60 protein-coding genes, 3 pseudogenes and 2 other annotated features (2 of these 65 cut by a window edge) are annotated in these 57,671 nt (G+C 36.7%); of the genes and pseudogenes, 27 read left to right on the top strand and 36 right to left on the bottom strand.

Annotation, left to right across the window (positions count from 1 at the left end; all coding sequences use genetic code 11):
- Window positions 1-193, bottom strand: a pseudogene (locus I6L50_RS12625) (RNA-guided endonuclease InsQ/TnpB family protein) (it extends 1,277 nt beyond the left edge of the window).
- Between the two features lie 266 nt (window positions 194-459).
- Between I6L50_RS12625 and I6L50_RS12620 the strand changes: the two are divergent.
- The 4 genes from I6L50_RS12620 to I6L50_RS12605 all read left to right on the top strand — a co-directional run bounded on the left by I6L50_RS12620 (window position 460) and on the right by I6L50_RS12605 (window position 6,593).
- A complete protein-coding gene (locus I6L50_RS12620; RefSeq protein WP_219301746.1) occupies window positions 460-2,379 on the top strand; it encodes a putative thiazole-containing bacteriocin maturation protein in 1,920 nt (639 codons plus the stop codon).
- Window positions 2,376-4,325: a TOMM precursor leader peptide-binding protein gene (locus tag I6L50_RS12615; RefSeq protein ID WP_219301745.1), complete on the top strand. Its 1,950-nt coding sequence runs from the start codon at window positions 2,376-2,378 to the stop codon at window positions 4,323-4,325. The genes I6L50_RS12620 and I6L50_RS12615 overlap by 4 nt, the downstream gene beginning before the upstream one ends.
- Window positions 4,326-4,347: 22 nt before the next feature.
- Window positions 4,348-5,910, top strand: coding sequence for a SagB family peptide dehydrogenase (locus I6L50_RS12610; RefSeq protein WP_219301744.1), 1,563 nt, complete (start codon window positions 4,348-4,350; stop codon window positions 5,908-5,910).
- Window positions 5,911-6,002: 92 nt separating this feature from the next.
- A complete protein-coding gene (locus I6L50_RS12605) occupies window positions 6,003-6,593 on the top strand; it encodes a class I SAM-dependent methyltransferase (protein WP_219301743.1) in 591 nt (196 codons plus the stop codon).
- Between the two features lie 32 nt (window positions 6,594-6,625).
- Here the strand turns inward: I6L50_RS12605 and I6L50_RS12600 are convergent, their stop codons facing one another.
- Window positions 6,626-7,036: a DUF3908 family protein gene (locus I6L50_RS12600; RefSeq protein ID WP_002030461.1), complete on the bottom strand. Its 411-nt coding sequence runs from the start codon at window positions 7,034-7,036 to the stop codon at window positions 6,626-6,628.
- 159 nt (window positions 7,037-7,195) lie between these two features.
- Window positions 7,196-8,530 carry an FAD-dependent oxidoreductase gene (locus I6L50_RS12595; protein WP_219301742.1) on the bottom strand — a complete coding sequence of 445 codons (1,335 nt, stop codon included), beginning with the start codon at window positions 8,528-8,530 and terminating at the stop codon, window positions 7,196-7,198.
- Window positions 8,531-8,729: 199 nt separating this feature from the next.
- Here I6L50_RS12595 and I6L50_RS12590 point away from each other — a divergent pair, with 199 nt between their 5' ends.
- On the top strand, window positions 8,730-9,158 hold the full coding sequence (locus tag I6L50_RS12590; protein WP_215587471.1) for a hypothetical protein: 429 nt from the start codon (window positions 8,730-8,732) through the stop codon (window positions 9,156-9,158).
- A gap of 40 nt (window positions 9,159-9,198) precedes the next feature.
- Here the strand turns inward: I6L50_RS12590 and I6L50_RS12585 are convergent, their stop codons facing one another.
- Together I6L50_RS12585 and I6L50_RS12580 are read right to left on the bottom strand one after the other, a co-directional pair.
- Window positions 9,199-10,434 (bottom strand): TcaA 3rd/4th domain-containing protein, encoded by a 1,236-nt coding sequence (locus I6L50_RS12585; RefSeq protein WP_219301741.1) that lies wholly within the window; start codon window positions 10,432-10,434, stop codon window positions 9,199-9,201.
- Between the two features lie 19 nt (window positions 10,435-10,453).
- A complete protein-coding gene (locus I6L50_RS12580; protein WP_219301740.1) occupies window positions 10,454-11,236 on the bottom strand; it encodes a zinc ribbon domain-containing protein in 783 nt (260 codons plus the stop codon).
- A gap of 200 nt (window positions 11,237-11,436) precedes the next feature.
- Here I6L50_RS12580 and I6L50_RS12575 point away from each other — a divergent pair, with 200 nt between their 5' ends.
- Window positions 11,437-12,270 carry a hypothetical protein gene (locus I6L50_RS12575; RefSeq protein WP_219301739.1) on the top strand — a complete coding sequence of 278 codons (834 nt, stop codon included), beginning with the start codon at window positions 11,437-11,439 and terminating at the stop codon, window positions 12,268-12,270.
- Between the two features lie 14 nt (window positions 12,271-12,284).
- Here I6L50_RS12575 and I6L50_RS12570 read toward each other — a convergent pair whose 3' ends face one another.
- From I6L50_RS12570 to trpE, 10 genes are all read right to left on the bottom strand, one after another.
- A complete protein-coding gene (locus I6L50_RS12570) occupies window positions 12,285-12,968 on the bottom strand; it encodes a DUF2278 family protein (RefSeq protein ID WP_219301738.1) in 684 nt (227 codons plus the stop codon).
- 90 nt (window positions 12,969-13,058) lie between these two features.
- On the bottom strand, window positions 13,059-14,558 hold the full coding sequence (locus tag I6L50_RS12565; RefSeq protein WP_219301737.1) for an L-lactate permease: 1,500 nt from the start codon (window positions 14,556-14,558) through the stop codon (window positions 13,059-13,061).
- Window positions 14,559-14,686: 128 nt separating this feature from the next.
- Complete coding sequence (locus I6L50_RS12560) at window positions 14,687-15,037, bottom strand: DUF4029 domain-containing protein (RefSeq protein WP_219301736.1); 351 nt, start codon at window positions 15,035-15,037, stop codon at window positions 14,687-14,689.
- A 74-nt stretch (window positions 15,038-15,111) separates the two neighbouring features.
- Window positions 15,112-15,888, bottom strand: a complete 777-nt coding sequence (trpA, locus tag I6L50_RS12555) for a tryptophan synthase subunit alpha (RefSeq protein ID WP_219301735.1) — start codon at window positions 15,886-15,888, stop codon at window positions 15,112-15,114.
- A gap of 3 nt (window positions 15,889-15,891) precedes the next feature.
- The gene (gene trpB / locus I6L50_RS12550; RefSeq protein ID WP_002086917.1) at window positions 15,892-17,085 is read right to left on the bottom strand and encodes a tryptophan synthase subunit beta; all 1,194 of its coding nucleotides are present in this window, start codon (window positions 17,083-17,085) and stop codon (window positions 15,892-15,894) included.
- The gene (locus I6L50_RS12545) at window positions 17,082-17,696 is read right to left on the bottom strand and encodes a phosphoribosylanthranilate isomerase (RefSeq protein ID WP_219301734.1); all 615 of its coding nucleotides are present in this window, start codon (window positions 17,694-17,696) and stop codon (window positions 17,082-17,084) included. The genes trpB and I6L50_RS12545 overlap by 4 nt, the downstream gene beginning before the upstream one ends.
- On the bottom strand, window positions 17,693-18,454 hold the full coding sequence (gene trpC / locus I6L50_RS12540) for an indole-3-glycerol phosphate synthase TrpC (protein ID WP_219301733.1): 762 nt from the start codon (window positions 18,452-18,454) through the stop codon (window positions 17,693-17,695). Before trpC ends, I6L50_RS12545 begins: the two co-directional genes overlap by 4 nt.
- A gap of 1 nt (window position 18,455) precedes the next feature.
- Window positions 18,456-19,481: an anthranilate phosphoribosyltransferase gene (trpD, locus tag I6L50_RS12535; RefSeq protein ID WP_219301732.1), complete on the bottom strand. Its 1,026-nt coding sequence runs from the start codon at window positions 19,479-19,481 to the stop codon at window positions 18,456-18,458.
- Entirely contained in the window at window positions 19,478-20,065 is a 588-nt protein-coding gene (locus I6L50_RS12530; protein ID WP_219301731.1) for an aminodeoxychorismate/anthranilate synthase component II, read from the bottom strand. The genes trpD and I6L50_RS12530 overlap by 4 nt, the downstream gene beginning before the upstream one ends.
- Window positions 20,062-21,480, bottom strand: coding sequence for an anthranilate synthase component I (trpE, locus tag I6L50_RS12525; RefSeq protein WP_219301730.1), 1,419 nt, complete (start codon window positions 21,478-21,480; stop codon window positions 20,062-20,064). The genes I6L50_RS12530 and trpE overlap by 4 nt, the downstream gene beginning before the upstream one ends.
- Before the next feature lie 51 nt (window positions 21,481-21,531).
- Window positions 21,532-21,776 (bottom strand) — a binding site (T-box leader).
- Window positions 21,777-21,818: 42 nt separating this feature from the next.
- Window positions 21,819-22,056 (bottom strand) — a binding site (T-box leader).
- A gap of 306 nt (window positions 22,057-22,362) precedes the next feature.
- Between trpE and putP the strand changes: the two genes are divergently transcribed.
- Together putP and I6L50_RS12515 are read left to right on the top strand one after the other, a co-directional pair.
- Window positions 22,363-23,841: a sodium/proline symporter PutP gene (putP, locus tag I6L50_RS12520; protein WP_201038541.1), complete on the top strand. Its 1,479-nt coding sequence runs from the start codon at window positions 22,363-22,365 to the stop codon at window positions 23,839-23,841.
- Window positions 23,842-24,001: 160 nt separating this feature from the next.
- Window positions 24,002-24,400 carry an Ig-like domain-containing protein gene (locus tag I6L50_RS12515; protein ID WP_002125992.1) on the top strand — a complete coding sequence of 133 codons (399 nt, stop codon included), beginning with the start codon at window positions 24,002-24,004 and terminating at the stop codon, window positions 24,398-24,400.
- 24 nt (window positions 24,401-24,424) lie between these two features.
- Here the strand turns inward: I6L50_RS12515 and I6L50_RS12510 are convergent, their stop codons facing one another.
- Window positions 24,425-24,820, bottom strand: coding sequence for a PH domain-containing protein (locus I6L50_RS12510; RefSeq protein WP_088038902.1), 396 nt, complete (start codon window positions 24,818-24,820; stop codon window positions 24,425-24,427).
- Window positions 24,821-24,908: 88 nt separating this feature from the next.
- Between I6L50_RS12510 and I6L50_RS12505 the strand changes: the two genes are divergently transcribed.
- Window positions 24,909-25,580 (top strand): DUF4386 domain-containing protein, encoded by a 672-nt coding sequence (locus I6L50_RS12505; RefSeq protein WP_113937698.1) that lies wholly within the window; start codon window positions 24,909-24,911, stop codon window positions 25,578-25,580.
- On the opposite strand, the gene I6L50_RS12500 is transcribed toward I6L50_RS12505, so the two are convergent.
- Both I6L50_RS12500 and I6L50_RS12495 read right to left on the bottom strand, forming a co-directional pair.
- Window positions 25,570-26,145: a Crp/Fnr family transcriptional regulator gene (locus tag I6L50_RS12500; protein ID WP_219301729.1), complete on the bottom strand. Its 576-nt coding sequence runs from the start codon at window positions 26,143-26,145 to the stop codon at window positions 25,570-25,572. The two genes, I6L50_RS12505 and I6L50_RS12500, sit on opposite strands and share 11 nt — an antisense overlap.
- 181 nt (window positions 26,146-26,326) lie before the next feature.
- Window positions 26,327-27,234 (bottom strand): annotated as a pseudogene (locus I6L50_RS12495) (DMT family transporter).
- A gap of 203 nt (window positions 27,235-27,437) precedes the next feature.
- On the opposite strand from I6L50_RS12495, the gene I6L50_RS12490 reads away from it, so the two are divergent.
- From I6L50_RS12490 to exsF, 6 genes are all read left to right on the top strand, one after another.
- Window positions 27,438-28,169, top strand: coding sequence for an alpha/beta hydrolase (locus I6L50_RS12490; RefSeq protein ID WP_219301728.1), 732 nt, complete (start codon window positions 27,438-27,440; stop codon window positions 28,167-28,169).
- Between the two features lie 90 nt (window positions 28,170-28,259).
- Window positions 28,260-28,778: a YjcG family protein gene (locus tag I6L50_RS12485; RefSeq protein ID WP_002011397.1), complete on the top strand. Its 519-nt coding sequence runs from the start codon at window positions 28,260-28,262 to the stop codon at window positions 28,776-28,778.
- A 1-nt stretch (window position 28,779) separates the two neighbouring features.
- Entirely contained in the window at window positions 28,780-29,202 is a 423-nt protein-coding gene (locus tag I6L50_RS12480) for a GNAT family N-acetyltransferase (RefSeq protein WP_002064289.1), read from the top strand.
- A 223-nt stretch (window positions 29,203-29,425) separates the two neighbouring features.
- Window positions 29,426-31,492, top strand: a complete 2,067-nt coding sequence (locus tag I6L50_RS12475) for an ATP-dependent helicase (protein ID WP_219301727.1) — start codon at window positions 29,426-29,428, stop codon at window positions 31,490-31,492.
- 142 nt (window positions 31,493-31,634) lie between these two features.
- Window positions 31,635-32,105, top strand: coding sequence for a spore coat protein CotY (gene cotY / locus I6L50_RS12470; protein WP_113769138.1), 471 nt, complete (start codon window positions 31,635-31,637; stop codon window positions 32,103-32,105).
- Window positions 32,106-32,272: 167 nt separating this feature from the next.
- Window positions 32,273-32,776: an exosporium protein ExsF gene (exsF, locus tag I6L50_RS12465; RefSeq protein WP_113937694.1), complete on the top strand. Its 504-nt coding sequence runs from the start codon at window positions 32,273-32,275 to the stop codon at window positions 32,774-32,776.
- Window positions 32,777-32,852: 76 nt separating this feature from the next.
- Here exsF and I6L50_RS12460 read toward each other — a convergent pair whose 3' ends face one another.
- Window positions 32,853-33,038 (bottom strand): hypothetical protein, encoded by a 186-nt coding sequence (locus tag I6L50_RS12460; RefSeq protein ID WP_002064286.1) that lies wholly within the window; start codon window positions 33,036-33,038, stop codon window positions 32,853-32,855.
- 162 nt (window positions 33,039-33,200) lie between these two features.
- Window positions 33,201-33,560, bottom strand: coding sequence for a DUF1360 domain-containing protein (locus I6L50_RS12455; RefSeq protein ID WP_000899658.1), 360 nt, complete (start codon window positions 33,558-33,560; stop codon window positions 33,201-33,203).
- 124 nt (window positions 33,561-33,684) lie between these two features.
- Here I6L50_RS12455 and exsY point away from each other — a divergent pair, with 124 nt between their 5' ends.
- Entirely contained in the window at window positions 33,685-34,149 is a 465-nt protein-coding gene (gene exsY / locus I6L50_RS12450) for an exosporium assembly protein ExsY (protein WP_002135000.1), read from the top strand.
- A 48-nt stretch (window positions 34,150-34,197) separates the two neighbouring features.
- On the opposite strand, the gene I6L50_RS12445 is transcribed toward exsY, so the two are convergent.
- The 10 genes from I6L50_RS12445 to I6L50_RS12400 all read right to left on the bottom strand — a co-directional run bounded on the left by I6L50_RS12445 (window position 34,198) and on the right by I6L50_RS12400 (window position 42,221).
- Window positions 34,198-34,716 (bottom strand): CotO family spore coat protein, encoded by a 519-nt coding sequence (locus tag I6L50_RS12445; protein ID WP_195743474.1) that lies wholly within the window; start codon window positions 34,714-34,716, stop codon window positions 34,198-34,200.
- Window positions 34,717-34,863: 147 nt separating this feature from the next.
- Window positions 34,864-35,634 (bottom strand): enoyl-ACP reductase FabI, encoded by a 771-nt coding sequence (fabI, locus tag I6L50_RS12440; protein ID WP_002011384.1) that lies wholly within the window; start codon window positions 35,632-35,634, stop codon window positions 34,864-34,866.
- 110 nt (window positions 35,635-35,744) lie between these two features.
- Entirely contained in the window at window positions 35,745-36,599 is an 855-nt protein-coding gene (rfbD, locus tag I6L50_RS12435; RefSeq protein ID WP_002134996.1) for a dTDP-4-dehydrorhamnose reductase, read from the bottom strand.
- A gap of 11 nt (window positions 36,600-36,610) precedes the next feature.
- Window positions 36,611-37,582, bottom strand: coding sequence for a dTDP-glucose 4,6-dehydratase (gene rfbB, locus I6L50_RS12430; RefSeq protein ID WP_219301726.1), 972 nt, complete (start codon window positions 37,580-37,582; stop codon window positions 36,611-36,613).
- A 15-nt stretch (window positions 37,583-37,597) separates the two neighbouring features.
- Window positions 37,598-38,143 (bottom strand): dTDP-4-dehydrorhamnose 3,5-epimerase, encoded by a 546-nt coding sequence (rfbC, locus tag I6L50_RS12425; protein ID WP_002134993.1) that lies wholly within the window; start codon window positions 38,141-38,143, stop codon window positions 37,598-37,600.
- Between the two features lie 8 nt (window positions 38,144-38,151).
- The gene (locus I6L50_RS12420) at window positions 38,152-38,889 is read right to left on the bottom strand and encodes a sugar phosphate nucleotidyltransferase (RefSeq protein ID WP_002030415.1); all 738 of its coding nucleotides are present in this window, start codon (window positions 38,887-38,889) and stop codon (window positions 38,152-38,154) included.
- Between the two features lie 14 nt (window positions 38,890-38,903).
- A complete protein-coding gene (locus I6L50_RS12415; protein WP_219301725.1) occupies window positions 38,904-39,584 on the bottom strand; it encodes a glycosyltransferase family protein in 681 nt (226 codons plus the stop codon).
- 11 nt (window positions 39,585-39,595) lie between these two features.
- Window positions 39,596-40,282, bottom strand: coding sequence for a glycosyltransferase family protein (locus I6L50_RS12410; RefSeq protein WP_219301724.1), 687 nt, complete (start codon window positions 40,280-40,282; stop codon window positions 39,596-39,598).
- Complete coding sequence (locus I6L50_RS12405) at window positions 40,279-40,968, bottom strand: class I SAM-dependent methyltransferase (RefSeq protein WP_219301723.1); 690 nt, start codon at window positions 40,966-40,968, stop codon at window positions 40,279-40,281. The genes I6L50_RS12410 and I6L50_RS12405 overlap by 4 nt, the downstream gene beginning before the upstream one ends.
- 155 nt (window positions 40,969-41,123) lie before the next feature.
- On the bottom strand, window positions 41,124-42,221 hold the full coding sequence (locus I6L50_RS12400) for a glycosyltransferase (RefSeq protein ID WP_219301722.1): 1,098 nt from the start codon (window positions 42,219-42,221) through the stop codon (window positions 41,124-41,126).
- Window positions 42,222-42,386: 165 nt separating this feature from the next.
- On the opposite strand from I6L50_RS12400, the gene I6L50_RS12395 reads away from it, so the two are divergent.
- The 7 genes and pseudogenes from I6L50_RS12395 (at window position 42,387) to I6L50_RS12365 (ending at window position 49,288) form a co-directional block, all read left to right on the top strand.
- Window positions 42,387-43,082 (top strand): BclA C-terminal domain-containing protein, encoded by a 696-nt coding sequence (locus I6L50_RS12395; RefSeq protein ID WP_219301721.1) that lies wholly within the window; start codon window positions 42,387-42,389, stop codon window positions 43,080-43,082.
- A gap of 122 nt (window positions 43,083-43,204) precedes the next feature.
- Window positions 43,205-44,050 (top strand): TylF/MycF family methyltransferase, encoded by an 846-nt coding sequence (locus I6L50_RS12390; RefSeq protein WP_219301720.1) that lies wholly within the window; start codon window positions 43,205-43,207, stop codon window positions 44,048-44,050.
- A 224-nt stretch (window positions 44,051-44,274) separates the two neighbouring features.
- Complete coding sequence (locus tag I6L50_RS12385) at window positions 44,275-45,033, top strand: class I SAM-dependent methyltransferase (protein ID WP_002134979.1); 759 nt, start codon at window positions 44,275-44,277, stop codon at window positions 45,031-45,033.
- 6 nt (window positions 45,034-45,039) lie between these two features.
- The gene (locus I6L50_RS12380) at window positions 45,040-45,966 is read left to right on the top strand and encodes a glycosyltransferase family 2 protein (protein ID WP_002134977.1); all 927 of its coding nucleotides are present in this window, start codon (window positions 45,040-45,042) and stop codon (window positions 45,964-45,966) included.
- 130 nt (window positions 45,967-46,096) lie between these two features.
- A complete protein-coding gene (locus I6L50_RS12375; protein ID WP_002030401.1) occupies window positions 46,097-47,257 on the top strand; it encodes an FtsW/RodA/SpoVE family cell cycle protein in 1,161 nt (386 codons plus the stop codon).
- A 79-nt stretch (window positions 47,258-47,336) separates the two neighbouring features.
- Window positions 47,337-47,978, top strand: a pseudogene (gene prpE, locus I6L50_RS12370) (bis(5'-nucleosyl)-tetraphosphatase PrpE); the annotation flags it as partial.
- Window positions 47,975-49,288 (top strand): peptidase G2 autoproteolytic cleavage domain-containing protein, encoded by a 1,314-nt coding sequence (locus tag I6L50_RS12365; RefSeq protein ID WP_219303693.1) that lies wholly within the window; start codon window positions 47,975-47,977, stop codon window positions 49,286-49,288. The pseudogene prpE and the gene I6L50_RS12365, both read left to right, overlap by 4 nt.
- Window positions 49,289-49,333: 45 nt before the next feature.
- Here I6L50_RS12365 and I6L50_RS12360 read toward each other — a convergent pair whose 3' ends face one another.
- From I6L50_RS12360 to I6L50_RS12345, 4 genes are read right to left on the bottom strand one after another with little or no spacing between them, the layout of a single operon-like run.
- The gene (locus I6L50_RS12360) at window positions 49,334-50,227 is read right to left on the bottom strand and encodes an RluA family pseudouridine synthase (RefSeq protein WP_219301718.1); all 894 of its coding nucleotides are present in this window, start codon (window positions 50,225-50,227) and stop codon (window positions 49,334-49,336) included.
- Between the two features lie 15 nt (window positions 50,228-50,242).
- Window positions 50,243-51,040: an NAD kinase gene (locus I6L50_RS12355; protein WP_002011365.1), complete on the bottom strand. Its 798-nt coding sequence runs from the start codon at window positions 51,038-51,040 to the stop codon at window positions 50,243-50,245.
- An 18-nt stretch (window positions 51,041-51,058) separates the two neighbouring features.
- The gene (gene yjbM / locus I6L50_RS12350) at window positions 51,059-51,697 is read right to left on the bottom strand and encodes a GTP diphosphokinase (protein ID WP_002125951.1); all 639 of its coding nucleotides are present in this window, start codon (window positions 51,695-51,697) and stop codon (window positions 51,059-51,061) included.
- A gap of 30 nt (window positions 51,698-51,727) precedes the next feature.
- Window positions 51,728-52,099: a UPF0738 family protein gene (locus I6L50_RS12345; protein ID WP_002149812.1), complete on the bottom strand. Its 372-nt coding sequence runs from the start codon at window positions 52,097-52,099 to the stop codon at window positions 51,728-51,730.
- Between the two features lie 144 nt (window positions 52,100-52,243).
- On the opposite strand from I6L50_RS12345, the gene I6L50_RS12340 reads away from it, so the two are divergent.
- The 4 genes from I6L50_RS12340 (at window position 52,244) to I6L50_RS12325 (ending at window position 54,703) form a co-directional block, all read left to right on the top strand.
- Window positions 52,244-52,822 carry a CYTH domain-containing protein gene (locus I6L50_RS12340; RefSeq protein ID WP_219301717.1) on the top strand — a complete coding sequence of 193 codons (579 nt, stop codon included), beginning with the start codon at window positions 52,244-52,246 and terminating at the stop codon, window positions 52,820-52,822.
- A 185-nt stretch (window positions 52,823-53,007) separates the two neighbouring features.
- Window positions 53,008-53,406, top strand: a complete 399-nt coding sequence (locus I6L50_RS12335; RefSeq protein WP_000043388.1) for a globin domain-containing protein — start codon at window positions 53,008-53,010, stop codon at window positions 53,404-53,406.
- Complete coding sequence (locus I6L50_RS12330; protein ID WP_113937683.1) at window positions 53,406-54,299, top strand: ClpXP adapter SpxH family protein; 894 nt, start codon at window positions 53,406-53,408, stop codon at window positions 54,297-54,299. Before I6L50_RS12335 ends, I6L50_RS12330 begins: the two co-directional genes overlap by 1 nt.
- A gap of 230 nt (window positions 54,300-54,529) precedes the next feature.
- Window positions 54,530-54,703: a hypothetical protein gene (locus I6L50_RS12325; protein WP_002086970.1), complete on the top strand. Its 174-nt coding sequence runs from the start codon at window positions 54,530-54,532 to the stop codon at window positions 54,701-54,703.
- A 146-nt stretch (window positions 54,704-54,849) separates the two neighbouring features.
- Here I6L50_RS12325 and pepF read toward each other — a convergent pair whose 3' ends face one another.
- Both pepF and I6L50_RS12315 read right to left on the bottom strand, forming a co-directional pair.
- Window positions 54,850-56,676 carry an oligoendopeptidase F gene (pepF, locus tag I6L50_RS12320; RefSeq protein WP_219301716.1) on the bottom strand — a complete coding sequence of 609 codons (1,827 nt, stop codon included), beginning with the start codon at window positions 56,674-56,676 and terminating at the stop codon, window positions 54,850-54,852.
- Between the two features lie 50 nt (window positions 56,677-56,726).
- Window positions 56,727-57,671, bottom strand: the 3' portion of a protein-coding gene (locus I6L50_RS12315; protein ID WP_219301715.1) for a competence protein CoiA. 291 nt of this gene lie beyond the right edge of the window; the window shows 945 of its 1,236 coding nt (coding positions 292-1,236); its start codon lies beyond the right edge, outside the window — the gene reads right to left on this strand; it ends in the stop codon at window positions 56,727-56,729.

Genomic DNA, 57,671 nt, shown 5'->3' with positions numbered 1-57,671 from the left:
GAACTTCTTTTTGCAAAGGCTGCAACTCTTTTTCTTGTGTTAATCCAGTGTACACCTGGCGTATATAAAAGTTTGTGGTGTTGTACATGTTCTTAGCGTTATGACAACATTCTTGAAAATAAGAATACATACGATGCCCTTTTTTAATCCAAATTTGAAGAGTTTTATAGTTTGATGGATTTTCCTTTGTCATTTTATTCACCTCCTTGTTAAGGATATTATAGCAAAAGAGAACGTATGCTTCCTCTCTTTTCTTGAAAATAAAATATTTCTTTCGATTCACCTCACCACCTTCGCTTACGTTTAGAGGTGGGAGTCCTCTCGAAAGGCATGATAGATTAATAATCTAATATATAAAGGTTGTAGAATACATCATTCTACAGCTTTTTTTGCGTTCATACGGGACAAATCACACTACATAGACTAACAATGTATGCCTAAAACGTAAGGGGGATAAACATGAATAACCTTCCAGTTCATGCAAAACTTAAAGCAAATAAGGATACTTTCTTCCTCCCCGATTCAAACGGGGGTGTTTACTTTCGAAATAACTCCAGTTCATTCCGTATGGATGGTGATGGAATTTATGACTGGATTGAGAAATTAATGCCTATGTTTAACGGTAATCATTCTTTGACAGAAATAACCGATGGTCTCCCTCTCCCCTATCAAAATCGTGTATTTGAAATTGGAGAGATTTTATATGAAAATGGTTTCATTCGTGATGTAAGCCAAGATGCTCCCCACGAATTAACCAGTGCATTACTCGACAGATATGCTTCGCAAATTGAGTTTTTAGAAGCTGATTCCCATTCAGGCGCTTTAAAATTCGAAACGTACCGCGCAGCAAATGTGCTTATAATTGGTTCTGGCGATATGCTTACTTCCCTAGTTTCTTCTTTATTAGAATCTGGTTTACCTACATTCCATTATCTTGTTACAGATCGTGCTGAAACAAACTACGATCGAATTCACGAACTAAGCGAACGTGCATATGCAAATGATGACAATGTACTTATTCAAGAAATAGATATTACAATTGATCGCCCTTTACATGAAGTATTCGAGCCTTTCGACTGGATTTTATACGTTTCCCAAAATGGAGATATTGAAAGTTTAAGAGCAATCCATACTATTTGTAGAGAGTTTAAGAAAAATTTCATACCAGCTATTTGCTTATCAAGAATTGGTTTAGCTGGACCCGTCGTAACCGTAGACCGTGAAGAATGCTGGGAATCAGCTTGGCATCGTCTACACGAAACTACTTTACAAAGTGAAAATCCACCTGAACCTTTCTCACCAATTGCATCTGCAATGTTAGCAAATGTTATCGTTTTCGAGTTATTTAAACATGTCGCTGAAGATTCACATAGGCAGCATAATCCTCAATTCTTTTTATTAAACTTGGAAACACTTGAAGGAAAGTGGCACCCTTTCATAAAACATCTTCTCGCAACCGATGAAATCTTTACAATTGATACGGTGCAAAATCTTCAAGAAAACCTTGCCCAACGTTCCGGACAATATACTTCAACTGAACTTTTTCGTTTTTTTGATACGTTAACTTCTAAAGAAGCTGGCATATTCCACATGTGGGATGAACAAGATTTACACCAATTGCCTTTATCACAGTGCAATATTCAAGTTGCAAATCCATTATCAGACGGACCTACCTCTCCCCTTCCTACTATAACTTGCGGTGGATTAACTCATAATGAAGCACGCCGCGAAGCTGGTTTAACAGGAGTTGAAACATATGTAGCTGAAATGATTCATCGTCTTATCCCCGAACATACTGATATCGGTATTGGTGCTGGGGAAACGATGACAGAAGGTGTATACCGAGCACTCCAAAAACATTTAAATAATAAGCTATATGAACGCCAATCACATATGTTAGAAGAGATTACAGAGCTTTATTTAACCGAAATTCATGATAAACATTGTAGGTTTTACTACGATGCTCTCTCTACAATTCATGAAATACCTAAAGTAGGAATGAGTGAGGAGTTACTTGGTTTTCCTGTCGTTTGGATCGGTATTAATGATAGATGGTATGGTGCGGCAAATATTAATATAACACTCGCACTAAGAAATGCTCTGCAACAAGCACTCCTTCATATTCAAAATGAAGAGATTCCTTATAAAGCTAATATGTTACCGGAATCATCCATTGTTTTATATAGCACGGATTCTGTTAGAGTAGCAATACAAGAAGAGGAAGAAATTCCAGGCGTACAGTCTTTACAAGTTGCTTTGCAAAATTTAGCGGAAAACAACTTGTATCCATTCGTTTTTGATTTAGCTATTGAGTCATTTTTAAGAGACAGCTTAGACGGTGTATATGGAGTATTAATTGCAAAGGAGGATGACCAATGACTCAAAACATACTACTTATAGGAGATGGCCTACTCACAGACTATGTACATGAGCAATTGTGTAAGCAATATTCACTCATCCGCCAGCATACAATTACAGAAGCTCTTCCTGAAAACATTCATCTTGCTCTCGTTTTACATGACGGGTCTCCTTCTTCCGTACATCATGATGCTGAGCTTATCTTTCGCTCAAATAATATTCCGTGGCTTCGCGCGTTTACTTCGTTTGGTGAAGGTATTATCGGTCCTTACGTGAAGCCTCTTACAACTGGATGTTCCCACTGCGCTGATGGACGCCGGTTTATAGCTGGCTTTGATCAAAGAGAAATGTGGGAACTACAACGAAAATATGCATTAAAAGCAGAGAACGTGACGAGGCGTGATGTACGCGCCACCCAAAATGGAATGTTACAAATGTGCCAGCTCATTCATGCTGAAACAGAGAAAATATTAGCTCATGGATATTCTTCTTTAGAAAACGAACTCATTTTACTGGACTTACAAACGTTACAATGTACCCGGAATTCATTTCTTCCAGACCCTCTCTGTCCGGTATGCAGCAATTTGCCTGACGATACAGCAGATGCAGCGCAAATTTCTTTACAACCAAGTTTGAAAACGAGTACTGAAACGTATCGCTGTCGTTCCATTCATGAGCTAAACACATTTTTAACGAGAGACTATTTAGATTACCGGACTGGTATTTTAAACGGCCAAATGCAACATTCTTTATTACCGTTTGCTGATGTCATTATAAACATGCCGTTACTGTTTGGAAATGAAGGTGTCGCGGGCCGGACTCATTCATTTTCACTTAGTGAAGCAACCGCTATTTTAGAAGGATTAGAACGCTATTGCGGTATGTCGCCTCGTGGAAAAAAAACAAATGTACATGGCAGTTTTCGTGAGCTAGAAGATGTTGCACTGAATCCCCTCACACTTGGTGTACATACAAATGAACATTACAATCGTGATAGTTTTCCATTTAAGCCGTTTGATCCTGATTATGAGCAAAACTGGGTATGGGGATATTCTTTATTACAAAGCAGGCCCCTTCTAGTTCCAGAATCAATCGCTTATTATAGCCTTGGTCATAGAGATGCTTTCGTGTATGAAACATCAAATGGATGTGCCATTGGTGGTAGTTTAGAAGAAGCAATTTTTCACGGCATTTTAGAAATTGTAGAGCGTGACGCCTTTTTGCTCACTTGGTATGCCGAATTACCTCTTCCCCGTCTCGATCTTAGTTCAGCCAATGATACTGAATTGCAATTAATGATTGAACGCTTACGCACAATTACTGGATATGAATTATACGTTTTCAACGCGACGATGGAACATGGTATTCCGAGCATATGGGTCATTGCGAAAAATACAAGGCAAGATGGTATGAATCTCGTCTGTGCTGGCGGCGCACATATGGAACCAATTCGAGCTGTAAAAAATGCAATTCATGAAATAGCGGGCATGTTACTTATAACAGATGAAGAGCTTGAACAAAAAAGAGAGAAATATGAAAACTGTTTACAAGATCCATATCTTGTTTCGCAAATGGAAGACCATAGTATGCTGTATGGATTGAAAGAAGCGGAAGAACGTCTTCACTTCCTTTTACGTGAAGATGCTCCGGTGCAAACGTTCCAAGAAATGAATGCATTACAATCATTTGATATGGATTTAACATCTGATCTTCATCAACTTTTAAACAGGTTACATCAATCTGGACTTGAAGTAATTGTTGTAGATCAAACGGTCCCCCTTATAGAAAAGAACGGCTTACATTGTGTAAAAGTAATTATTCCAGGCATGTTACCGATGACGTTTGGTCACCATCTCACTCGGGTTACAGGACTGGATAGAGTGTATACCGTACCGATGACACTTGGATATTGGGCTGAGCCTTTAACGAATGAAAGTTTAAATCCACATCCGCATCCGTTTCCATAATTCATAGTGAGGGGGAAATTTGATGCAACCTGATACTTTTTTACATCATCTCCATTTTTCTATTAATGAAATTATGTCGTCCGATAAAGAGATTAACTGGGAAGACGCACCACTTCCTTATAAATTATATCGAAATTTACCAGTCATCCCTCTCTCTTTAAAAATCCCATTAACTTCGCGAAATTCTTCTACTAAACCTAACTTAGAGGAAATCGGTCATTATCTTTGGTACTCATTTGGTTTAACACAATTATGTCAGCCTACTACTAACCTAGAAAATAATAAAACAACGACTCTATTCCGAAGATTCATCCCTTCTGGGGGTGCTTTATATCCAAATGAATTATATATGTATTTAAAAATTGATCATTATCCAGACGGCATTTACCATTACGACGCCGCGCACCACCGTCTTATCTTACTTCGTGAAGGAAATTTCGATTCTTATCTTACAGAAGCACTCGGCAATCGTTGTAACATACATTCTTGTTTTGGTGCTGCATTTGTATCCACTATGTTTTGGAAAAACTTCTTTAAATACAATAACTTTTCGTATCGTCTGCAAGGATTAGATAGTGGTGTTCTCATCGGTCAATTACTTGAATGCGCAAAACAATTCGGTTATACAAATGGTGTATATTTTCAATTTCTAGACCGGGCAATGAATCATTTCCTTGGACTGTCAGAAGGTGAAGAAAGTGTGTATGCTGTTATTCCTTTAAGTACAGAACCGAATACAGATTGGTTTCATGATGATCATCGTAAAAATAAAACCATTACTTCTCATGACTTGTTGCAGCAAATCCCGCCGTTAACACATGAGCATTTCGTTCGTTCAAAACATGTAGATGACTATCCGATGATAAAAAAAATAAACGCGTCATCTATGATTGAATCAACAGAACACTTCCAAACATTTACCTGTGAAGAACGACAACAATATAGTGCACACGCTATGCAGCTACCTAAAGTGGAACGTTTATCATATGATTTTTTACAACTTTGTAAAAAACGATATTCACCTGATTCTGACTTCATTTTAACGAAATGGGATGCAGCCGAGCTCGCTACTTTACTACAAGAAGCGAGCCTCTCCTTCCCTTATTACAACGACCTTGATGGCAAATATTTAAATGAAAACGCACGAGTCTCACTATATGGATGTTTTTATAACGTAAAAGACATAGAAAACGGCGCTTACGCTTATAACAGTAGGACACATTCCATACAGCCACTTCGGTACGGAGACCTTCGTTATTCTCTGCAATCTAGTATGACGATGGATAACGTAAACCTTTTTCAAGTACCACTTTGTCTACATGTAATCGGAAATAAAGATTACTATAAAAATAAATTAGGTTATAGAGGATATCGCATTCATCAAATGGAAGCTGGCATGCTCGTTCATAAACTCGTTTTAGCTGCGACCGCTATGGGGATGGGCGGGCATCCGTTACTAAGTTTTGATACAAATTCATGCGATCAATTGTACGGGATTGATGCCGGAAATGAAACTTCACTCATTCAAATTCCTGTTGGGGCTTACAGGGCGCGAAATTGGCTAAAAGGGTCCTTGCATAATTAGAAGTACGCCGATTAATGGCGTGCTTTTTTTAAAGGAGTTAAATTATTAAAAGCGAAATAAATACATATTCTTATATAAAAGGAGAGTTTGAATTGAGTATTTTACAAAGATTAATCGAGCAAGCGAAAAATCCTCGCGGGACAATTGGTTCCTCTATGCTTTGCATTATGAATGCTGCGCATACGAGACTAACAAATTGGGCTTTACAAAAAATACATATACGTGAAAATGCAGTTATTTTAGATATTGGTTGTGGGGGTGGTAAAACCATACAGACTCTTTCAAAACGAACTCCGCTCGGGAAAATATACGGGATCGACTACTCCAATCAAGCTGTTGAAAACTCAAAGAAAGCAAATATGAAGGATGTCAAAGCAGCGAAAGTAATTATTCATCAAGCAAGCGTCTCCTCTATTCCATATCATCCGGACTTCTTTGATCTCATTACCGCTTTTCAAACCCACTACTTTTGGCCCGATTTTGAACACGATATGAAAGAAGTATTTCGCGTCTTAAAACCGAATGGATCCTTTTTACTAGTTGCTGAAACTTTCAAAATCCAATATCATATGGATAAATTTAAGACGACCGAAGAATTAGTAAACCTTTTTTATAAGACGGGATTTACAAACGTGAAATGTTACGAAGAAAGAGGATGCCTTTGTTTAATAGGAAATAAGTAAAAAAGCAGACCTTTCAAGGCCTGCCTTTTTTACTAGATTACTTTAAAAATACTCTTAATTTGTCTTGCAAATAACCAGTTTTTCGTACCGTAGTTATCATTTAGACTATCTAAATTAATAGCTTTCCCGTTAGAAAACTTAAGTTCTAACGTTGTATTTTTGTCATTTGTTTTTAAGTTGCTATTTGTAATGTCATCATACTTTAATTTTTCAATCTCAATATACTCTTCCTTCTCTTCTCCGATAACGACGTGATCTTGGAAGAAGAAGAATACTTCTACTTTCTTACCGAAACAAAATACGTTTTTCGTATAAATTAATGTCGCGTTATCAAGTCCGACACATACTTCTTTCATCTCTTCAACAACGTTTCCTAAGTCTTCTTCGTTTCTTGCATTTGATTCAGCAATCCATTCTTCGATTGTATTCATGTTAATTGCCATACTGTGCCCCCTGGTTCGTTCATTGCTTTATTAAAAAATAAATACTATATGACAATATAAGCGATACGCACTATGTTTTCAAGGGTGAACGGTATATTCACAATAAAGTGAAACTTTATTTATTCCCCTTTCACAAAAAAAATAGCACTTAAAAAAGTGCTATTCCGCTCTCCTTGCTGCTTGTTGAATTGGATCCCAAACGCTGTTATATGGTGGTGCGTAACTTAAGTCGACATCTTCTAAATCGTGAATACTCATTTTATTGAAAAGTGCCATTGCGATAACATCAATACGTTTATCTACACCTTCTTCTCCAATTACTTGTCCGCCTAATAATTGTTTCGTATCGGCGTGATATAGTAATTTCAAGTGAAGTGGCGAAGCACTCGGGTAATAGCCTGCCATATTTGTTGAATCTACTTTGACCGTCTTATACGGGATGTTTAGCCCTTTTGCTTCTTTTTCATTTAAGCCTGTTCTTGCGAGCGTCAAATCCATAAATTTAATAATGCCTGTACCTAACGTACCTTTAAATGCTCTTCGTTTATCAACCATATTGAGTCCGGCAAGTCGCCCTTGTTTATTCGCAGTCGTTCCAAGCGGGATATGATCATGCATTTCCTTTATAACATGGTAATGCGTTGCACAATCACCAGCAGCGTATACGTCTTTCACATTCGTTTGCATATAAGCATTTACTTCAATTGCACCTTTATGGTTTTTACGTATATTTGTCCCCTCAAGAAAATCAGTATTTGACTGTACACCGACAGATACTAAAACGAGATCTGTTTTATACGTACCTTTATCTGTTTCAATTTGTTCCACTCTCTCTTTTCCTTTAAACGCTTTTACATTTTCATTTGTTAAAATTTCAATATTATGTTTATCTGCTTCTTTATGTATATGTTCCGCCATATCGGCATCATAAATTGTGCCAATATGATCGTTTCGCTCAATCATTCTTACTTTCTTACCAAGTTCGACGAATGTTTCTGCCATCTCTAGTCCAATTGCACCGCCGCCAATAATAGTTACAGCCTCAACTTTATTCGTTTCTAGCGTTTTTAATATGCGCTCAGCATCCGGAATTGTTTTTAAAAGATGAACGCCTTGCAAATCTCGCCCTTCCCATTCTGGCATAACAGGACGCACTCCAGTCGCAATTAATAAACGGTCATACGGAAATTCAAAAACATCTTTCGTCTCCGTATGCTCTGCGTACACCATTTTCTTTTCCGTATCTATTTTCGTTACTTCATGACGTACTTTCGCATCAATTCCATATTTATCACGAAACGTCTTTACATCGCGTGCAATTAACTTTTCAGTAGAAGCAATAACACCACTAATCACATACGGTAATCCGCACTGAGCGTATGAATAGATTTCACCTTTTTCTAACGTTACAACATTTGCCGTTTCATCGTTTCTAACAATTTGCATTGCTGCACTCATACCTGCTGCATCTCCGCCAATAATGACATAGTTCACTTTACCACTCCTTCTTTTTTACATACTCTTTACGATTTCCATATTTTATAGAAATAACACCTACTTCCATTGTAAAGAAAGAGAATTCTATCTACAAATTTGGTGCACAAACCTATGCATGAATAGGTATCCGTCGTGTCTTATAAACAAGATGTTTAATATGCTATAACAGCAACTATTGAAAGTAGGTGAAATATACATGTGCGCCGGCCTTCTCGTCCAGCTTCCAGAGGAACCGATAGAACCGAGACCCGCCCTCCCGCTTGAACAAGAGTTTACCGTTAGTGTAACTTTATACAGTGCACGTGCTTGGTTATCTGATAATGACACTTTCTCACAAACTATTTGGAAATCGACTCGCTTTGCTTCTGCCTCACACGCTCGCAAATCCATCTTCCCAGTTGGTACTGTTAAAATTGTGAACTTTTCTGAGGATACAATAACGGTTACTATATCATCAGAATCAGATGATGCACTCAAAATAGTCGTTCCCCCTCGTTCTGAAGCTGCTTTAACGTCTAGTTCTTTATCTGATGTGCAAGCAAGTACATCAGGAGGAGCAAGTAAAGTCACATTCCTCTTTCACATCTTTTTCTCAAGGGATCCTGGTCCAGCTAAACAACCATAGAAAAGGTACAGTAATATACACTGTACCTTTTTCATGCACTCTATTCTCTTGATTTAATCAGTTCAACATTATAAGATTCCACACTCGTTAACGTTCCTGTAAAATACGGATTTTCTCTGTACCAGGACTGTTTTGAAAAATACGCTTGCATATCTTTCGTTTGAAAAACATGTCCATGCCTTGCGTATACTTCATTTCTCGCAATTTTCAACTGTTCTTTCGATAAATATGTTAAGTCCGCACTCGTTAATTTTCGAATATCACTATCAGGGAAGATGAAACCATTATATACATACCCAGTCGTAGGCGGAGTAACATTGTAAACAACTGTTTTTTCTACACTTTTCTTTTGAAATGGAAGATTATAAGCCGACAGTGCCGTTACCGTTTCTACCTTTGTCGTTTCCCTTCCGTTTTCTCCATTTCGTTCTAAATAAATCGCCGCACTTCCATCAGTCGCTATCGGTCCCCACGTAATTTCTTCTCCGGTCAATGCTGTAACTGGCTTTTGATTCACGTATAATGTTGCACCAGGCGCATTGGTTTGAACTGTAATATATTGCCCTTGTAACGTTAAATCTATCGTTACATTATTTTGAATTTGTTTCATAAGTACAACCTTTTCCTCACGTGATAGTTTTACATAGTCATTTTTATATTCAGATTGAAATACTTGAGTTCCAGGAAGAAACGGTCCATATTGTTTCTCAAGCTTTTTGTCATTTGTCTTATCAATTTCTTTTCCGTTCAATTTTAAAGATGTACCTTTTTCATTTGTAAGCAGAGTCGTATAATACGTCTTCGCTTTCAATTTATACCGATCAAATAAAAAGAAATGTTTCCCATCTTTCGTTAAAGAAAAATCTGCTCTTTCTATTCCATCCCCTTGTTTTTCACCTTGCCTCAAATATTCTTTCAATTCATTCACGTAAGATGGATTTTCTTTTATATATGAAAATAGAGGCGTTAAACTCTCTCTCGTTACAATAACGGCTGGATCATCTGTCGTGGTGATCTCAACTAATTTCTCCCCGTCCCTCTCTTGTAAAACAGTAATAATTCTCTCTACTTGCGATGATTGTGAGTAATATGAAGATCCATACGCATATAATCCGCCCAATACTATAATAAAAAATGTTAAAAGTGTAATTTCAATTATTGTCCCTTTGCTCATTTTCTGCTTCTTTACTACAGGATCCCGCCTCTTCGTCCCGCAGTTTTGACAAAATTGCACACTGTCTTCAAAATGAGTCCCGCACTTTGTGCATACATTCATCCATTCAACCACCTTTTCATTAGAAGCCTGTTAATCCCCCAGTAAAGGTTTGAATTATCGTGTTAATGTAAGACCAAAATACAAGAAACGTTGCAATTCCGATTAAAACACTTGCAATCATAAGTGTGTAAACAGGATCTAATCTGCCGTTGTCTAGTTTTAATATAGCTACAATTATACTAATTCCCATATACGTTGTAGCCAGCCCTAATAAGATTGGTAAGAAGAAGATTAATAAAAAACTAAAAAGAAAAGAAAGCACTAATATAGCAATAGCTGGCGTCGCTATCGTCCCCCATATACCGAATGCTTCAAGAAAAGAAAAAGATGATTTCATCATCTTACCACTTACAAAAATAATAAATCCGACAAATAAAGTTAAAATTAATAAAAAGAAAAAGACCATTACAGATTCTCCAAAGAAAGTAGGAGTAGCTATATCTGGCACTAATGTCCTCGTAACAGTCGCCGCTGCGCTCATCATTCTATAAAAAATACACGCTCCTAAAAAACAAATAAGCACAAGACTTACAATTCCATTTCGCACTTCAATATTTCCACTTTCCATAATGGCCGATGGTGATTTAAAAGCATTTTTAAAGAACTGAAAATAGCCACTTGCAAATTGTTTCGCTTGCTCTACCGTTTCATTCGGACGAGTTTCCTTTACTCGTGCCGGGCGCGATAGCTGCCCTTCTTCCTGCCCACCACTCGCTACCACTTCTTCCGTTAACGAATGTCCACAATTCCCGCAAAACCTTGCTTCCGCTGCATTTTCAGTATGACATGCCGGACATTTCATTCTCTCATCCCTCCTTAAGCATATACCTTATAGGATGTTACAAATTCAATATATGACTTTGTACATAAAACATGACTACAAGAAAAAGAATATGAAATCCTTCTTTTAAACGAAACTATGTGTGCTAGTATTATAGAAAAATAATGGTATTATGAAACAGAGCAAATAAAGTGAAACTTTAAACAGATTGGATGAAGACAGTGGAATTTGTAAACTCGATTTTTCAAACACTCCTTACAAGCGTGATCCAATTATTTTCTTTAATTGGTGTCATCATTGTAATTGGATTTATATTAGGTTATTTAGAATCTCTCACACGAACGTATTGGTCGAGAGCTTTTGGTAGGAAGGGATTTCTTTTAACTGCGTGGATTGGTGTTCCCGTTCATGAGCTTGGACATGCAATTATGTGTCTATTATTCCGCCATAAAATTGTAGCAACGCAGTTCTTCCCAACAGATACAAGTCAAGGAGCTTTAGGTTACGTACAACATCAATACAATCAAAAAAGCGTATATCAACGGATCGGTAATTTCTTTATCGGCATCGGTCCTATTATTTCTGGTATTACTGCCTTAATACTTTTAATGCGCTATTTCGTACCAGAGTCATATTATTTATTTAATACGAATCTGGAAAAAACTGTTGCATCGACTTCTATTAACTTAGACATGATCCAAAACATGCTACTATCGACGTTTGTATTATTGAAAAGCTTATTTACATTTAACAATTTATTGAATCCTTCATTTTGGTTATTTTTATTTATCGCCATTTGTATTTCTGCACATATCGCTTTAAGTAAACCCGACATTAAAGGATCAATAGACGGTGTTATCGTCATGTTTATCATGTTATTTTTATTCAATATAATTGCAGGACTTTTTCAGTACGATAGTAACCAACTCATCGGAAAAATGATGAAGTATAATATGTATCTCATTGCGTTTTCTAGTGTGGCGCTTCTTTTCTCTTGTATTTCTACACTTGTGAGTTTTGTGTTTTATAAAATAAGAGGAGGGCGTTCATTGTGAACGCCCTCTTCCCATCAATTATTTCTCTTATAATCACAATGCTCAACCGGAACACGAGCATGCCCTTCTTCATCCGTACACCATGACTGTGACTGAAAGGCAAGAAAAATACCAATCCACTCTTCCTTCTTCTCAAAGTGAATCAATATCCCACCGTCTTGCCATTTGCCATCATCACCTTGCCATTTCTCTACATTCCCTTGATTCATATGAATATCGTGTATACCGTTTCCAGGTGTAAAGTGGAAATACGAATCCGGAACCTTTTCTTCTGGTCCCCACCTTTCACCAAACGCATAAATAATCGCCTTTTCTTCTATTGCTCGCTTTATATAACGCTCTATCTTTTCATTTAAATCATTATCAACTCCTGCTTTTTCAGCAGGTAAAGGAATCATTTGCTTTGAATCAAATAAATTACCTCTTACATAATCTAAAGCTACTTTCGGTTCATTATTTTTTATTTCTGTAAAACCGAACGGTAATGTCGGTAAAATATGAATCGCCTCTGATCGAATATCGTCGCTCGCAAAATATAAAACTTCCGATGGATAACTTTGCGATTTCACGTTAATTGCAATGCGATAATCTACTCCTGCTTCACCTTGTAAATGAACTTGATAATGAGGTGTTTTGCCTTTTCCAATCTTAGATTGTATAACTGTACCTTTTAATACACCGTAGTTTTTTAAGGGCATACCTTTCATCTCCTATTCATTTAGTAGAAGCTTTTCATATTTAAAACATTATCCAGTCATAAAGAAAATCCTCCTATGTTAGGAGGATTTTTAATTTCTCAATATATACCAAAAGAAAACTTCCACTACTACAAGTAAAACCGCACCAAAAATCATTAACGTCGTCTTCTTTAATAGTTCATTTTCACGATACGGGATATTGCATAAATACGCGCCTAGTGTAATCCGTGATGGACAAGCGATCGTCGCTACTGATGATGCGGTGTTTTGGAGCGTCGTGACGTATTGCCACGGGAGTGCTACGTTTTGAGCTGTTTGCATTTGTAGCTTTATAAACATCGCATTTGATCCTGCGTTACTACCAGTTAAAAAACCGCCAATTCCGCCTATGAATGGAGCAACGAAAACGAAAAAGGTACCAAAGGTTTCACCAGCTGTTTTTGCGAGTAATGAATGCATACCAGATGCACCCATTAGTTCTGAAATTGCAATGAACATCGTCGTTGTAATAGCGAAAGGAATCCATTGTTTTGTCGTTTGCGAGAGTGATTGTTTAATAACATTAGATGGAATGCGGAAGAAAATAATTGTAAATAAACAAGTCATGGCGAGCCAAAATCCTGGCGAATATAGTAGCTCTAGTTTGTAAGAATATGATTTTAAATCGAGAACTGCATATGACCTAAGAAAATCATGTAATGCTGGAACGAGGCGAGAAAGTAAAATACAAACTGTTAAGAATATATAAGGGCTAATAATTTTTATAATCGATACTTCTCTCTCCGTAGCCGCCGCATGTTCTGTTAAAAGGTTTTGCTCATCTTTTCCTTTTAACTTAATGATTAAAAAACCAAATGAAATGGTAACGATAGAACTTAATATCCCTGCTAGTTCAACACTTACGTATGCGTTAGAAAGATAGATTCCGAGAGAAAATAATAGAAAGAATCCTATCCCTTCCTTCCACTTTTCTATAACTGCCTGCCAGCCACCGACAACGTATAAAGAAAGGAAGATAAAATATGCGAAAATCGGGATGCTTAATAATGCTGTATTTGTACCAAGAGTTGTGAGCGGCATGTTAATAAGCTGAGAACCGATAATCGTACCCGTTGCCATTGCGCCCCATGAACTTGCAAGTAAACCGATAAACGATAGTAGCACAGCTTGAAACGGTTTATAACCGAGCGAAAGAAAAATAGGTGCTGCGACCATAAAACCAATTCCGAATCCACTCACTGATTCAATAAGTGGACAAATACCAAAACACATAAGAAGCATTTGCAATAATCGATCGCGCGTGACTTGTTCTAGAAATCGTGCTACTTGATCGATGTATCCCATTTTGTTCATGAGGTGAAATAAAAAAATACCGAAAAATAAAACGTATCCGACAATAAAACAAATTAACCACCCTTTAATTGTTGCGTGTACAGTTTCACTTATCCCTAATTGAAACGTTGGCGAGAGTAAAACGATTCCGACAGAAACGGCATAAGAGATTAATGAGGCTCTTAATGACGTTTGTTTAAACAAAAACAAACAAATAAAAATCATCATAATCGGGATAAGTGCCAACAATATGGCCATGCTATCATCTCTTTTCGTAAAAAGTGCAATTTTTAACTATTATATAACAGATGTTATGATTTTCAATTATTTTTATAACAGATTTAAAAAAGGAGCCGCTTGGCTCCTTTTTTTGAATAACTAATATTTTATCTTTTATCCTGAAAAACCGTCTGCTGTCCAATCATTTTTTCTAGCACAACAAACACAATATAAGCACATATTACTTGCAATACAATATTCCCAAGTTTTATTAATTCAAATGAATGGATCCATTGGAATAATTCACTTAATAATACAATCGCAACGATACTAAATAGTTCTATACTAACCGAAAATATACATACTTCTAAAATAGATTGCTCTTGTATTCGATTTAATTGGGAAAAGATGAATACATATCCTAAAAACAGAGCCATCAACTCTATTTTCGTCATGCTAATGAGCCAAGCGTATAATGGTACAGTTAAAAGAAGATATAATAGTTTACGTCTTAGCATGCCTTCTCACCCTCTAAGTTATAAGTATTTTCTGTATATTTTAACATTTATTACACAAAAGAAACAGAAGAGACTTAAGCCTCTTCTGTTTCTTTTACTGCATGTATTAACTCACAAATTTCTTCTCGCTTTTCATTTTCTAACAGCTCAATGACTTTACTTCCAACGACAACGCCGTCACATATTGTAATCATTTCTTCAATTTGCTCTCGTGTTGAAATACCGAATCCTGCGACTACTGGTAAGTGGACGTGTGCTTTTACTTTTTCTAAGTAACTACGAATCTCATCTTTAAAGTTTTGACGTACTCCCGTTACACCCGCTACTGTAACGGCGTAGACGAATCCTTGTGATTCACCCGTAATTTTTTCGATTCGTTCAATAGGGCTCGTTACGGTAACGAGTGGAATTAAAGCGATATTCGCCACGCGAAGGAGCGGTGTAATAATGTCTTGTTCTTCATACGGTAAGTCTGGAACGATAATACCGTCCACCCCTGCTTCAAGACAGCTCTCAATGAAACGTTCCTTTCCGAATGCGAGTACTGGATTTAAATATGTCATAAGTACAAATGGAATTTGAACTTCTTGCCTCACCTCTATTAATGCTTGAAAAATACCTTTCAATGTTACACCGCTATCTAATGCTCTTTTTCCTGCCCTTTGAATAGTTGGACCGTCTGCGACTGGATCTGAAAATGGGATACCAATTTCAACGATGCTTGCTCCTGCTTCATCAAGAAAACGAATTCTTTCTTTTAACTTTTCAAGTCCACCATCTCCGCCCATTACATACGGAATAAATGCTTTCTTGCCATTTTCAAACGCTGCTATAATTTTTTCTACTCCCATTTTTTACACCTCTTCCATATAACGTTTTATACTCTCTACATCTTTATCACCGCGGCCGGATAAACAAATGACAAGTCCTTCGTCTTTCTTCATTTGCGGCGCTAGTTTTAAAGCGTATGCAACAGCATGTGAACTTTCTAATGCCGGGATAATCCCTTCTTTTTTCGTTAATAATTGAAATGCTTCTAACGCTTCTTCATCTGTAATGGAATGATAAGAAACGCGGCCAATATCTTTTAGCAAGCTATGTTCTGGCCCAACACCTGGGTAATCCAGCCCTGCCGAAATAGAGTGTGCTTCTTGAATTTGCCCTTCTTCATTTTGCAGAAGGTACATCATCGATCCGTGTAAAACACCGACACTTCCTTTCGTTAAAGTGGCTGCGTGCTTTTCTGTGTGAACACCTTTTCCAGCTGCTTCAACACCGTAAAGAGCAACTTCTTCATCGTGTACGAACGGATAAAACATTCCCATTGCATTACTACCACCGCCAATACAAGCAACGACTGCTTCTGGTAATTTTCCTTCTAACGCTTCGTATTGCTTTTTCGTTTCTTTCCCAATTACACTTTGGAAATCACGAACAATTTGCGGGAATGGATGTGGCCCGAGAACTGATCCCATAATGTAGTGCGTATCGTGTACATGTGAAACCCAGTAACGAAGCGCCTCGTTTACCGCATCTTTCAACGTGCCGCTACCTGCCGCAACGCTTTCTACTTTTGCTCCGAGTAATTCCATTCGAAATACGTTTAATTTTTGTCGTCTCACATCTTCTTCTCCCATGAAGATGACGCATTCTAAACCGAAAAGTGCACATACAGTAGCTGTTGCAACTCCGTGTTGTCCTGCTCCTGTTTCAGCGACAACTTTCTTCTTACCCATTCTTACCGCAAGAAGTGCTTGACCGATTGTATTGTTAATTTTATGAGCTCCCGTATGGTTCAAATCTTCACGTTTCAAATAAATCTTTGCTCCGCCGCAATACTTCGTCATATTTTCAGCGAAATAAAGCGGTGTTTCTCTTCCAACGTACGTTTGTAAATAATGATCTAATTCCTTTTGAAACGCTTCATCTTGCATCGCTTCTTTATATGCTTCTTCTAGTTCTAATACGGATTGCATTAACGTTTCTGGAACGTATCGTCCTCCGTATATACCGTAATGCCCTTTTTCATCTGGATATGCATAATTCATTTGGAACACTCCTTCGCTTTTTTAATAAATTGTTTTATTTTCTCCAAATCTTTCTTTCCTTCTGTCTCTACCCCACTACTCACATCGATCATATATGGCCGAACAGTTCGAATTGCTTCTTCTATATTAAGGATGTTTAATCCGCCAGCTAATATCGTTTTCTCTCGCAATGCTTTTGGCATATGTGCAAGTAACTCCCATGAGAATGTCTTTCCGTTTCCTCCGTGGAACTTTTCTTTCGGGCTATCAAATAACAGATAATCTGTATCGTATTTTTTCGCACATTCAATATCTTTCTCTAAAGCTACTCCTACCGCTTTTATAGACGGAATATTCAATCTTATTATTTGATCATTGTCTTCATCCCCATGTAGTTGCACATGCGTTAACCCGCACTCCTCTGCAATTTTCTGGATCACTTCTACTGATTCATTTACGAAAACACCGACCTTGAAAACGTGGGCTGGAATTTCCCCAATAATTTCTTTCGCTTGCTCTGGAGTGATTTGGCGTTTACTTTCTGCAAAAACAAATCCGATTGCATCTGCGCCATATTCACACGCACTTTGCGCTGTTTCCATATCAGTGATGCCGCAAATCTTCACTTTCATATGCTCACCTTACAGTCTTCGAAAAAGTTACTTATAGAAGATGATGTCATAAGCGCTTCTCCGACTAATACGCCTTTTGCACCAGCTCGTTTGACGCGAATGATATCTTCTTTTGAATGAATGCCGCTTTCACTAATCCAAAGTAGGTTTTCCTCATTCAGCCGTTTTCCGAGCTTTTCAGTTTGGCTTAAATCTACTTCAAATGTTTTTAAATTACGGTTGTTAATACCGATAACGTGCGGATTTAATCGGATTGCAATTTCTAATTCCTGTTCATCATGAACTTCAACAATCGCTTCTAATCCTTTTTCTAGCACGTAGTTATAAAGCTCGTTTAATTTCTCTTTTGACAATGCTGCAACAATTAATAAAATAAGATCTGCACCAGCTTCATACGCTCTATCAATTTGGATTTTATCGATTATAAAATCTTTACATAAAAGCGGAATGTTACTTTCTGCTCTTGCCGTTTGTAAGTCGTGAAACGACCCTTTAAAAAATTGACCGTCTGTTAAAACCGAAACTGCTCCAGCACCGCATTCTTCATATGTTTTCACTTGTTTTGGCACATCAACGTGTAAATTAATATCGCCTTTTGATGGAGACGCTCGCTTTACCTCTGCTATTACAGTAAACTGCTCTAAAGCTTTTACAAGTGAGTGTGTTTTCCTTTTTTCTTTCACTGGTGAATATGTTTCATATAACTCCGCAACTTCTACTTTCTTTTGCTCTACAATTTTGTCTAAAATCGTCCCCATTTTAATTCACCCTTTCTAATTTTTCATGGCTTGCTGCAATTAATAAGTTTAATTTTTCTAATGCTTTTCCAGAGTCAATGCTATGTGCCGCTAGTGTAATTCCTTCTTCAATCGTTTCTGCTCTTCCATTTGCGAAAAGGGCTAGACCTGCATTTAATAAAACAGTATCGCGATAGACACTCTTTTCTCCGCTTAATACTCCGAGCGTAATCTTTGCATTTTCTTTCGAATTCCCGCCTCTAATTTCTTCATTTTTCACTCTTGAGAAACCGTAGTTTTCTGGTGCAATACTCATTTCAACTATTTCGTTGTCTTTTAAAATAGCGACGCAGTTTTCTCCTTGTAATGATGCTTCATCTAAAAAGCCACTTCCGTTTACGACGAGCGCTTGTTTTCTGCCAAGTTTCTGCAACACTTCCGCTACTGGCAATAACATATCTCGTTTATAAATACCGACAAATTGTGTTTCTAAGTTAACAGGATTCGTTAAAGGGCCAATTAAGTTAAAGATCGTCGGAACGTTTAATTCTTTTCTTATTTTCATAATACGTCTTAATGCTGGATGCATCGCTGGTGCGAATAAGAAGGCAATACCTACATTCTCTAATAAATAGTCAATCTCACCCGGCGTACAGCTTATGTTTACACCAAGTTCTTCTAATAAATCAGCACTTCCTGTTTTACTAGAAACAGCGCGGTTTCCATGTTTCGCAACCTTTACACCAGCTCCGGCAAGTACAAATGCCGATGTTGTACTAATATTGAATGTTTGTGCACCGTCACCACCCGTTCCGCAATTGTCCATCGCGCCTTTTATATGATTTGAAAACGGTAATGCCTTTTCTCGAAGAGCACGCACAAGACCGTATATTTCTTCTGCTGTTTCGCCTTTCGCTTTCAGCAATACTAAGAAAGCTGCAACTTCACTTTCCAATATGTTGTCACTTAATAAAAGAAGTCCCGCTTCATACATTTCTTCTTCTGTTAAATGTTGTCCCTCTACTAATTTTCGAAGATAACTGTTCATACTCTCTCCTCCTCTTTCACTTCTGCTAAAAAGGCACGTATTAACTTTCCGCCTTCTTCTGTTGCAATTGATTCTGGGTGAAACTGTAATCCGAAGAGCGGATAATAGTTGTGACGAACTGCCATGATTTCTCCGTCATCCATCGCCGTCGCGAGTATGTCAAAGCATTGTGGTAAACTATTTTGCGCTGCGACGAGTGAATGGTAACGCATTGCCGTTAGCGGCTGCGTTACGTACGAAAAGATTGACGTTCCGTTATGTTTCACACGCGATGTTTTTCCGTGTTTAATGCGCTCTGCTCTAACAATTCCTCCTCCAAATGCGGATATGATTGCTTGATGGCCAAGGCAAATTCCTAAGATGGGAACGTTCTTATAAAAGTGACGAATAACATCGATACAAATTCCAGCATCTTCTGGTTTCCCAGGTCCTGGTGATAGCACAATTCCTTTCGGCTTCATCTCCTCTAATTGTTCAATTGTTATTTGATCATTTCTTACGACAACAATTCCTGCCTCGTACTCGCCTAACAGTTGATACAAGTTATATGTGAATGAATCATAATTATCGATAAGTACAATCATTTCATAACCTCCAAAAGCGCTCTCGCTTTATTTAATGTTTCTTCATATTCAGCAACCGGGTCTGAATCGTAGACGATACCCGCTCCTGCCTGAACGTACGCTTTCTCATCTTTCACAACCATCGTTCGAATTGCTAGCGCCATATCAAGATTTCCTGAGAATGAAATATATCCAACTGCTCCGGCGTATACATTTCTTTTTTCATGCTCTAACGTATTAATAATTTCCATCGCTCTAATTTTCGGAGCACCTGATACTGTACCAGCTGGTAAACAATACGCTAATGCGTCAAATCCACTCGTTTGTTTTCGCAATGTTCCGTAAACTTCAGATACAATGTGCATAACGTGAGAGTATTTTTCTACTTTCATATATTTATCTATCGTCACAGAGCCAATTTCACTTACTCTGCCAATATCATTTCGTCCTAGGTCCACAAGCATCATATGCTCTGCTCGCTCTTTCTCATTTCCTAACAGTTCTTTTTCGATTTCCTCATCTTCCTGCTTCGTTTTCCCTCTCGTCCTCGTACCGGCAATTGGGTTTGTCATCACCTTATCGTCTCTTACTGATAGTAAACTTTCTGGTGAAGAGCCTAGTACAACATAATCTTGAAAATCGATATAGAACATATATGGTGATGGATTTGCAATTCGAAGTTTCCGGTATAATGCAAATGGATCTCCAATACATTCACTTTGCAAACGCTGGGATAATACAACTTGAAAAATATCTCCGGACTGAATGTATTCTTTCGCTGTTTCTACCATTTCACAAAATTCTTTTTCAGTTATGGACGAAGTGAATGATAACGTTGATTGTATTTCATTTACTTCCGCTTCTTCTCCCTTTAACACTTCCTCTTTGTATACTTGCAATCTTTCGTATACTTCTTCATAAGAAGCTGAATCGTCTTCCCTGCATACATATACAAACGACAACTTTTGGCGTAAATGATCGTAAACGGTAGACTCACGATATAGTAAAAGGTGTACTTCTGGAATATTTAATGGATCGTGTAAATCTGCTCCAATGTTTTCATACTGCCGAATGACATCATAGCCAATATAACCAACTGCTCCTCCGCAAAATGGGAACGGACTGTCTACTTGCACTGGTGCGATTACCTCTTCTAACACTTGCAGTACGTTAGCTTGCAACTTTTCTGTTTGCCCATATGTCGTTCGTTCGACTTCCATACCAACGCTTTTCACTTCTCCATAAGGATTACACCCTAAGTAAGAATAGCGCCCTTTATCTTGATGAAGCTGCGAGCTTTCTAGTAAAAACTTTTTCTTCCCCTTCATACGTCTATATAAAGAAATTGGCGTAATGCTATCTCCTTCTTCTTCAGCGATTACTAAAAATGTTTCTCCTTGTTCTTTTTGCTTCATAAATTCCTCTTTTGTCATCATGCCTTTCACCTCACTCTGAAAAATAAAAAAGTCCCCTACATATCGAAATATGTAGAGGACGATAAATTTACCGTGGTACCACCTCAGGTTGGACGCAAAAGCATCCCGCTTTATTCAGGTACAAAATATATACCTTATCCTTGTAACGGCGGAACCCGGGTTGCCTACTGAAAATAATTGTTCAGCATACCTCTCGTAAGCCCATTCCGTATATGGCACCGCACCGGGCTCCCACCTGTCCCCGGCTCTCTGAAACGTCTCCAATATACGTACTCTTCTTACTTAAACGATTTAGCTTATTTAATTTTTTATACACAAAAAGGGAGTACTCATCCTATAGAAAGGACGGGTACTCCCGTGGTGCCACCTTAATTCGTTACGAATGTAACGCACTTTGCCGTATCAAAAATAATACGTGTCTCTTATATCGATGAGATCATGTCGCCAAAGCCTACTTCTTTCGTTTCGGTTTGGAAGCTCCGAAGCCCATTCCACATCAATTCCATACTGATTCGCACCAACCATCAGCTCTCTGACATGTTCATCATGTGTACTCTTCTTCATCAACGCTTGCATTTTTTTAAGTTGCACTCATTATATTCCTCACGTTTCTAATAAGTCAATACTTTTCCAAAAAAAAATATTTTTTCTTCATCCGATATTATATTGACAAAACAACCTGTTTTTATGTAAATATAATAAATACTCTATTAAAATTAAGGTTTTTTGTCAGAAAATTATATATTACAAAAGAAAAACACTGTCGAAAAACGCTTACATTTCAGAAAATTCGTATTTTCGAATGGATTTTTCAGAATAATCATGATAGATTATAAATATGCATAACGCATCAAAAGACATGACAAAAGGAAGGGGAACTACATGAGTACGCAGATGTTAACTTTAACTTCTATCTCTATTTACATGCTCGGGATGTTAGTAATCGGCTATTTCGCCTACAAACGAACGTCCAACTTAACAGATTATATGCTTGGCGGGCGTACACTAGGCCCCGCAGTAACAGCATTAAGTGCTGGAGCATCCGATATGAGTGGTTGGCTTTTAATGGGATTACCCGGTGCAATGTTTAGCGTTGGATTAAGTAGTAGTTGGATTGCGCTCGGCCTAACACTAGGCGCATACGCAAACTGGCTTTATGTCGCTCCTCGCTTACGTACCTACTCTGAAATGGCAAACAACTCTATTACTATCCCAGAATTTTTGGAACACCGTTTCCACGACAAATCTCATATGCTACGCTTAGTATCCGGACTTGTTATTATGATTTTCTTTACTTTTTATGTAGCTTCAGGACTAGTTTCAGGTGCTGTATTATTTGAAAATTCATTTGGTATGAACTATCATGTTGGATTATTCATTGTCGCAGCAGTTGTCGTGGCTTACACATTATTTGGTGGTTTCTTAGCGGTAAGTTGGACAGACTTCGTGCAAGGAATCATTATGGTAATTGCTCTTATTCTTGTTCCTATCGTAACAATTATGAATTCGAACGGACTTGGACCTGCGTTTGACACAATTCGATCTGTAGATCCAACACGTTTAGATATTTTTAAAGGTGCCTCTACTTTAGGAATGATTTCTTTATTCGCATGGGGCCTTGGTTATGTTGGACAACCTCATATTATCGTACGCTTTATGGCAATTTCGTCTGTAAAAGAAATTAAAAGCGCACGAAGAATTGGTATGAGCTGGATGATTTTCTCTGTTGTCGGAGCTATGTTTACTGGTCTTATCGGTATTGCTTACTATTCACAACAAGGGTTGACGTTATCTAATCCAGAGACAATTTTCCTTGAACTTGGAAAAATTTTATTCCATCCACTTATTACTGGATTTTTATTAGCAGCGATTTTAGCAGCGATTATGAGTACAATCTCATCTCAGCTTCTTGTTACTTCTAGTGCTATAACAGAAGATTTATATCGTACATTCTTTAAACGTTCTGCTTCTGATAAAGAGCTTGTATTTGTCGGTCGTATGGCTGTACTTGTTATCGCCTTAGTCGGGTGCGCATTAGCGTTTAAACAAAATGATACGATTTTAGCTCTTGTTGGATATGCTTGGGCTGGATTTGGTTCTTCATTTGGACCCGCTATTTTATTAAGCTTATATTGGAAACGTATGACGAAATGGGGCGCACTTGCTGGCATGATTTCAGGTGCAGCCACAGTAATTATTTGGACACAGTTTAAATTCTTAAAAGATTTCTTATATGAAATGATTCCTGGTTTCGCTATTAGTTTACTAGTAATCGTAATTGTTAGTTTACTAACACAGCCTTCAAAAGAAGTTGAAGAGAAATTTGAGGATTTTGAAAAACAACACCGTAATAATCTATAAAAAGAAAGCTCTGCTGTTATCGCAACAGCAGAGCTTTCTTTTTACAGTTCGACAATCTTCTTCTCAAATTTAACAAATTCTTTATGTTTCGTTAAATTTAATATAACACTGCTCCTTTATAGTATTAGTATCAGCATTTATACAGAAAGGGGACTCCAACATGTTAGCAGCTTTCCAGCAACAACACATAAGAAAATTTTCACCTATTACAAATACTTCTGCTTCTCGTTTAAACATTCAACCTAATCCACCCAAAATTTCAATTGCTCCTTCTGTTATTTCAGTTATCGGTGTTCATATGGAAAAAAATAAGTTAAAAATAAAAACTGGGCAAAGTACTGAGTTATCAGCTTCCGTTTTACCAATGCAAGCGACGAATAAAGAACTTATTTGGACAAATATGAATTCTGATGTCATCACAATATATCCAAAAGGTGAAACTGTGACGATTACTGGACAAAGTGCAGGAAGAGCAGTCGTAATTGTTACAACTGCTGAAGGAAAATTTCGTGACCTATGCGTCATTCATGTACAACCTTATATGACAAATCCAAAGTAAAAGAGTGGCTTCGTAGCCACTCTTTTACTTTATTTCAATGTGCGGATTTTTACTTTTCACAAGATTAATAAATTGTTCTTTATTTTTAGGAGAAATAATCTCTGTTTCATATGATCCGTAAACAATTTCTAATCGATCGAATGATAGTGCATGAGCTGCGATTGGATTTTTTGTATTGGAAATTCGTTTTATGTCTCGTATAAATATACGTTTTTTAACGGGACCTGATGTAATTATAATTATTTCTTCCTTAACGATATATTTTGTTGAAAACCAACTCCAACTAAACAGTATAGCTAATGGAATTGTAAAAAATAAGAGAAAATATTCTCTCCCTGCAAATATTGGAGCGAAACAGGCGCCTAAAACAATGAAAAAGATTGGATATAACCATACATCTTTTTTTGATGGAAATTCCATTACGCTCTCTCCTCTCTTGATTTAAGTCAATGACTTCCCCTCCTTCCCTTATTAAAATAAAAGTAATATTGAAATAGGAGGACGACATATGAATGAACGAAAGTTTGCCTTATTTACTGGTGCTTCTCTTCTTATTATGGCATTTGCTGCATTTTTTTCTTACGGTTTTGTTCACGGGAATCTCGTTGTACAAGGAGATGCGAGCACGACACTCCATAATATTCAAACTTCAAGTTCACTTTTCAAAGCAGAAATTTTCGGATGGATTATCATTTTCATTACGGATATTATCGCCTCGTGGGCTCTTTATTTCTTTCTAAAACCTATCCATACTAGCCTCTCATTACTAGCTGCCTGTCTTCGTCTTATGTATACAGCTATACTTGGGATTGCTATATTCAATTTAATATTTGTATTACTTCTTTCAAAAAACACAGTTGCTAATTCAGAAGCATATACAATGTTATTTCTAGAAGCTTTTGAATACATTTGGTCTGTAGGATTAATCATTTTCGGCTTACATCTTCTCACCTTAGGATACGTAACCTTTCAATCTAAAAACATACCGAAAACTATTAGTATATTACTGCTCATTGCTGCAATCGGCTATATCATCATTAACGTAATGAATACGATGTTTTCACAATATGATGCGATTATTTCCATTCTTAACGTTGTCTTTCAACTACCGATGATCGCAGGTGAACTAGGATTTAGTATATGGCTATTGCTTAGAGGTGGAAAAAACTCTACTGTTTGAGTCGTTTCTTAATTCTGCTTAATGATTCTGGCGTAATACCTAGATAACTTGCCAATTGATATTGAGGAACACGATCGATTAAATGAGGTCGTTTTTGTAATAATGATTTGTAGCGCTCTTCTGGTGTCGATGCAATAAATAATGTAAGTTCTTCTTGTACTTCACCAAAATTGTATTCAATCATTTGGCGCGTCATTTCTTCTAACTGTGAATATTTCTTATACATGTCCTTTTCACTATACAAATCGCCAACTACAACTAGACAATCTTCTAGGCACGTTAACGTATGTGGGGATGATTTATCTTGCTTATGATGATTGAAATTTGCGATTGCTTGTTCTTCTGTATAAAAATTTGATGTAACTTCTTTTCCAGATTCATCTATACAATGCTGCCTCACGCATCCTTTTAATACAAAATAACATTTAGATGGAACATCTCCTTGCCCTAGGAGCACTGTTCCTTTTTTATACTCTTCAATTTGTAATTCTTCTACGATCATGCGCTGCTGTTCTTCACTTAATGTTGTAAGATTTGTCATGTATTTCATTAAAATCTCTTTCATTTAGTCTCTCCTTCCCCCTCTATATTTGTATGAGAAACGTATGATGTAACTCCACTATATATTATCTTTTTTCATGCTACATGGCGGTAATTCCCCCTATTAATCTGTTTTATTTTCTGCATGGAACAAAAAAAAGAGAAGTTACCAATAACTTCTCTTTTCGCATATTAGAATAAACTCGTTATAATTCCTGTGTATAAGCCGGTTCGTTCACCACATTTTTTGCTGTTCGCTTTTGTTGCTGTAGTAAGAAAACAGATACACCAAACAATACGAGCATGCTACCGATAATTTGCATTGCATTTAATTTTTCTCCAAGTAAGAAGAACGCTAGTATAGATGCCCCTACTGGTTCTCCTAAAATGCTCATTGAAATGGTTGTTGCATTTACGTAATTTAATAACCAATTATTAATGACGTGTGACACTGTCGGTACAATCGCAAGTAAAAGAAAAATACTCCAATCCCACTTCGTATAGCCTGTAAACGGCACTTGAAGTATAACGTTATAAATCGCTATAAATATACCAGCGAAGGCAAATACAGTGAAACTATAAATCCAATGAGATACTTTCTTTACTGTCGTTTGTCCGATAAATAAATAACCGACAACTGCTATTACACTTAAAAAGGATAATATATCCCCATAAATTGCTTACTTAGCCCTAAATCTCCCCAGCCAATACACATTACGCCTAGTATCGCAATTCCCATCGTCGCAATTGCTGAATAGGTTGTTCTTTCTTTAAATAAGAAAAAACCTCCCACTAAAGATACGATCGGTTGAAGTGCTAAAATAATCGTCGAACTAGCAACTGTCGTATGCTTTAAGGATTCAAACCATAGAAGAAAATGAAGAGCTAAAAAGAAACCAGATCCAATTAAAAATCCCCAATCTTTTATTTGAATCCTACTAAACTCTTCCCGTTTTTTCCAAACGATCGGCAGCATAATAAGTACGATAATCCATAATCGATACATACTTAAAATGGAAGATGGTGCTGAGGACATCTTTGCAAAAACAGCTGCGAATGAAATTGCTATAATGGAAATTGCTAGTGGTAGTGCGATTGATCTTTCTTGTTTCAAATCCTGTCTCCCCTCTCACCTGTAAAAAATCCCACTTCATTATATCCGTTTTCTTTCACAACTTAAATACTAATTTTTTAGATTCTTCGTACCATTATGGTAAAATAGAAATTAAGGCACCTATTAGTGATTATTTCTTTCCTTTTCACTACAAGCGTCGCTCTTACAATCATTACAGTAAATTTTTATTTAGGGGGATATACATGAATCAAACAATAGGGAGAATTGAAGAAATTCCATTTTTTAGTACATCACTTCAAGAGGAGCTTACACTTCTTGTTTATTTACCAGTAAATTACACACCTCTCCATAAGCATACGGTTGTTATTGCACAAGATGGTAGAGATTATTTTCAGCTTGGTAAAGCCCACCGTGTAATTGAGCGTCTTCGTGAAACTGAAGAAATCGACCGCACAATTATTGTCGGTATTCCATATAAAAATGTACACGATCGTAAGGAAAAATATTTCCCAAATGATGTAAAGAATGCTGCTTACATTCGTTTCCTTGCTCATGAGCTTGCTCCATATATTGATGCAAATTATCCAACATATCAAATGGGTAAAGGACGCGTTTTAATTGGAGATTCTCTCGGCGGTACAGTTTCCCTCATGACCGCACTTATGTATCCGCATACATTTGGTAAGGTCGTTATGCAATCACCATTTGTTGATGAAACAGTCATGAACTTAGCAAAAGATTTCAAAAATCCGGGGGCGCTAGATCTTTATCACGTAATTGGGACCGAAGAAACAGCTGTCAAGCGTACAGACGGACAAGTATCTGATTTCGTAGAACCAAATCGCGAGTTAAATAAACTACTTACAGATAGAAATTTCATCACGTATTATGAAGAGTTTGAAGGGAATCACACATGGAAATATTGGCAAGCAGATTTACCGAAAGCATTTTCTCATATTCTATCAATGAAATAATAGAGAGCGGTATTCAGAATAATTTGATATAATAGATAAAGAGATTTATTCTCAAAATCTAACTAGACTTGCAAAGGGAGGAATTGGAACATGAAATTAGGAATTGTAATTTTCCCATCAAAAATGATTCAAGATAAAGCGAACGGATTACGTAAACGTTATGATCCGCATTACGCATTAGTTCCGCCACATATTACATTGAAAACACCCTTTGAGACGCAAGATGAACAATTAGAATCGATTGTGAATGAGTTACATACAATCGCAAATAAAACGAACCCTTTCACCCTTCATGTTGGGAAAGTCGGTTCATTCGCACCTGTTAATAATGTTCTTTATTTTAAAGTAGAAAAAACACCTGAACTTACTTTCTTAAATGAAGAAATGCATAATGGTTTCTTTACACAAGAGCGCGAGTACTCTTTCGTACCTCATTTAACAATCGGTCAAGACTTATCAGACGCAGAGCACGCTGATGTATTAGGTCGATTACGTATGAAAGATTTCTATTATGAGCAACCAATCGATCGTTTCCACCTTCTATACCAATTAGAAAATGGAACGTGGACTGTACATGAAACATTCCACCTTGGAAAGGAGAACAACTAATTTGCACGCACAAATCGTACAAACGGACGAACAACTAAGAGATGCATTCTCTGTACGTAAGCAAGTATTTGTGAATGAGCAACGTGTTTCTGCAGAAGAAGAGTATGATGAGTTTGAAGAGATTTCAACACACGTTGTTATATATGATAATGATGTTCCAGTTGGTGCTGGTCGCTTCCGCATCGTTGATGGAATAGGAAAAATGGAGCGCATTTGCGTACTAGCTTCACATCGTAAAAAAGGCATTGGTAAAATCATTATGGATGCACTTGAAGCGTATGCGAAGGAAGAGTCTCTACCGAAATTGAAACTCCATGCTCAAACACATGCTGAATTTTTCTATAAAAAGCTAGGATACGTGACGGCTTCTGATGTGTTTATGGAAGCAAATATCCCGCACGTCGTAATGATAAAAGAATTATAAAGTGAAACTTTAATCAGTGGGGGTTTTGTTCATCCCCCACTGATTATTAGCCTTCACCAATCGGGCGTTTACGGGCACCTGAATTTTGAAGTGAGAGTTTTACTGCCCGCAAATAGCGGGGTAATTTTGTAGCAGGAGGTAGCCCCTCCTGTTTTTTACATTGCTATTTTCTTTTTCTTCCGCTAAAGTTAAATGTTGATGCTATAGTTTTGAAGGTGAATATATGACACAAGAAAAATTTTCACAAAAATCGTTAACACACGCTGGTATTCCGCAAGCGACGTATCATATTCCGAAAACATCTACCCATTTAATTATGGAAGAAGATGCAGATGCGGCGTATTTCCGCGCTTTAGAACAGCAAGGTGTTTATTTAAATGAAAAACAGTTAGAAGCAGTGCAAACGACAGAAGGACCTGTCCTTACACTAGCTGGTGCTGGAAGTGGTAAAACATCTGTTTTAACAACTCGCGTTGGTTATTTAGTTAATGTAAAACATGTCCATCCGCGAAATATTTTGCTGCTGACGTTTACACAAAAAGCAGCTGAAGAAATTCGAAGCCGTGTAGCGAATTTACCTGGTATGAATCATGCCGCAAGTAGCTATGTCGTTGCTGGTACATTCCACTCTGTCTTTTTAAAATTGCTTCGTAGTCAAGGATATAATCAGCAAATTTTAGCAAATGAAAAACATAAACAAATTATGATAAAGAAAATTTTGAAAGAATTGCGCTTAAAAGACGATTATGATGCCGAAACGATACTCGCTATGATTTCACTTGAGAAAAACAAATTGAATCGTCCGAAAGATGTAAAAGCGAAAACACCGGTTGAACAAGAGTTCAAAGAAGTATACGAACGTTTCGAAGAGGTAAAACAACGACACAATTATATCGATTTTGACGACATCTTATTAGAAATGTATTATATGTTAGAAAATAACGCTCCCCTGCTTACTCAATTACAAGAGCGTTTTCATTACATTGAAGTAGATGAGTTTCAAGATACGTCGTATGCACAATATGAAATTGTAAAATTGTTAGCCACGCCGAGAAATAATTTATTTATCGCAGGTGATGACGATCAAGCGATTTACGGCTGGCGAGGGGCAAGTCACCAAATTATTTTATCTTTTCCAAAGGAATTTGATAATACAACGATTATCGCACTTAATACGAATTATCGATCTAATCCATTTATCGTCGGACTTGGAAATGAAGTTATTAAGCTAAATCAAGAACGTTTTGATAAAGAGCTATATTCTGTTCGTGAAGAAGGTGTACAACCATTTTACGCACGACCAGCTACAACTCTTGATGAAGCAAATCAAATTTTGCAACTCATTCAGGAAAAAGTAGATCGTGGTGAACGAAATTATAAAGATTTTTGTTTATTATATCGTACACATTCTGTAAGCCGTTCTTTACTTGATCAGCTTACAATTCATAAGATTCCATTTATTAAACATGGAGCGAGCCAATCGTTCTACGAACATTCTTTAATTAGGCCCGTATTAGATCACTTACGACTCGTGCTTGAACCGTTCCGCCTCGAATCACTTTCAAATATATTACCAACAATGTATATTGGCCGTGATGAGTGCATTTCATTTATTGAACGTGAACAATGGAAATATGGTGAGGGCCGTTTCCCTTCTCTTCTTCATTTTCTATTACTAAACCCGAGCTTGAAACCTTTTCAAGTTAAAAAAGTAAATGAGCGAATCGATTTTATTAAGTTTATAAAAGAACTTGAACCGAAAAAAGCATTGAAAGAAATTATTCATGGTAAAGGAAAGTATTTAGAGTACTTACAAAGTAATGATCGTTCTTCCTTTACGATGCATAAGGACATACAAGAAGAAATGTTAGAAGAATTGATGGAATCAGCAACTCGCTTTACGGATATTCCAGCTTACTTACAATTTATTAACGAGGCCATTCAAGGTCAAAAAGAAATGGAAGCATTAAAAACAATGCCGCAAAAAGATGCCGTATCGCTTATGTCAATTCATAACGCGAAAGGCCTTGAGTTTCCATGCGTCTTTTTACTCGGAGCAAGCGATGGTATATTGCCGCATACTTCTTCTTTAAAAGATGCAAATGACCGTGTAACTGAGACTTCTGAAGCATTAGAAGAAGAAAGACGATTACTCTATGTCGCCATTACACGCGCAAAAGAAGAACTTTACATTTCCTCCCCGCAATTTTTCAGAGGAAAAAAACTAGATATATCTCGTTTTTTATATACTGCGCGAAAAGATTTACCTGAAAAGACACCCATTAAATAAGGGTGTCTTTTTGCATATCACGTTATGTACATCCCCTCTATATAAATTCCCTGTTTCTATCCTGAGAATTAACGTAATATCAATCATATCCCGTTCATATTGTAATAGTGTATGTCAGAACTCACGATAAGGAGTGAACATAATGAGCTGCAATTGTAATGAAGATCATCATCACCATGATTGTGATTTCAACTGTGTATCAAATGTCGTTCGTTTTATACATGAACTACAAGAATGCGCAACTACAACATGCGGATCTGGTTGCGAAGTTCCATTTTTAGGAGCACATAACACTGCATCAGTAGCGAATACACGTCCTTTTATTTTATACACAAAAGCTGGAACACCTTTTGAAGCATTTGCACCATCTGCAAGTCTTACTAGCTGCCAATCTCCAATTTTCCGTGTAGAGAGTATAGATGATGATGACTGTGCTGTATTGCGTGTATTAACTGTAGTTTTAGGTGATGGTACCTCTGTACCACCTGGTGACGATCCAATCTGTACATTTTTAGCTGTACCAAATGCAAGATTAGTATCAACCTCCTCTTGTATTACTGTTGATTTAAGTTGCTTCTGCGCTATTCAATGCTTACGCGATGTTTCTATATAAAACTGAATACTAATTTAAGCATGGATTGGGTGGCAGATGATTCTGCCACCCAATCCATGCTTAAAAGGTATTATTATGTATTTTTTATAAAATTGGGAACTTGTCTAGAACATAGAACCTGTCCTTTTCATTAACTGAAAGTAGAAACAGATAAAGGAGTGAAAAACATGTTCTCTTCTGATTGCGAATTTAATAACATTGATTGTGAGGCGAAACCAGCTAGTACACTACCTGCCTTCGGTTTTGCTTTCAACGCTTCTGCACCTCAGTTTGCTTCATTATTCACACCACTACTATTACCTAGCGTAAGTCCAAACCCAAATATTACTGTTCCTGTAATAAATAATACAGTAAGTGTCGGAGCTGGCATTCGAATTCAAGTAGCTGGTATTTATCAAATCAGTTATACATTAACAGTGAGTCTTGAAAATGTTCCTGCACCACCAAATGCCGCTCGATTCTTCTTAACATTGGACACACCAGATAACATTATTCCAGGATCAGGAACGGCAGTCCGGGCTAACATTGTCGGTACTGGTGAAGTAGACGTTTCCAGTGGTGTTATTCTTATTAACTTGAATCCTGGCGACTTGATTCAAATCGTACCAGTTGAATTATTTGGAACTGTAGACATTCGTGCTGCAGCATTAACAGTTGCACAAATTAGCTAGTAAAAAGCGGTATTTCTTAATTGAAATACCGCTTTTTATTTTTACAATAAAAAACACTCACAGTAACATGAGTGTTTCATTCTTCATATTGTTTTATTTTATTTTTCTTTTTCCCACAGTTGCATCCCTTTTTTTTCACAAACCCTTGTTGCTGTAACTGTTCTTGATATGCCTGTTGGTGTGCTTGTTGCTGTTGCTGTATGTTATACCACTGCTGTAGATCATATGAATTTTGCCTTGGATTATTGCTCACAGCAAACATCTCCTCTACTGTCAATTCTGTCTATTTACTATATGAACAACTCCTTATTTCCGTTCCCGCATCCTCTTAAACTCCGCTTTTTCTAACATCATGAAGATTTATCACGATTGGTGCGGGCTAATAACAAGCGGGCAATGCCCTACTGATTAAAGTTTCACTTTATTATTCTCCCATAAAATATCCTGTAATTGTTTCAATGATCGCTGCTGCACCTGCAATGGCTAATAATGCTAGTACAGGCTCTGCAACAATAGGAATCCATTTATATAAAACTAATAAAAAAGCACTAACCCACACACCTGTACACCAATAGCAGCTTAATAATTCTCCAATCCACTTTCTTAATCCTTTCCCTTTCACCTTTGTAAAAGTCGATACACTTCCATCAGGCTCTGTAATCTCTAACTCATCAATAAACGGTCTTCGCAAAAAAGCTGTAATTTTATCATAAACAATAAGACGAGTTAACCTAAATGCAGCTAGCGCAAAAATAAAAAATAAAAGCCAGCTTGTAAATAACATAATTCCACCTTCCCTATCCTCTTTAGCCTATTTAAAAAAAAAGGTCTTAAGATTGTGACCAAATCTCCCCCACTCCAATATCTTATTAATGTAAATACAAACAAGAAGATAAGGAGTGACATTAATGAGTTGTAACGAAAATAAACACCATAGCTCTTCTCACTGCGTAGTTGACGTCGTAAAATTCATCAATGAACTACAAGATTGCTCTAGTTCAACATGTGGTTCTGGTTGTGAAATTCCCTTTTTAGGAGCACACAATACAGCAGCAGTAGCAAATACACGCCCTTTTATTTTATACACAAAAGCTGGAACGCCATTTGAAGCATTTGCACCATCTGCAAGCCTTACTAGCTGCCAATCTCCAATTTTCCGTGTAGAAAGCGTAGATGACGATAGCTGTGCTGTCCTACGTGTGTTAACTGTAGTATTAGGTGATGGGTCTCCTGTACCACCTGGCGACGATCCAATTTGTACGTTTTTAGCTGTACCAAATGCAAGATTAATCTCGACATCTACTTGCATTACTGTTGATTTAAGCTGCTTCTGTGCTATTCAGTGCTTACGCGACGTTTCTATAGTTAAGTAAACTAAAAAACTATTGGGGTGGTAGAAGCTTTCTACCACCTTTACATATTTAAAAACCGGCCATATCAATCGTTTTGATGTCTTCTATAGATAATCGAATATCTCTCATACTATTTGGTGGCATAATGGATACAATGCCATTACGGTAAGATATAATCGATCCTATATATGAGACGGTAGTCGTTCTTATTCTACATCTTACTTTCGGAATGTAATGAGGACGATTTAATAAAAAATGAATTTTTTCTTCATTATTCATATCCTTAAAGGATTTATTGTAAGGGACCGTTCTCACTTGCTCTTCCTCTACTTTTTCTTCCACCTCCACTTGAGGCTCCTCTCGTGGTTCTTGTTTCTCTTGTTCTACCACTTCTTCCACAGCACTACTTACAATACTTTCATTTCTATTACTTTGCTCTTTTTGATCCTCATCTTCAAAATTCGTTAAAATAATTCTTTTTATTTTCGGTGCAGCGAGTTCTAAATTTACTTGTGCAATATATAACAACGGTTTTCCAACTGTTGAACTTTTATTTTTATTCTTCACACTCGTCCCTCCCACTTCCATACGTAGCTGGATAAATCGTGTACTATTATAGTTATATTCATAACGTGGCTAGAACTTTCGTTAAAAATCGTTCTTTCTGGGAACAATTAAAAAGGACAGTCTCAACGTTTAGAGACTGTCCTTTTTAAACTTTAATTCCTATTATATTTATCCTAAAATATGATATCCTGAATCAACATGAATGTTTTCACCTGTTACTCCGCGTGCTAAATCACTGAATAAGAATACTGCTGTATCTCCAACTTCTTCTGGAGTCGTCGCACGACGAAGTGGTGCGCGCTCCTCAATTTCTTTTAAGATTGAGTTAAAGTCGCCTACACCTTTCGCAGATAACGTACGAATTGGTCCTGCAGAAATAGCATTAACGCGAATGCCATGTTGTCCTAAATCGTTCGCTAAATATTTCACGCTAGCTTCTAATGAAGCTTTCGCAACACCCATAACGTTATAGTTTTTCACAACGCGCTCGCCGCCAAGGTATGTTAAAGTTAAAATATTTCCGCCTTCTGTCATCACTTTCTTCGCTTCTCTTGCTACAGCTGTTAAAGAGAATGCACTAATATTTTGTGCAAGTAAAAATCCATCGCGAGAAGTATCTACAAATTCGCCTTTTAAATCATCACGATTTGCAAAAGCAATACAGTGTGCAACACCGTGAATTGTACCAACTTCTTGCTTAATAGTTTCAAAGCAAGCTGTAAGTTCCTCATCATTCGTTACATCACAAGGTAATACAAGTGATTCTTGTCCTTCTAATGTTTCCGCTAGTTCACGAACGTTTCTTTCTAAACGCTCTCCTGCATATGTGAATATTAATTTTGCACCTGCATTATGCAAAGAGCGAGCAATTCCCCATGCAATACTTCTTTGGTTCGCAACGCCCATAACAACAAATGTTTTCCCTTGTAATAGTTCCATGATATATCCTCCCAGAAATACTTATACTTGTTATTAGTACCTGATACTATAATTATAGTACCATAAAACCTCTTAAAGGCAAACAAAAAAGTCACTAACATAAATTTTTGTTAATGACTTTTTGTTTCTATAAAAAACCTTTCTAATCCTTCTTCCCAAGTAGGCATTTGTAAAAAACCATTTAATCGTAGCATGTTATGTTGAAAGATAGAATATTTTGGTCTCGCAGCCGCCGATCCGAATTCTTCAGTTGAAACAGGTAATACATTCACTTTCATATTTGCATACGAAAATATTTTTTGGGCAAATTCAAACCAAGAACATGATCCTCTATTGGATACGTGATACGTACCGTATAAAGAAGTGTGAATGAGCTTATTAATCATCATATTTAAATCTGCCACGTACGTAGGAGAGCCAATTTGATCCGCTACAACAGATATGTTTTCTCTCTCTTTTCCTAATCGTAGCATCGTTTTCACAAAATTATTTCCATACTTACCATACAACCACGATGTACGAACTATAAAATATTTATTATGTAACTCTTTTACGAACTGCTCTCCTGCAAATTTAGAAGCTCCATATATATTTATCGGTGCTGGATTATGAAATTCATGATAGCCATCCGGTTTGTCACCTGGAAATACATAATCGGTACTGACATACACTAACTTAGCCCCTACTAATTGTGAAGCAACCGCTATATTTCGAGCTCCAATCGCATTTATTAAGTAAGCAAGATCCTGTTCTTTCTCAGCACCATCTACCTTCGTATACGCTGCACAATGAACAATTGTATGTGGCTTTATTTCTTGTACCACTTGCTTAATTCGGGATATATTTGTTACATCTAATAACTTTTTATCAAATGGATATATGTCATATTCCTCAGAATTCAACTCTTCTTGTAGTTGCTTCCCTAGCTGACCGTTCGCTCCCGTTATGATAATCCGTTCTTTCATCTACATGCCCCTTACTTTTCTTTTAGTGGTTTCCACCAGTCCACATTGTTTTTATACCATTCCACCGTTTCTTTTAATCCTTGTTCGAACGTATACTTCGGTTCCCATTCAAACTCATTCTTCATTTTTTGTGCATCAATCGCATAACGACGGTCGTGACCTAAACGGTCTGTTACAAATTCAATATCTTTTTTCGTTTTTCCTAAAAGTTTTATAATTTGTTCCACAACATCTACATTTATTTTTTCGTTATTCCCGCCGATATTATATACCTCTCCTACACATCCCTTATGCAAAACGGTGTCAATTGCACTACAATGATCCGTTACATGCAGCCAATCCCTTACATTCAATCCATCACCATATAATGGTAGTTTCTTTCCTTCAAGCGCATTCGTAACCATTAACGGAATTAATTTCTCAGGATATTGGTACGGTCCGTAGTTATTAGAACAACGCGTTATAATAACTGGTAATTGATACGTTTCATAATAAGATAAGGCTATCATGTCGCTACTCGCTTTACTTGAAGAATACGGACTATTTGGAGCTAACGGGGTTTCCTCAGTAAACTTTCCTGTTTTCCCTAAAGAACCGTATACTTCATCTGTTGATACTTGCACGAGTTTAATATGTGAATATTTTTTCACTAACTCCAACAGCGTGACTGTACCTATTACATTCGTATCATAAAAAGGAATTGGGTTTTCAATACTACGATCCACATGTGATTCAGCTGCGAAATTTACAATTACTTGCACGTCACGTTCCTTAACAACATGTTCCAGCAGCTCTCCATTTTGGATTTTCCCTTTTACAAATGAGTAGTTAGGATTTTCTTGAATAGACTTTACATTATTTAAATTCCCGCTATATGTTAATGCATCGTAATTAATGATTTTATATGTTTCATAGTTTTTTAACATATAGTGAATGAAATTACTTCCAATAAATCCAGCTCCACCTGTAACTAATATATTCATAAACAACTCTCCTACTTAAAAACTATCTTCATATTCCTGAAGTAATGGTAATATTCGATCCTTATCGGACAAGATAGGATTTGTTACCGGCCATGGAATTGATAATTCTTTATCTTCCCAAAGCAAACCGGAATCGTGATCAGCACTATAATACTCATCTACTTTATACATAACAATTGTATGAGGTACAATTGTACAAAAACCATGAGCAAATCCTTTCGGCACTAATAATTGCCTATGATTATCTGCGCTTAAAATATAACCTCTCCACTTTTTAAATGTAGGTGAATCTTTTCGCAAATCAACGATAACATCATATATTGCACCTTGCATAACTTGAATGAGTTTCGTTTGTGCTTTCGGATTTTTTTGAAAGTGTAGCCCTCGAATCGTCCCCGAATGCGCTGAATAAGATACGTTATCTTGCACAAATGAATGCGTAATCCCTAACGATTCTAGCATCTTCTTATTATAACTTTCAGTAAAAAATCCTCGCTCGTCTTCAAACAATCTCGGTTCTAACAATTTCGCATCGGTAAAATTTGTTTCTACAACTTTCATATTTTCACCTATTCTCCATTAAACTGTTTCCCAAAGTTTATATCCCGCGCTAACGTATTCGCTCTTTGAAGAGAAGCATGCGTTCCCGCATCAGTCCACCAGCCGCTCATTTCATTATAAGTAAGTACTCCTCGTTTTAAATACCAATTATTTATATCTGTAATTTCAAGTTCCCCTCTTGCGGAAGGTTTTAATTCTTTTATATAAGAAAAGACTTTCGAATCATACAAATAAATTCCCGTAACAGCATAAGAACTTTTCGGCTCATTCGGCTTTTCTTCAATTCCAATTATTTTTCGGCCTTGAATATGCGCTACACCAAATCGCTCGGGATCTTCTACAGATTGAAGCAGCACTTTAGCCCCTTCTTTTTGACTTGTAAACTCTTCAACATACGGGCAAATATCATCTGAAAAGATATTATCTCCTAATATAACTACCATCCGATCATTTCCTACGAAATCTTCACAAAGTCCTAGCGCCTGCGCAATCCCGCCCGCCTTATCTTGCACACGATACGTAAAGGATACACCAAACTCTTGACCACTTCCTAGGAAGCTCACAACATCTCCCATATGCTCTTTACCGGTAATAATCATAATATCTGTAATTTCACATCGTTTCAGCTTATATACCGCATGATAAATCATCGGATACCGCCCAACGGGAAGTAAATGTTTATTTGTTACTTTCGTTATTGGATATAATCTCGACCCTGTCCCGCCTGCTAAAATAATCCCTTTCATCCTTCATCTCTCCCTTATGATGGAGATAGTACATCTTTATAATGTTCCACAAAAATTTCCCGGTATTTCTCATATGTATCCGCATCAAACTCATCTCCGTTGTAATGAATACACCATAGATTTGCTTGATTAGGGATACCAATTAAATATCCAGCCTTTTGAAATTCTAAAGACTGTGACACATCATAGAAATGGAATCCTTGAAACAAATCCTCTCGCCACGGAATATCATACTGCGTTGCCATGAGTAAACCATCGATTGCTTGCATTGACATAAAAGATTGATTTCCATAAAACCCCTGATCCGAATTTAATAATTGATAATTCTGTCTTCTATATTCAATCACTTTCCCTACTAAATTTTTCCCTTCCCACCATATCCCGTTACTCGGTAAAAACTGAGCACCAGCTACTCCAATTAAACCAAGCTTTTCATTTTCTTTAAAAAGAGAAATAAGTGTATGAAACATATCACGATTAATAAGGTAAGTATCTTGATGTATATATACTTTATATTTCGCCGGATATGAAAGTGCTCGATTGTACGCACTTGCCATACTTTTCGCATCTCGTATCGGAAAAATTTGTACTATATAGCCAGGGGGAACAAAAATGTTTCTTATTTGTCTCTCACATTGCTCGAAAAGCTCTTCATTATTTACACAAACAACGACTAATATTGTATGATTTTTCATTTTCTAGCCCTCTATTCTTCCTTATTCACATCTGACATATAGTTCTCTACAAATACTTTTCTATACTTTTCATAGTTCGTCATATTCACATCAAAATGATAATGAATACACCAAGCATCACGCTGCACAGGGACACCGACTGTATACCCAGCTTTTTTAAATTCAAAAGATTGGGATACATCATAAAAATCAAACCCATCAAATAAGTCCTCTCGCCACGGAATATCATATTGTGTCGCCATCAATAAACCGTCAATACATTCCACAGGAATAAACGTTTTTGATTCATGAAATGGTTGCTCTAAACTAGCCATATAAAATAACTCGTTCATGTAACCAATTACTTTCCCAACTATCCCTCTTCCTTCGTTCCATACACCGTGCGGGGGAACATACTGGGCTCCAACCATCCCAATCATCCCAAGATGCTCGTGTTCCGTAAATAATTGAATTAATCCAAATAAAAAAGCCCCATTTACAATAAAAACATCTTGGTGTAAATACACTTTATATTTCGCTGGATTCGAAAGTGCTTGATTGTATCCACTCGTCATACTTTTTGCACCGCGAATCGGCATGAATTGTACACTATATCCTGGAGGTACTGCCAATTTCAATATATGTCTCACGCATTGTGCATACAATTTCGAATCATTTACACATGTCACCATCAAAATCGTTCTATCAGGATTATTCATAGTTGTGATTTTTCTGCTTCAATAATATATTGAAATACAACTGTCTCAGCCATGAAGCCACTTCCAAGACGATACTTTTTACAAATTCCATATAACTCTTCAATAAGTGGCTCATATATTTTATGATCAACATATACACGATCTACTTTACTAATAGAATATCCTGCTTTTAAAAACATTCTTAGCATTTCATTAAATGTAAAGAAACGAATATGTGTTTTATCTAACAAACCATATTCTGTATACGTCCAATTTCCAGCTAATAAAGGAGCTAACACTGAAATGTGAGCAACGTTCGGTATGCTAGCTAAAATAACTCCATTTTGTTTAATATAAGGTTTTACTTTTTCTATGACAGCCCACGGATCAAATAAATGCTCTAATACATCCCCGAATATGACACAATCAAATTGTTCCTTCTCATAAGGAAGATCCATTGTTTCTATATCACCTAAAATAACATGATCTAGTTTTTCTTTCGCTTTTTCGGCAGCCTCTGGGAACGCCTCAATTCCTGATACACGTGCTCCATTTTCTTTTATAGCAGCTCCTAATGCACCGCTCGAGCAGCCAATATCAAGAACTTCTTGCCATTCCTTTTTTATATGCTTTAATAAATTAGGGTTTATCGCGTTATAATAATGTTCAGCTTTTTCTTCGTATAAAGAACTTTTCTCCCGATTCATTTCACACACTCCTTATGCAAATTGAATTTGAAATATAAATAAAATACATTCTACAAAGGATGCCATCTCTATTGGTTGCATTACCGATACTCTAATATATAGCCAATCTACTATCGTTAGAATAGCGACAAGTCATTTCCTAAAAATAGAACAAATCACATTTTATATTGTTTATCATAGACGCCTCTAAAATATTTACGGTTATATTCAATCGCAGCATTATTCGGAACATAAGAAGCTGCTAATTCATTATAATAATAAGCTTTATCTTGATCTCCTAATCTGCTATAACAAATACACATTTGCAAATATGGAATCCACGTATAACTAGCCGGACTGTGAAAAGGACTATCCTCTGCTAGCGGCACTTCAGTTGCTAGCTTAAACCAAAATATCGCTTCATTATACTTTTGTTGTTCCATATATACATATCCTATTCTTGTACAATTCTCTCCCCTAGGAATACCATAACGAAACGACTTCGTACAAGATTCAACTGCCTTCTCCCAGTCTCCTAACTTCGCATAACAATCCCCTAACTTACCACATGCATAAATTTTCTCTTCATGCCAGCCTTCCTCTTGATTAAGAAATGTTTCATACAGAAGAATCGCATCGTCATATTTTTGATTATCCATAGATTCATTACCGTAATAAAATAAATCTCTCGGGCTTAATTCTTCTCCAGCTGCTACAGCATTTTGAAAAATTTTTAAATTACGATTCGTTACTTCTTTTTCCTTTTTATGTGTAATAGCGACATTACTATTGTAAATCTCACCAGAAACAGCTAAATACTCATGTACCTTTCCAAACCATTGAAATTGTTTTTCACGCTTTACAAGTCGATATCTTCTTGTGCAATATAAAGGTTTCCCATTAGAATCCATTACAAGATAATAAGGCATAGAAACAGCGTCAACTTTACCATCTAACTCTCGTTTTAATGTTTTCAGTAATTCTTGAGCATCCTCTAATAAAACATCATCCGCATCTAGCCATAATATATATTCTTGCGTTGCTTTTGAAAAAGCAAAATTTCTAGCTGCCGCAAAATCATCAACCCACGGAAAATCGTGTATGTTAGAAGTGTATTTTGCTACAATTTCCTTCGTTCGATCAGTGGATCCTGTATCAACTACAATAATTTCATCAACAATTTTTTCTACCGCGTCCAAACATCGATCTATTGTATTTTCCTCATCTCGAACAATCATACATAGACTAATTGTAATTCCTTGCTTGTTCAACATAATCACCCTCTTCCAACTCAATCATATGTTATACATACAATAAACTTTCCATTTTTTTAACTTGTTCAAGCTATTTAAGATTTCTTTTCAATAATTCAAATGTCCGTGTCATTTTCTTACGGTTTTGCATCTACTATATAATGAAAGCTTTATGGAGGTGAATTTATGTCAAATAATAATTATTCAGATGGCTTAAATCCCGATGAATCCTTATCAGCTAGTGCATTTGATCCTAATCTTGTAGGACCGACTTTACCGCCAATACCGCCGTTTACCCTTCCTACCGGGCCGACTGGACCAACTGGGCCGACCGGACCGACTGGTACAGGTGCCACTGGTGCCACTGGGCCGACTGGACCGACCGGACCGACTGGGCCAGCTGGTGCTACTGGATCCACTGGTGCTACTGGGCCGACTGGTGCTACTGGACCAACCGGGCCGACTGGACCATCTGGATTAGGACTTCCGGCAGGATTGTACGCATTTAACTCTGCTGCAATTAGCATATCTCTTGGATTTAATGACCCAGTACCATTTAACACTGTTGGATCTCAGTTTGGTACAGCAATTTCTCAATTAGATGCTGATACTTTCATCATAAGTGAAACTGGATTCTATAAGATTACTGTTATCGCATATACTGCATTAGTAAGTGTATTAGGTGGCCTTTCAATTCAAGTGAATGGTGTTAATATTCCTGGCTCTGGAACAAGTTTAATCTCACTTGGAGCACCTATCGTTATCCAAGCAATTACACAAATTACAATAACTCCATCGATGGTTGAAGCGGTTGTTACAGGACTTGGATTATCGTTAGCTCTTGGTACGAGTGCATCAATTATCATTGAAAAAATCGCTTAATTTTTTCCTTAGCAGTAAAACTGATATTAGTTTTACTGCTTTTTCAATTATGAATTCAATCATGAAACTTTCACTGTCTACATAATCATATTGTTGTATGACATTTCGCAGGAGGCATCTATATGGAAAATAAATCTGCTGTCCGGCTTTATCTCGAGTTGTTAAAGAAAACAATTCTGTTTGAAATATGGCTAGAGTATGAGCCATATTTACCTGCTTCGTTACATATATCTAAGGAACTTCCATATGAACCAGTTACCATACCACTTCCTTTATTCATTAAGCAATATGCTGAAAACCATAACTTGAAAATTGTGAAACCAGATGTTTTAAAAAGTGAACGTCAAGACGGAATGGATTGGCCAAGAGCAGCACACAGTATGATCGGCCGGGAACGCATGAATCAATTACATGAAGCATTAGAAACAGTTGTCCGTGAAAATATAGAAGGTGATTTTATTGAAACAGGTGTGTGGCGCGGGGGATCGTGCATTTTTATGAATGGTTTTTTACAAGCAAACAACATTACTGATCGCAATGTATGGGTTGCCGATTCATTTGAGGGCCTCCCAACACCAAATATAGAACAATACCCGAGAGATTTCGGCGATTACTTACACGGCTTTGATTATTTACGTGTTTCTTTAGAACAAGTACAAGAAAACTTTAGAAAATACGATTTATTAAATGACCAGGTAAAGTTTTTAAAAGGTTGGTTTAAAGATACTTTACCGTCAGCACCGATAGAAAAAATTGCGATTGCTCGCCTTGACGGTGATATGTATGAATCAACGATGGATGGTCTCGTAAACTTATACGATAAAGTTTCTAAGGGCGGCTATATAATTATCGATGACTATGGGCTACCACCATGTGCTGAGGCTGTGACAGACTTTAGAAATCAAAGAAACTTAAAAGCTCCTATTACTAAAATTGATGTATTCGGGGTTTATTGGCGAAAAGAATAGGGCGAAACTTTATTCAGTTAGGGTTTCTCCATCTCACACTAATTATTAGCCTTCGCCAATAGCATGATAAATAAAAACAAAAGCTCCCATTACTATTTCCAGTTGTTCTAGGGAGCTTTTTACATATCACAACAGTTCTAATATCGTTTCCCCTCCCACTATAAAATGTTAGCTGCATATTAAAAATGTTGGTTCCCTATTTACTACAAGGAAGGAGTGAAATTATGAGCGAGCTTGAAAAAAAAATTGCATTAATCCCACCTCCCGAACTCGTCCAATATGTAGGTGGCGACTTTCAAAAGGTTGGAAAAGAATTCATAAAGCATTTTATTCAAATTGGTAGTTTAAAATCCAATGAAACAGTGTTAGATGTAGGTTGTGGTGTCGGTCGAATGGCGGTTCCATTAATGAATTACTTAGGTGATGATGGAGCTTATTATGGATTTGATTTATTTAAAGATGGCATTACATGGTGCAAAAATAATATTTCAGCTGCCCGTAGCAATTTTCATTTTGAACACGTTGATATATATAATCAATTCTACAACCCAGAAGGAAAAGAAGATGCTTCTCAATACAAATTTCCATATGAAGACGATTCATTCGATTTTGTTTTTTTAACTTCTGTATTTACCCATCTCCTTCCGAAAGAATTAGAACATTACGTATCTGAGATTGTACGTGTTCTAAAAAAAGATGGGAGATGTTTTATTACCTTCTTTCTCATTAACCCTGAATCATCCTATTACTTAAATTCAGGGCTAAGTACATTAGGTTTTTATCATCAAATTGAAAATTGTTATGTTGTGAATAAAGATATTCCTAATTTTGCAGTTGCCTATCCTGAAGAAGATATCCGCATCTTATTAAATAAATATGGCTTAGAGGTAATTAATAAACCGCATTATGGTTTATGGTGCGGCAGAAATGAGTATACAAGTTATCAAGATATCGTTCTTACAAAAAAAGCTTCTGAAAGGTAGTTTCGTATGAATAATGAAAAAAAGCCACCTCTCGTTTCCATCCTTATTCCCACTTATAATCGACCACATTATTTCAAAATTGCTCTAGAAAGTGCATTAGCACAAACTTATCCAAACATTGAAATTATTATAGGAGACGATAGTACAAATGATGAAACAGAAATCTTAATAAATGAACAGTATTTACCTAATTATAAAAACATAACATACATTCGAAATACCACTACTTTAGGACAATTTCATAACGATCTTATGCTCTTAGAGAAATCTAATGGGGAGTATATAAATTTTTTAATGGACGATGATGTGTTTTATAATCATAAAATACAAAAAATGATGGCTTATTTTGAGCAAGACACAAATAAAAATCTCGCTCTTATAACTTCTTATCGAGTACGTATTGATGATCACGGGAATTTAATTGGAGATGCTCATCCAACACAAAGATTATATAGCGAAGACATTCAATTAAACGGAATATTTTTAGGCGACTGGATGTTAAAAGGTGGACATAACATTATCGGTGAGCCTACAACTATTCTGTTTAGAAAACAGTTACTCACTGAACCTTTCGGCACGCTAAAAGGAAGGCACTATTCTTGTAGTGTCGATATGGCATCATGGATTTCCTTACTTTCTAAAGGAAACGCAGTATACATATCCGAACCTTTAAGCCAATTTCGCTACCATACTGGGCAACAAATACACAGCAAGCTCCTTGAAGGATCTGAGGATTTTACGCACCTCGTTATAACTTCAAAAGAATACGGATTTTTACAAGATAATACAGATTATAGACTAGGTCTAATTAGCGCTTATAAATGGTGTAAAAATTCCTTAGAATATTATAGCCAGCTACCAAACCTCATTCCAGATACACATGTACGTCTTTCCCATTGTTTGGACATAATTATAAAAGAGCTACATCATTAGTCTATTCTGCGAAAATAAAATGTGTGAGCTTTACGTGAATAATGCGTATAGTTCATACATTCTTTTTAAACTATGTGATGCACCAACTAAAACCCACTAATATAGAGAGCAGTAGAAAGGAATTCATACAGTGAAAGATCCGAACACTCAATATCAAATAGACTACATATTAATATTCATTTTATTTGCCATTGGGATTGTTAGCTGCTTTGCTATCGCAAGTGCACAAGCTTCTTTACCACCATTTTTACAAAACGTAAATTTTGTATTAAAACAAATCCAATGGTATGCCATTGGATTTATCGCCATTGGTGTTATTATGGTTATTGATTTCGATCGCTATAAACAAATTGCTTGGTATTTATATAGCTTTGCACTCATACTTCTAATTGGCCTAGAGCTTCAAGTTCCTGGCGCCGTTACAATTAAAGGGGCTACCGCGTGGTACAGACTTCCAGGCATCGGAAACTTTCAGCCTTCTGAAATTATGAAATTATTTTTGATTATCGTCGTTGGACGAATTATAGCGAATCATAATGAAAAATACCTTTTTCGGACAACTCGTGAAGATTTCATTTTACTTTTAAAAATATTTGCAGCTAGTTTACCTCCACTACTTCTAATCGCAAAAGAACCTGATTTAGGAAACACAATGGTCATTTCAGCGATGCTTGCAACAATGGTTTTAGTTTCTGGTATACGTTGGCGCTTTATCCTCGGATTAACCTCCGGTATTTTCGCCATAGGCTCTACCTTAACATATATTTATTTCACGCATACAGAGTTCTTTAAAGAGCACATTCTAAAAGAATATCAATTAAATCGCTTCTATGGTTGGCTTGCACCTTATGAATATGACGCACAAGGATACCAATTAAGACAAGCATTTTTAGCTACCGGATCAGGAGAGATGCAAGGAAAAGGATGGGAAAATAGACAAGTATATTTTCCAGAGCCACATACAGATTTTATTTTTACAAATATCGCTGAACAATTCGGTTTTCTAGGAGCAAGTGTTATTATTTCATTTTTTTTCTTACTCATTTACCGAATGATCCATATCGCTTTAGAAAGCAATGAACCTTTCGGTAGTTATATTTGCGCTGGCACAATTGGAATGTTTACGTTCCAAGTATTCCAAAATATTGGGATGACAATTGGTTTACTCCCTATTACAGGAATAACGTTACCGCTTATGAGCTACGGCGGGAGTTCACTGCTCACATATATGGTTGCTATTGGATTTATTTTAAACGTACGCTCAAGAACTAAAATCTTTATGTTTAAATGAACCATATCGAAAAACGGTATGGTTTTTTTCTATGTCCATTTTAGATATACTAATGAAAAAATGAGCTGGAGGTTTAAATATGAAATATGACATTATAGGTGATATTCACGGATGCTTCCAAGAGTTTCAAGATTTAACAACGAAACTAGGGTATAGCTGGGATAGTGGTATCCCAATTCATAACGCAAAACGAAGGCTTGCATTCGTTGGTGATATTACAGACCGAGGTCCTCATTCATTACGGATGATTGAAATTGTATGGGAGCTCGTAATAAATAGAAAAGATGCTTACTATGCTCCAGGGAATCACTGTAATAAACTGTATCGTTTCTTCCTTGGACGTAATGTTACAATCGCTCATGGGCTCGAAACAACTGTTGCAGAATATGAAGCATTGCCTTCTAATAAGCAACAAATAATAAAAGAAAAATTCATTACTCTTTACGAACAATCACCGCTATATCACATACTGGATGAAAAAAAATTAACCGTCTGTCACGCTGGTATTCGGCAAGATTACATAGGAAGACAAGATAAAAAAGTACAAACCTTTGTACTATATGGTGATATTACAGGCGAAAAACACCCTGACGGCTCACCTGTCCGCCGAGATTGGGCGAAAGAGTATAAGGGTGAAACATGGATTGTTTATGGACATACACCTGTCAATGAACCTCGCTTTGTGAATCATACAGTCAATATTGATACTGGTGCAGTATTCGAGCTGCAGCTATAGAAGAAATAGAAGAACAAGAGTCATCAAAAAAAAGCAAACCGAGAGAAAAATATATCTCTTTAGAAAATGCTGTTATGAGGCGAATTATAGATAGCAGGAAAATAAAAGCAAAACAAAAAAAGAAGCTCGCTTCTAATAATGATGAACCTGTGCTTAATTCGGAAAAGATACAAGAAAATATAGAAGAAAACATTCCTGCAGCAATAAAGGAAAAAGTACAACCAGAAATTCCAGCTACTATTATAAATCAAGTAAAAAAAATAAAAGAAGCATTAATCTCGGGCAACGATGTACAAATAGAAGGATCCGCCCCTATTCAGGCTCCTGTACCTACACCTATAAAAAAAGAAAATAACAAAGGAGCTCGTCACGCATATAAAGAAGGACTTCACTCTAAAGCTGATGGAATCGCTTCACATGCAGAAGGGCTTCTTACACATGCAACGGGTCCCTTTTCTCATGCAGAAGGGACAAAAACAAAGGCAACTGGACATAGTTCGCATAGCGAAGGAAGTGAAACGACAGCAGGCGGCTCTTATTCTCATGCAGAAGGAAAACATGCAATTGCTTTGGGAGAAGCAGCACATGCAGAAGGAACCGCAACTATCGCTAACGGATTCTCATCTCATGCGGAAGGAAATCATACATCAACAGCTAATTTTGCAGGCAGCCATATTATGGGGAAATTTGGTACAGCAGAAGAAGCTTATTCCTGGTTTATCGCAAATGGGACAAATGACACTGATTATAATATAGGTGCCAAATGGCTTGCCCATAACGGAGAAATGTATATCGATGGTGCTTCTTACAATGCAGGTGGTACTGATTTTGCACAAATGTTTGAGGCAGCAGATCATAGCCCTATTGATATCGGCTATTTCATTACATTTAGTAGCGAAGAAAAAATTCGAAAAGCTACTTCAAATGATACATTCATATTAGGCATATCCAGCGCTACTCCTGCTCTCATAGGAAATAGCGGTGCCTTAAGTTGGCAAAAACGCTATGAAACAGACAGCTTCGGAAAACGTCAATATACACGTACTAACAAACAAGAAATACAACCCCTTTTAAATATAGAATGGGATCCAGCTTGTAAGTATATATCAAGAAGAGACCGTACTGAGTGGCTTCCTGTCGGATTAATTGGACAAATGTTAGTACGTGATGACGGCACTTGCGAAACACACGGATATTGTCGTCCAAATGATGACGGCATTGCCACAAAAGCTGAAAGTGGCTTTTTCGTTATAAAACGTACTGGTGAAAATCAAATTTTAATATTATTTCGCTAAAAAAAGGGAACAAAATTCTTTTTATGATAAGAATTTTGTTCCCTTTTAATTGTTATGTAAAGCGTATTGCATATCCTCTGGGATACTTACGGTAAAAGTCATTCCCTTTTCTAAAATAGGATGATAAAACGTCAAAGATGTACTATGCAGCGCTTGACGTTTTATCACATCTCTTCGGCCACCGTATAGATCATCCCCAAGTAGCGGATGTCCTATATATGCCATATGTACACGAATTTGATGTGTTCTTCCCGTCTCGAGCTCAAGCGCTACATGCGTCTTATCGGAAGAACTCTCCATCACTCTAAAATGAGTAACAGCTCTTTGACCATCTTCACAGACAGTTCGCTCGATAATACTATCCGATTTTCGTCCGATTGGCGCGTCAATCGTTCCTACTTCTTCTAAAATAGTCCCATGAACGATTGCCTCATACGTTCGTTTCACCCCTTTTTGTTGATGCTGCTTCGATAAAAGGTGGTGAACGAATCTATTTTTCGCAATTAACATAAGCCCTGAAGTATCACGGTCTAACCTCGTCACAATGTGCACCGTACTTGCAAGATTTTGTTTATCATAATGATATAAAAGAGCGTTTGCAATACTTCCTGACGGGTGCTCCCTAGACGGAATCGTCGACATATTTGCTTCTTTATTTATAACAAGAACCGCATCATCTTCATATACGATACATAAAGGGATCTCTTCCACTTCCATCCCTTCACTTCTTTCCTCCACTGGAAAAAAGATTTGTAACTCTTCACCAGCTTGTAACTTGTGACGAACACTTGTGTGTTGACCGTTTACTTCAATTGCTCCCCCGCGGAACTTTATATCCGTTAAAGCAGCTTTCGAAATCCCTTTTGTTTTCAAAAATTCTCTAACTAAAGTTCCCTCTTCAGCCAGCCCTATATCCCATTTCAATGTAAATCTGTTCAAATATATAAACCCTCTCTATTTATCTGCAACAAACGAGTCACGAACACGTTTCCAGAATGGGAACGGACGGAAACGAACAAATCGTACTTTCTCGTTTGCAACGCGATACTGAATTGATTTCACATCTTGATGAACCATCGTCAAATGATCCACGGTAATTTGCATGTTCATTCCTGCAGCCGGCTTTAAAACGCATGTATGATGCTTCGGCAGTACGAGCGGTGAACCTACCGTACGAAATACACGATTGTTGATAGATGCCATTTCTGCAATTTGAATCGCTTCAATAGAAGGGTGAATAATTGCTCCGCCAAGCGCCTTATTATAAGCGGTACTTCCTGAAGGAGTAGAAATACAAAGACCATCTCCGCGAAACGTTTCGAAATACTCTCCGCGTATTTCCACTTCTGTTACTAATGTACCTTCTGCACTTTTTACAGTCGCTTCATTCATCGCCAAATACTGCGACTCTTTACTACCATTCACATAGCGAATAATCACTTCTAAAAGTGGATATTCAACCACTTGGAACGGTGTTTTAGCGATTGCAATCACCAACTTCTCTACTTCCGTGGGTAACCAATCTGCATAGAAACCTAAATGCCCTGTATGTACACCAACAAATGCTGTTTCATCTAATCGATTATAGTAACGATGGAATGCATATAAAAGCGTTCCATCTCCCCCAACAGAAATTACAATATCAGGTTCCTTTTCATCCATTGTAAACCCAAAATCTAACAAGTATTCTTTCATCGTACTTGCTAGTGTATCTGATGATTGATCTCCCTTTGACATAATTGTAAATTTCATCGCCCAACACCCTTTAGTTTATGATTCAGAATCTTTCGTTTCCTGCTTTCGTGAAAAGACCTTTTGCGCTTCTTGAATTTCAAGACGAATGGAAGACATTTCTTCATCTAATAAAAACGCCGCTTCCGCTGCACGTTGTAAGCGTATTTTAATATCTTCAGGAAAACGTCCACTATATTTGTAATTTAAAGAATGCTCAATCGTTGCCCAAAAATTCATTGCTAACGTGCGAATTTGAATTTCAACTAACACTTTTTTCTCCCCCTGTATCGTTTGAACAGGATAACTAATGACAACGTGGTAAGAGCGATAGCCGCTATCTTTCTTTTGCGTTACATAATCACGTTCTTCTACAATGTCAAAATCATTTCGTTTTCGAAGATATTCTACAACAGGCTTAATCTCATCTACGAATTGACACATCATTCGAAGGCCCGCGATGTCCTGCATATCTTCTCTAATTCGGTCTAGCGGTACATTTCTCTTCTCCGCTTTATCAATAATACTTGCAACCGACTTTACCCTTCCTGTTACAAACTCAATTGGAGAATGCTCCGTTAACATTGCAAATTGAGTACGCATTCCTTTTAGTTTCACTTTCAGCTCCGCCACCGCTTGGTGATACGGTGCTAAAAATTCTTCCCAATTACGATTCATTTCAACCACCACCAAAATCAATCCATTTGCTTATAGAAACACTTTTTCTACAGCAGTTACTAGTTCTTCTCCGTAATTTGCATTACCTTCAATATTTTCAACTAAATATTCTACTTCTTCTTTTAATCCTTCTAATTCTATTTCAACATCATTCACGCGAATAAACATCGCTGTATCTTTATTCATCGCTTCATGCATTGCTTCCCAGCATGTATGCGGAATACTTACATAAATGAAAGATGATTCATTTTCTAAGATATATAAAAATGATAAATTGTCTGAGTCTACAAGTACGTGATTACGCGCACTTAACTCCTTTACCTCTATTTCAGTATTTTCCGCACAAAAAATAAGCGCATTCTCTCTCATTTCTACGCTCTTAACTTGAATTTTATTTTGCATACTCGAACTCCTCCATCTCAACTTCCTGTCTTACTTAACAGTATTATTGTATCATAACATGGACGCAAACAAATAAAACATTGAACCAAATTTGCGAAAAAGCGATAATGTGGAAAGAATTATTTTTCAAAAGGAGCGCATACAATGACACAAGAAATTGAAATTGAATTTAAAAATATGGTTACAGAGGAAGAATTCCAAACATTATGCAAATCTTTTTCTATTGAAGCATTTACAAAACAAGTAAATCACTACTTTGAAACGCCTCACTTCTCTTTAAAAGATACGGGCTCTGCACTTCGTATTCGTCATAAAGATGGAACTTATACATTAACATTAAAACAACCTGCTGAAATTGGTTTATTAGAAACTCATCAGTCTGTAACAGAAAAAGAAGCACAACTTATGATGGAAACAAACACAATCATTCAAGGAACTGTAATGGATCAGCTACACAAATTACAAATTCCCGTTTCCTCTTTAACTTATATGGGTAGTTTAACAACAGAAAGAGCTGAAATATTATTTGAAGGCGGAACGCTTGTCTTTGATCATAGTTTCTATTACAATCACGATGATTATGAAATTGAATACGAAGTGCAAGATGAAAAGACCGGTAAAGCAGCATTTATAAGGTTATTAAAGCAACATAACGTACCAATTCGTCATACAAACAACAAAGTAAAACGCTTTTTCCTTGCCAAACAAAACGAAGAGCGCTAAAGTAAAATTTCCATCAGTGAAGAAGAGCTGTACTTACGGCTACATTTCACCTTTTTGAAAAGCAAAAGATTTATTAGCAACATATAGAATAAGCAAAGAATGTTATGAAGGCTGTTTAGTTGCTCTTCATAACATTCCATTGCTACAATAGATATACATTTCATGGAAAAAGGAGTTTATAAAGGATGAGCAAGCAACCGATGACACCATTTGAAGCAATTGGCGGTGAACAATGCATTGCAACATTAGTGGATACATTTTATTCCTATGTCAGTGAACACCCTGACTTATCTCCGATCTTCCCGGATGATTTAACAGAAACTGCTAGGAAGCAGAAACAATTTTTAACGCAATATTTAGGTGGTCCTAATTTATACACTGAAGAACATGGGCATCCTATGCTAAGAGCACGCCATCTTCCGTTTGAGATTACTCCAAAACGCGCAGAAGCTTGGCTGTCATGTATGGAGCAAGCAATGGATGATACAGGAGTGCACGGTCATATAAGAGAGTTTGTTTTTGAACGTTTAGCATTAACTGCTCAACATATGGTCAATACTCCAAATGAAACAGGTGAAGTGTAATGGATAAGCAGGAAGCAAAGCATATAAATATGCCTTCTCCTTCCACATGCGAGCATAAATCTGTAGAAGCATATTTATTTATTGATCCACTTTGTAAAGATTGCTGGGATATCGAGCCATTTATTATTAAACTATGGCTTGAGTATGGGAAATACTTCTCTATTCGTCATATCGTAACAGGAAAAGTGGACGGAGCAAACGCTTCCTCACACAAATGGAATAAACCTGCTAATATTCGATTTGTGTGGGAAAAAACAACAAGTTTACAAGGTTTTTCATGTGATGGAAAAGTACATATGCAAGAGGCATCGTCAACACCATATTTAGTTTCGATGGCAATTAAGGCGGCGGAATTGCAAGGCCGAAAAGCAGGTTCGAAATTTTTGCGAAAACTCCAAGAATACATTCTTCTTGAAAATGTATCAAACCCTGACTGTGAATTATTGCTTACATGCGCTAAAGATAGTGGCATTGATGTAGAGGAATTTAAAAAAGACCTACACTCAGTTAGCGCAAAAAAAGCTTTCCAATGCGACCTAAAATTCACAAATGAGATGCATATTACAGAAATACCTTCCCTCCTATTTTTTCATGCAAATTCAGATGAGGAAGGTATTAAAATCGCGGGAATTTATTCCTATGATGTATACGTACAGTTATTAAAAGAACTTATAAAGTGCGAGATTGAGCCAGAACCATTACCTCCTTTAGAAGTATTACTAGAAGCAACACAATTTATTTCTTCAAAGGAAATCTCATTTATATATGACTGCCCTCAACAAGAAATAGAGCGTGAACTAAAGAAATTACAACTAAAACGAAAAGTACAAATGATTGAAGTGAAGTGCGAGCGTTATTGGAAATGGATAGCAAAAGAAAAAGACCCGGTGTAAACACCAGGTCTTTTTCTTTACGGCTTATAAAAATATTAAAGGGGATGGGAGAAATTTTCACGTTCAAACAAAGGGGTATATGTTTGTATGTGAATTCGTTCACGCTTATTATATTACAAGATTCGACGTCAGATGACAACCCCTTTTGTCGAATTTCACATTTTTGTCACATTCTAAACGTTTTCATTTTTGAATAAGCTATAAAAAAGAACATTTAGGAGGTTTTATTAATGAAAAAGTCTCATATCGCTCTAATTTTTCTAGCTTTCATTGTTTCTTTTTTCTTGTACATCCTTTCTCTACTACAAGCTTTTCCTAAAATTATTGCCTTCCCTCTTTTATTCGGCGTTATCGTCATCGCTGTCTCTTATTTCAACTATAGAAAACGATTTAAAGGATTTTAACTACAAAAATAAGTCATGAAAATTCCTTCTAATATAGAAAAAGTAAAGAAAATCACCTTAATAATTCGACAAATATCGACATTATGTACTTTTGAGAAAATGTTTCAAACAAAAAAGACGAGGATAAAATCCCTCGTCTTTTCTCATTACTTCTCTTCAAACAATAGCGCTTCTAATTCATTTAACTTCTCTTCAAATACTTGTAATGCTTCTTTTACAGGTTCTGGTGATGCCATATCTACTCCTGCTTTTTTCAACACTTCAATTGGGTAATCAGAGCTTCCAGCTTTTAAGAATTCGTTAATGTAACGTTCTACTGCTGGTTGTCCCTCTTCTAAAATTTGTTTTGACAAAGCTGTCGCTGCACTAAATCCTGTTGCGTATTGATATACGTAATAGTTGTAATAGAAGTGCGGAATACGAGACCATTCTAAGCCGATTTCTTTATCGATTACTAAAGCGTCCCCGAAATATTTCTTATTTAAATCGTAGTAGATCTCCGTTAACATATCTGGCGTAACAGCATGTCCTTCTTGTACTTTCTTATGAATGATATGCTCGAACTCTGCAAACATTGTTTGACGGAATACAGTACCACGGAATCCTTCTAAATAGTGATTTAATAAATATAGACGCTCTTTCTTATCTTCTGTCGTCTTCAATAAGTAATCATTTAGAAGTGCTTCATTACAAGTTGATGCCACTTCTGCAACGAAGATTGAATAATCACCGTATACGTGTGGCTGTGTCTTTCTTGTGTAATAACTATGCACCGAATGACCAAACTCATGAGCAAGTGTATATAAATTATTTACATTATCATGCCAGTTCATTAAAATATACGGGTTTGTTCCGTATGCACCAGATGAATATGCTCCACTTCGTTTTCCTTTATTCTCATATACATCTACCCAGCGATTTTCATATGCTTCTTTTAAAATTTCAACATATTCATCACCAAGTACATTTAAAGATTTCAATAACATTTCTTGCGCTTCTTCATACTTCACATTCATTTTCACTTCTTGTACAAGTGGTGTATATAAATCGTACATATGAAGCTCATCAAGACCTAGAGCACGCTTACGAATATCAATGTATCGATGTAGTAAGTGTAAATTATCATTTACCGATTCAATAAGTTGATCATACACCGCCTCAGGAATATTATTATTACTTAATGCAGCTTGACGTGCAGAATCGTATTTACGAACGCGCGCATTGAAATTATTACGTTTCACTGCCCCGCTTAACGTACTTGCAAATGTGTTCTTAAATTTCCCATACGTTTCAAATACAGCTTTGAATGCATCTTCGCGAACACGACGATCATCACTTTCTAAAAACTGAATGTAACGGCCATGTGTTATTTCTACCTCTTCTCCATCCTCACCTTTAATAGATGGGAATTTCAAATCCGCATTATTCAACATACCGAATGTATTACTTGATGCACTCATCACTTCAGATGCTTCTGCTAATAACGCTTCCTCTGCCTCAGATAATACGTGCGGGCGTTGACGTGTAATTTCTTCTAATGCATGCTCATATACACTTAGTTCTCGATTTTCTTGTAAGAATGTTTGCAATGTATCTTCTGAAATAGATAAAATTTCAGGTACGATATACGCTGTGCTACTAGATACTTGTGAGTATAAATTTGTTGCGCGATCATTCAGTGCTTGATACACAGAGTTTGTTGTATCTTGATCGTAACGCATATGTGCATATGTATATAGCTTACCTAATCGCATTGAAATTTCATCTTCATATTGCAATGCCTCAAGCAAATTGTCTGCAGAGTCGCCAAGCTTCCCTTTAAATTCAGTTAACTTTGGCAATAGCTCTTTAATAGCTTGGAATTCTTTTTCCCATTCTGCATCTGTTTGGAAAATATCTTCTAATCGCCATGTGCTTGCTTCTTCAATCTCATTGCGATCTGGTAATGATTTTACTGTATTTTGTTCAGACATTCTGTAAGCCCTCCTTTAAATATCTCTACTTAAGTACAATTCTGTTTTTCTTATGTAATTCCTTCACGTTCATTCTTTATTATATCCCCTTTTTCTTCTCTCATGTTGAACTTTGTCTCAAATAGAGATAGTGCGTGCGCTAAGCCAATTTCATCATATTTCATAATTTCTCCCTCTGTTTTTACCAACACAACATCTCTTATTTTTCGATACTTATTACTACCTATTTTTATTAATACACCTGCATAACATAAAAATGTCATATACTCCGCAACTGCTACCTTCCATATATGTTGTGCAAAATACGGAAGTAGACGCCTCTTCGTATATTTTGCTACATAGTTACATGCGTATTGCAGAGAAATATACTCTCCTACCTTAAGCATACCTATACACTTCATATAAAGAGAAGCTTGCCATATAAATGGATTTGTTTGAAAAGCAAACGCGGATGGGAGCGGAACACCGATTTCAGAAGGAAAACTCGCTGGGGTACATTTATATTGATATAAGAGGCGGAGTAGTGACTTATGATTATAATTCCAGATAGATAGAGCGTTTTGCCGAAAATGGTTCTTTTTTCTCTTCCATTCTTGTCCTAATACCTCTTTTTGGAAAGGAACGGGGGAAAAGAGCATGTCAACAGTAGTCGTATCAGTTGGTAAATAAATAGTATGTGAGAAAGAGACGTTTGTAGAAAACGGAGTGATAAAGGCGCATTTCATAAATGATTTTTGTTTCGGACAGAAGAAAATAAGAAATGGCTGGGGATAAGATTGTAAGGAGAAAGCCAGAAGTGAGGAAAATTTCATCCAATATGCAGATTGCTTTTTTAATTGATTTCCACCAATGATCCAGATGACCTGTATACCAGCTTGCCAATACGAGTATGTTCGTTTAGAAAGCTGTTCTATGGAGAGATTGGCGCATTGATATTCAATCGCAATTTCCCTACCTGCTCTCTCTACGAAAACATCTGGTCTTTGCTGGATTTT

Origin of the sequence: Bacillus sp. FDAARGOS_1420 (assembly GCF_019344915.1) — a bacterium.
GTDB classification, from domain to species: domain Bacteria; phylum Bacillota; class Bacilli; order Bacillales; family Bacillaceae_G; genus Bacillus_A; species Bacillus_A mycoides.
The sequence above is the reverse complement of the archived record's forward strand: the minus strand, read 5'-3'. Positions and strand labels throughout refer to the sequence as shown.

Bases quoted from the DNA above. Each gene is read 5' to 3' on its own strand.
- I6L50_RS12620 (WP_219301746.1), top strand. From the start codon at position 460: ATGAATAACCTTCCAGTTCATGCAAAACTTAAAGCAAATAAGGATACT.
- I6L50_RS12615 (WP_219301745.1), top strand. From the start codon at position 2,376: ATGACTCAAAACATACTACTTATAGGAGATGGCCTACTCACAGACTAT.
- I6L50_RS12610 (WP_219301744.1), top strand. From the start codon at position 4,348: ATGCAACCTGATACTTTTTTACATCATCTCCATTTTTCTATTAATGAA.
- I6L50_RS12600 (WP_002030461.1), bottom strand. From the start codon at position 7,036: ATGGCAATTAACATGAATACAATCGAAGAATGGATTGCTGAATCAAAT.
- I6L50_RS12590 (WP_215587471.1), top strand. From the start codon at position 8,730: ATGTGCGCCGGCCTTCTCGTCCAGCTTCCAGAGGAACCGATAGAACCG.
- I6L50_RS12585 (WP_219301741.1), bottom strand. From the start codon at position 10,434: ATGAATGTATGCACAAAGTGCGGGACTCATTTTGAAGACAGTGTGCAA.
- I6L50_RS12580 (WP_219301740.1), bottom strand. From the start codon at position 11,236: ATGAAATGTCCGGCATGTCATACTGAAAATGCAGCGGAAGCAAGGTTT.
- I6L50_RS12570 (WP_219301738.1), bottom strand. From the start codon at position 12,968: ATGCCCTTAAAAAACTACGGTGTATTAAAAGGTACAGTTATACAATCT.
- I6L50_RS12565 (WP_219301737.1), bottom strand. From the start codon at position 14,558: ATGGCCATATTGTTGGCACTTATCCCGATTATGATGATTTTTATTTGT.
- I6L50_RS12560 (WP_219301736.1), bottom strand. From the start codon at position 15,037: ATGCTAAGACGTAAACTATTATATCTTCTTTTAACTGTACCATTATAC.
- trpA (WP_219301735.1), bottom strand. From the start codon at position 15,888: ATGGGAGTAGAAAAAATTATAGCAGCGTTTGAAAATGGCAAGAAAGCA.
- trpB (WP_002086917.1), bottom strand. From the start codon at position 17,085: ATGAATTATGCATATCCAGATGAAAAAGGGCATTACGGTATATACGGA.
- I6L50_RS12545 (WP_219301734.1), bottom strand. From the start codon at position 17,696: ATGAAAGTGAAGATTTGCGGCATCACTGATATGGAAACAGCGCAAAGT.
- trpC (WP_219301733.1), bottom strand. From the start codon at position 18,454: ATGGGGACGATTTTAGACAAAATTGTAGAGCAAAAGAAAGTAGAAGTT.
- trpD (WP_219301732.1), bottom strand. From the start codon at position 19,481: ATGAACAGTTATCTTCGAAAATTAGTAGAGGGACAACATTTAACAGAA.
- I6L50_RS12530 (WP_219301731.1), bottom strand. From the start codon at position 20,065: ATGATTGTACTTATCGATAATTATGATTCATTCACATATAACTTGTAT.
- trpE (WP_219301730.1), bottom strand. From the start codon at position 21,480: ATGATGACAAAAGAGGAATTTATGAAGCAAAAAGAACAAGGAGAAACA.
- putP (WP_201038541.1), top strand. From the start codon at position 22,363: ATGAGTACGCAGATGTTAACTTTAACTTCTATCTCTATTTACATGCTC.
- I6L50_RS12515 (WP_002125992.1), top strand. From the start codon at position 24,002: ATGTTAGCAGCTTTCCAGCAACAACACATAAGAAAATTTTCACCTATT.
- I6L50_RS12510 (WP_088038902.1), bottom strand. From the start codon at position 24,820: ATGGAATTTCCATCAAAAAAAGATGTATGGTTATATCCAATCTTTTTC.
- I6L50_RS12505 (WP_113937698.1), top strand. From the start codon at position 24,909: ATGAATGAACGAAAGTTTGCCTTATTTACTGGTGCTTCTCTTCTTATT.
- I6L50_RS12500 (WP_219301729.1), bottom strand. From the start codon at position 26,145: ATGAAAGAGATTTTAATGAAATACATGACAAATCTTACAACATTAAGT.
- I6L50_RS12490 (WP_219301728.1), top strand. From the start codon at position 27,438: ATGAATCAAACAATAGGGAGAATTGAAGAAATTCCATTTTTTAGTACA.
- I6L50_RS12485 (WP_002011397.1), top strand. From the start codon at position 28,260: ATGAAATTAGGAATTGTAATTTTCCCATCAAAAATGATTCAAGATAAA.
- I6L50_RS12475 (WP_219301727.1), top strand. From the start codon at position 29,426: ATGACACAAGAAAAATTTTCACAAAAATCGTTAACACACGCTGGTATT.
- cotY (WP_113769138.1), top strand. From the start codon at position 31,635: ATGAGCTGCAATTGTAATGAAGATCATCATCACCATGATTGTGATTTC.
- exsF (WP_113937694.1), top strand. From the start codon at position 32,273: ATGTTCTCTTCTGATTGCGAATTTAATAACATTGATTGTGAGGCGAAA.
- I6L50_RS12460 (WP_002064286.1), bottom strand. From the start codon at position 33,038: ATGTTTGCTGTGAGCAATAATCCAAGGCAAAATTCATATGATCTACAG.
- I6L50_RS12455 (WP_000899658.1), bottom strand. From the start codon at position 33,560: ATGTTATTTACAAGCTGGCTTTTATTTTTTATTTTTGCGCTAGCTGCA.
- exsY (WP_002135000.1), top strand. From the start codon at position 33,685: ATGAGTTGTAACGAAAATAAACACCATAGCTCTTCTCACTGCGTAGTT.
- I6L50_RS12445 (WP_195743474.1), bottom strand. From the start codon at position 34,716: ATGGAAGTGGGAGGGACGAGTGTGAAGAATAAAAATAAAAGTTCAACA.
- fabI (WP_002011384.1), bottom strand. From the start codon at position 35,634: ATGGAACTATTACAAGGGAAAACATTTGTTGTTATGGGCGTTGCGAAC.
- rfbD (WP_002134996.1), bottom strand. From the start codon at position 36,599: ATGAAAGAACGGATTATCATAACGGGAGCGAACGGTCAGCTAGGGAAG.
- rfbB (WP_219301726.1), bottom strand. From the start codon at position 37,582: ATGAATATATTAGTTACAGGTGGAGCTGGATTTATTGGAAGTAATTTC.
- rfbC (WP_002134993.1), bottom strand. From the start codon at position 38,143: ATGAAAGTTGTAGAAACAAATTTTACCGATGCGAAATTGTTAGAACCG.
- I6L50_RS12420 (WP_002030415.1), bottom strand. From the start codon at position 38,889: ATGAAAGGGATTATTTTAGCAGGCGGGACAGGGTCGAGATTATATCCA.
- I6L50_RS12415 (WP_219301725.1), bottom strand. From the start codon at position 39,584: ATGAAAAATCATACAATATTAGTCGTTGTTTGTGTAAATAATGAAGAG.
- I6L50_RS12410 (WP_219301724.1), bottom strand. From the start codon at position 40,282: ATGAATAATCCTGATAGAACGATTTTGATGGTGACATGTGTAAATGAT.
- I6L50_RS12405 (WP_219301723.1), bottom strand. From the start codon at position 40,968: ATGAATCGGGAGAAAAGTTCTTTATACGAAGAAAAAGCTGAACATTAT.
- I6L50_RS12400 (WP_219301722.1), bottom strand. From the start codon at position 42,221: ATGTTGAACAAGCAAGGAATTACAATTAGTCTATGTATGATTGTTCGA.
- I6L50_RS12395 (WP_219301721.1), top strand. From the start codon at position 42,387: ATGTCAAATAATAATTATTCAGATGGCTTAAATCCCGATGAATCCTTA.
- I6L50_RS12390 (WP_219301720.1), top strand. From the start codon at position 43,205: ATGGAAAATAAATCTGCTGTCCGGCTTTATCTCGAGTTGTTAAAGAAA.
- I6L50_RS12385 (WP_002134979.1), top strand. From the start codon at position 44,275: ATGAGCGAGCTTGAAAAAAAAATTGCATTAATCCCACCTCCCGAACTC.
- I6L50_RS12380 (WP_002134977.1), top strand. From the start codon at position 45,040: ATGAATAATGAAAAAAAGCCACCTCTCGTTTCCATCCTTATTCCCACT.
- I6L50_RS12355 (WP_002011365.1), bottom strand. From the start codon at position 51,040: ATGAAATTTACAATTATGTCAAAGGGAGATCAATCATCAGATACACTA.
- yjbM (WP_002125951.1), bottom strand. From the start codon at position 51,697: ATGAATCGTAATTGGGAAGAATTTTTAGCACCGTATCACCAAGCGGTG.
- I6L50_RS12345 (WP_002149812.1), bottom strand. From the start codon at position 52,099: ATGCAAAATAAAATTCAAGTTAAGAGCGTAGAAATGAGAGAGAATGCG.
- I6L50_RS12340 (WP_219301717.1), top strand. From the start codon at position 52,244: ATGACACAAGAAATTGAAATTGAATTTAAAAATATGGTTACAGAGGAA.
- I6L50_RS12335 (WP_000043388.1), top strand. From the start codon at position 53,008: ATGAGCAAGCAACCGATGACACCATTTGAAGCAATTGGCGGTGAACAA.
- I6L50_RS12330 (WP_113937683.1), top strand. From the start codon at position 53,406: ATGGATAAGCAGGAAGCAAAGCATATAAATATGCCTTCTCCTTCCACA.
- I6L50_RS12325 (WP_002086970.1), top strand. From the start codon at position 54,530: ATGAAAAAGTCTCATATCGCTCTAATTTTTCTAGCTTTCATTGTTTCT.
- pepF (WP_219301716.1), bottom strand. From the start codon at position 56,676: ATGTCTGAACAAAATACAGTAAAATCATTACCAGATCGCAATGAGATT.